Annotated in this window: 48 protein-coding genes and 1 riboswitch (1 of these 49 running past the window's edge); of the genes, 34 read left to right on the top strand and 14 right to left on the bottom strand. The window is 63.1% G+C overall.

Annotated elements, in window-relative coordinates:
- The 7 genes in view from cpaB to EOB80_RS11590 are tightly spaced (at most 38 nt apart) and all read left to right on the top strand, a layout consistent with a single transcriptional unit that may run on beyond the window.
- Positions 1-315 carry the end of a Flp pilus assembly protein CpaB gene (gene cpaB, locus EOB80_RS11620; protein ID WP_127327693.1) on the top strand. It extends 498 nt beyond the left edge of the window, so only the last 315 of its 813 coding nucleotides appear in the window; the start codon falls outside the window, past its left edge; it ends in the stop codon at positions 313-315.
- A complete protein-coding gene (locus tag EOB80_RS11615) occupies positions 312-1,844 on the top strand; it encodes a type II and III secretion system protein family protein (protein ID WP_127327692.1) in 1,533 nt (510 codons plus the stop codon). The genes cpaB and EOB80_RS11615 overlap by 4 nt, the downstream gene beginning before the upstream one ends.
- A 14-nt stretch (positions 1,845-1,858) precedes the next feature.
- On the top strand, positions 1,859-2,596 hold the full coding sequence (locus EOB80_RS11610; RefSeq protein WP_127327691.1) for a CpaD family pilus assembly protein: 738 nt from the start codon (positions 1,859-1,861) through the stop codon (positions 2,594-2,596).
- A gap of 38 nt (positions 2,597-2,634) precedes the next feature.
- Positions 2,635-3,924 (top strand): CpaE family protein, encoded by a 1,290-nt coding sequence (locus EOB80_RS11605; protein ID WP_127327690.1) that lies wholly within the window; start codon positions 2,635-2,637, stop codon positions 3,922-3,924.
- 29 nt (positions 3,925-3,953) lie between these two features.
- Positions 3,954-5,456 carry a CpaF family protein gene (locus EOB80_RS11600; protein WP_127327689.1) on the top strand — a complete coding sequence of 501 codons (1,503 nt, stop codon included), beginning with the start codon at positions 3,954-3,956 and terminating at the stop codon, positions 5,454-5,456.
- Between the two features lie 29 nt (positions 5,457-5,485).
- Positions 5,486-6,499: a type II secretion system F family protein gene (locus tag EOB80_RS11595; protein WP_127327688.1), complete on the top strand. Its 1,014-nt coding sequence runs from the start codon at positions 5,486-5,488 to the stop codon at positions 6,497-6,499.
- 9 nt (positions 6,500-6,508) lie between these two features.
- Complete coding sequence (locus EOB80_RS11590; protein WP_127321199.1) at positions 6,509-7,531, top strand: type II secretion system F family protein; 1,023 nt, start codon at positions 6,509-6,511, stop codon at positions 7,529-7,531.
- Positions 7,532-7,615: 84 nt separating this feature from the next.
- Here EOB80_RS11590 and EOB80_RS11585 read toward each other — a convergent pair whose 3' ends face one another.
- Positions 7,616-8,437, bottom strand: coding sequence for a tetratricopeptide repeat protein (locus EOB80_RS11585; RefSeq protein ID WP_127327785.1), 822 nt, complete (start codon positions 8,435-8,437; stop codon positions 7,616-7,618).
- A gap of 116 nt (positions 8,438-8,553) precedes the next feature.
- Between EOB80_RS11585 and EOB80_RS11580 the strand changes: the two genes are divergently transcribed.
- The 5 genes from EOB80_RS11580 to pdeM all read left to right on the top strand — a co-directional run bounded on the left by EOB80_RS11580 (position 8,554) and on the right by pdeM (position 14,696).
- The gene (locus tag EOB80_RS11580; protein WP_127327687.1) at positions 8,554-9,918 is read left to right on the top strand and encodes a M17 family metallopeptidase; all 1,365 of its coding nucleotides are present in this window, start codon (positions 8,554-8,556) and stop codon (positions 9,916-9,918) included.
- Between the two features lie 73 nt (positions 9,919-9,991).
- Positions 9,992-10,342, top strand: a complete 351-nt coding sequence (locus EOB80_RS11575; RefSeq protein WP_127321196.1) for a MarR family winged helix-turn-helix transcriptional regulator — start codon at positions 9,992-9,994, stop codon at positions 10,340-10,342.
- 29 nt (positions 10,343-10,371) lie between these two features.
- On the top strand, positions 10,372-11,232 hold the full coding sequence (locus EOB80_RS11570) for an NlpC/P60 family protein (RefSeq protein WP_164762587.1): 861 nt from the start codon (positions 10,372-10,374) through the stop codon (positions 11,230-11,232).
- A gap of 201 nt (positions 11,233-11,433) precedes the next feature.
- Positions 11,434-13,983, top strand: coding sequence for a ligase-associated DNA damage response DEXH box helicase (locus EOB80_RS11565; protein ID WP_127327685.1), 2,550 nt, complete (start codon positions 11,434-11,436; stop codon positions 13,981-13,983).
- On the top strand, positions 13,980-14,696 hold the full coding sequence (gene pdeM / locus EOB80_RS11560) for a ligase-associated DNA damage response endonuclease PdeM (protein WP_127327684.1): 717 nt from the start codon (positions 13,980-13,982) through the stop codon (positions 14,694-14,696). Before EOB80_RS11565 ends, pdeM begins: the two co-directional genes overlap by 4 nt.
- Positions 14,697-14,702: 6 nt before the next feature.
- Here pdeM and EOB80_RS11555 read toward each other — a convergent pair whose 3' ends face one another.
- The 3 genes from EOB80_RS11555 to EOB80_RS11545 are packed head-to-tail and all read right to left on the bottom strand — an operon-like array spanning position 14,703 to position 19,303.
- A complete protein-coding gene (locus tag EOB80_RS11555; protein WP_127327683.1) occupies positions 14,703-15,638 on the bottom strand; it encodes a dimethyl sulfoxide reductase anchor subunit family protein in 936 nt (311 codons plus the stop codon).
- Positions 15,639-15,641: 3 nt separating this feature from the next.
- Entirely contained in the window at positions 15,642-16,376 is a 735-nt protein-coding gene (locus EOB80_RS11550; protein ID WP_127327682.1) for a 4Fe-4S dicluster domain-containing protein, read from the bottom strand.
- Positions 16,373-19,303: a molybdopterin oxidoreductase family protein gene (locus EOB80_RS11545; protein ID WP_164762586.1), complete on the bottom strand. Its 2,931-nt coding sequence runs from the start codon at positions 19,301-19,303 to the stop codon at positions 16,373-16,375. The genes EOB80_RS11550 and EOB80_RS11545 overlap by 4 nt, the downstream gene beginning before the upstream one ends.
- 278 nt (positions 19,304-19,581) lie before the next feature.
- Here EOB80_RS11545 and EOB80_RS11540 point away from each other — a divergent pair, with 278 nt between their 5' ends.
- Complete coding sequence (locus EOB80_RS11540; RefSeq protein WP_127327681.1) at positions 19,582-20,472, top strand: LysR family transcriptional regulator; 891 nt, start codon at positions 19,582-19,584, stop codon at positions 20,470-20,472.
- Between the two features lie 144 nt (positions 20,473-20,616).
- Here EOB80_RS11540 and EOB80_RS11535 read toward each other — a convergent pair whose 3' ends face one another.
- The 4 genes from EOB80_RS11535 to EOB80_RS11520 all read right to left on the bottom strand — a co-directional run bounded on the left by EOB80_RS11535 (position 20,617) and on the right by EOB80_RS11520 (position 28,057).
- Positions 20,617-21,873, bottom strand: a complete 1,257-nt coding sequence (locus EOB80_RS11535; RefSeq protein WP_127327680.1) for an Hsp70 family protein — start codon at positions 21,871-21,873, stop codon at positions 20,617-20,619.
- A gap of 269 nt (positions 21,874-22,142) precedes the next feature.
- Positions 22,143-22,934, bottom strand: a complete 792-nt coding sequence (locus EOB80_RS11530) for a TIGR02186 family protein (RefSeq protein WP_127327679.1) — start codon at positions 22,932-22,934, stop codon at positions 22,143-22,145.
- Positions 22,934-23,857 (bottom strand): sulfite exporter TauE/SafE family protein, encoded by a 924-nt coding sequence (locus EOB80_RS11525; RefSeq protein ID WP_027039532.1) that lies wholly within the window; start codon positions 23,855-23,857, stop codon positions 22,934-22,936. The genes EOB80_RS11530 and EOB80_RS11525 overlap by 1 nt, the downstream gene beginning before the upstream one ends.
- 192 nt (positions 23,858-24,049) lie before the next feature.
- Positions 24,050-28,057, bottom strand: coding sequence for a peptidoglycan-binding protein (locus EOB80_RS11520; protein WP_127327678.1), 4,008 nt, complete (start codon positions 28,055-28,057; stop codon positions 24,050-24,052).
- A 456-nt stretch (positions 28,058-28,513) separates the two neighbouring features.
- Between EOB80_RS11520 and EOB80_RS11515 the strand changes: the two genes are divergently transcribed.
- The 8 genes from EOB80_RS11515 (at position 28,514) to EOB80_RS11480 (ending at position 38,103) form a co-directional block, all read left to right on the top strand.
- Positions 28,514-28,972: a MerR family DNA-binding transcriptional regulator gene (locus EOB80_RS11515; protein WP_127327783.1), complete on the top strand. Its 459-nt coding sequence runs from the start codon at positions 28,514-28,516 to the stop codon at positions 28,970-28,972.
- A gap of 307 nt (positions 28,973-29,279) precedes the next feature.
- Entirely contained in the window at positions 29,280-31,070 is a 1,791-nt protein-coding gene (locus EOB80_RS11510; protein ID WP_127327677.1) for an acyl-CoA dehydrogenase, read from the top strand.
- A 122-nt stretch (positions 31,071-31,192) separates the two neighbouring features.
- Positions 31,193-32,362 (top strand): acyl-CoA dehydrogenase family protein, encoded by a 1,170-nt coding sequence (locus EOB80_RS11505; RefSeq protein WP_127270389.1) that lies wholly within the window; start codon positions 31,193-31,195, stop codon positions 32,360-32,362.
- Between the two features lie 33 nt (positions 32,363-32,395).
- Entirely contained in the window at positions 32,396-33,604 is a 1,209-nt protein-coding gene (locus EOB80_RS11500; RefSeq protein WP_127322644.1) for an acetyl-CoA C-acetyltransferase, read from the top strand.
- Positions 33,605-33,618: 14 nt separating this feature from the next.
- Positions 33,619-35,838: a 3-hydroxyacyl-CoA dehydrogenase NAD-binding domain-containing protein gene (locus EOB80_RS11495; protein ID WP_127327676.1), complete on the top strand. Its 2,220-nt coding sequence runs from the start codon at positions 33,619-33,621 to the stop codon at positions 35,836-35,838.
- A 65-nt stretch (positions 35,839-35,903) separates the two neighbouring features.
- Positions 35,904-36,458, top strand: coding sequence for a thioesterase family protein (locus tag EOB80_RS11490; protein ID WP_127327675.1), 555 nt, complete (start codon positions 35,904-35,906; stop codon positions 36,456-36,458).
- A 115-nt stretch (positions 36,459-36,573) separates the two neighbouring features.
- Positions 36,574-37,242, top strand: coding sequence for a helix-turn-helix transcriptional regulator (locus EOB80_RS11485; RefSeq protein ID WP_127268614.1), 669 nt, complete (start codon positions 36,574-36,576; stop codon positions 37,240-37,242).
- Positions 37,243-37,251: 9 nt separating this feature from the next.
- Entirely contained in the window at positions 37,252-38,103 is an 852-nt protein-coding gene (locus EOB80_RS11480) for a thermonuclease family protein (protein WP_348629514.1), read from the top strand.
- Here EOB80_RS11480 and EOB80_RS11475 read toward each other — a convergent pair.
- Positions 38,069-39,715: a lysine--tRNA ligase gene (locus EOB80_RS11475; protein WP_127327674.1), complete on the bottom strand. Its 1,647-nt coding sequence runs from the start codon at positions 39,713-39,715 to the stop codon at positions 38,069-38,071. The two genes, EOB80_RS11480 and EOB80_RS11475, sit on opposite strands and share 35 nt — an antisense overlap.
- Before the next feature lie 162 nt (positions 39,716-39,877).
- Here EOB80_RS11475 and EOB80_RS11470 point away from each other — a divergent pair, with 162 nt between their 5' ends.
- Positions 39,878-40,285 (top strand): tellurite resistance TerB family protein, encoded by a 408-nt coding sequence (locus tag EOB80_RS11470; protein WP_013533653.1) that lies wholly within the window; start codon positions 39,878-39,880, stop codon positions 40,283-40,285.
- A 59-nt stretch (positions 40,286-40,344) separates the two neighbouring features.
- Here the strand turns inward: EOB80_RS11470 and EOB80_RS11465 are convergent, their stop codons facing one another.
- Positions 40,345-41,193: a transporter substrate-binding domain-containing protein gene (locus EOB80_RS11465; RefSeq protein WP_127267151.1), complete on the bottom strand. Its 849-nt coding sequence runs from the start codon at positions 41,191-41,193 to the stop codon at positions 40,345-40,347.
- Positions 41,194-41,441: 248 nt separating this feature from the next.
- On the opposite strand from EOB80_RS11465, the gene EOB80_RS11460 reads away from it, so the two are divergent.
- From EOB80_RS11460 to EOB80_RS11450, 3 genes are all read left to right on the top strand, one after another.
- A complete protein-coding gene (locus EOB80_RS11460; protein WP_127267150.1) occupies positions 41,442-42,173 on the top strand; it encodes a LuxR family transcriptional regulator in 732 nt (243 codons plus the stop codon).
- 96 nt (positions 42,174-42,269) lie between these two features.
- Complete coding sequence (locus tag EOB80_RS11455; protein ID WP_013533650.1) at positions 42,270-42,908, top strand: acyl-homoserine-lactone synthase; 639 nt, start codon at positions 42,270-42,272, stop codon at positions 42,906-42,908.
- A gap of 14 nt (positions 42,909-42,922) precedes the next feature.
- Entirely contained in the window at positions 42,923-43,672 is a 750-nt protein-coding gene (locus EOB80_RS11450) for an enoyl-CoA hydratase-related protein (RefSeq protein ID WP_013533649.1), read from the top strand.
- A gap of 53 nt (positions 43,673-43,725) precedes the next feature.
- Here the strand turns inward: EOB80_RS11450 and ppk2 are convergent, their stop codons facing one another.
- Positions 43,726-44,634: a polyphosphate kinase 2 gene (gene ppk2, locus EOB80_RS11445; protein WP_127327673.1), complete on the bottom strand. Its 909-nt coding sequence runs from the start codon at positions 44,632-44,634 to the stop codon at positions 43,726-43,728.
- Between the two features lie 223 nt (positions 44,635-44,857).
- Here ppk2 and EOB80_RS11440 point away from each other — a divergent pair, with 223 nt between their 5' ends.
- From EOB80_RS11440 to EOB80_RS11430, 3 genes are all read left to right on the top strand, one after another.
- The gene (locus tag EOB80_RS11440) at positions 44,858-46,123 is read left to right on the top strand and encodes an ATP-binding protein (protein WP_127327672.1); all 1,266 of its coding nucleotides are present in this window, start codon (positions 44,858-44,860) and stop codon (positions 46,121-46,123) included.
- A 113-nt stretch (positions 46,124-46,236) separates the two neighbouring features.
- Positions 46,237-46,962 carry a phosphate signaling complex protein PhoU gene (gene phoU, locus EOB80_RS11435; RefSeq protein ID WP_127319336.1) on the top strand — a complete coding sequence of 242 codons (726 nt, stop codon included), beginning with the start codon at positions 46,237-46,239 and terminating at the stop codon, positions 46,960-46,962.
- 89 nt (positions 46,963-47,051) lie between these two features.
- A complete protein-coding gene (locus EOB80_RS11430; RefSeq protein WP_127327671.1) occupies positions 47,052-48,062 on the top strand; it encodes a magnesium and cobalt transport protein CorA in 1,011 nt (336 codons plus the stop codon).
- Between the two features lie 132 nt (positions 48,063-48,194).
- Here the strand turns inward: EOB80_RS11430 and EOB80_RS11425 are convergent, their stop codons facing one another.
- Positions 48,195-48,713 (bottom strand): GcrA family cell cycle regulator, encoded by a 519-nt coding sequence (locus EOB80_RS11425; protein WP_127327670.1) that lies wholly within the window; start codon positions 48,711-48,713, stop codon positions 48,195-48,197.
- 358 nt (positions 48,714-49,071) lie between these two features.
- Between EOB80_RS11425 and EOB80_RS11420 the strand changes: the two genes are divergently transcribed.
- From EOB80_RS11420 to EOB80_RS11410, 3 genes are all read left to right on the top strand, one after another.
- A complete protein-coding gene (locus EOB80_RS11420) occupies positions 49,072-50,271 on the top strand; it encodes an aspartate aminotransferase family protein (RefSeq protein WP_127327669.1) in 1,200 nt (399 codons plus the stop codon).
- A 17-nt stretch (positions 50,272-50,288) separates the two neighbouring features.
- Positions 50,289-51,200 carry an ornithine carbamoyltransferase gene (argF, locus tag EOB80_RS11415; RefSeq protein WP_127267144.1) on the top strand — a complete coding sequence of 304 codons (912 nt, stop codon included), beginning with the start codon at positions 50,289-50,291 and terminating at the stop codon, positions 51,198-51,200.
- A gap of 110 nt (positions 51,201-51,310) precedes the next feature.
- Positions 51,311-52,342 carry an Hsp33 family molecular chaperone gene (locus EOB80_RS11410; RefSeq protein WP_127319330.1) on the top strand — a complete coding sequence of 344 codons (1,032 nt, stop codon included), beginning with the start codon at positions 51,311-51,313 and terminating at the stop codon, positions 52,340-52,342.
- A 47-nt stretch (positions 52,343-52,389) separates the two neighbouring features.
- Here the strand turns inward: EOB80_RS11410 and apaG are convergent, their stop codons facing one another.
- On the bottom strand, positions 52,390-52,782 hold the full coding sequence (apaG, locus tag EOB80_RS11405; RefSeq protein ID WP_013533640.1) for a Co2+/Mg2+ efflux protein ApaG: 393 nt from the start codon (positions 52,780-52,782) through the stop codon (positions 52,390-52,392).
- Between the two features lie 233 nt (positions 52,783-53,015).
- Between apaG and EOB80_RS11400 the strand changes: the two genes are divergently transcribed.
- Positions 53,016-54,167, top strand: a complete 1,152-nt coding sequence (locus EOB80_RS11400; RefSeq protein ID WP_127327668.1) for a ceramide glucosyltransferase — start codon at positions 53,016-53,018, stop codon at positions 54,165-54,167.
- Positions 54,168-54,173: 6 nt separating this feature from the next.
- On the opposite strand, the gene EOB80_RS11395 is transcribed toward EOB80_RS11400, so the two are convergent.
- Positions 54,174-55,361: an O-succinylhomoserine sulfhydrylase gene (locus EOB80_RS11395; RefSeq protein WP_127327667.1), complete on the bottom strand. Its 1,188-nt coding sequence runs from the start codon at positions 55,359-55,361 to the stop codon at positions 54,174-54,176.
- Positions 55,362-55,418: 57 nt separating this feature from the next.
- A riboswitch (SAM riboswitch) is annotated at positions 55,419-55,496 on the bottom strand.
- A gap of 138 nt (positions 55,497-55,634) precedes the next feature.
- Between EOB80_RS11395 and EOB80_RS11390 the strand changes: the two genes are divergently transcribed.
- Together EOB80_RS11390 and EOB80_RS11385 are read left to right on the top strand one after the other, a co-directional pair.
- On the top strand, positions 55,635-56,729 hold the full coding sequence (locus tag EOB80_RS11390; RefSeq protein ID WP_127295332.1) for a 2'-deoxycytidine 5'-triphosphate deaminase: 1,095 nt from the start codon (positions 55,635-55,637) through the stop codon (positions 56,727-56,729).
- A 99-nt stretch (positions 56,730-56,828) separates the two neighbouring features.
- On the top strand, positions 56,829-57,599 hold the full coding sequence (locus tag EOB80_RS11385; protein ID WP_127327666.1) for an ABC transporter substrate-binding protein: 771 nt from the start codon (positions 56,829-56,831) through the stop codon (positions 57,597-57,599).
- The last annotated feature ends 72 nt before the right edge of the window (positions 57,600-57,671 follow it).

Here is a 57,671-nt window from a genome sequence, read left to right as displayed (position 1 = left end):
GCCGGCTTCAACACCGAGACCATCCTCAAGAACATCCGCGTCCTGGCCATCGATCAGACCATTCAGGAGGACGAGGAAGGCAAGAAGACCAGGGTGGGTCAGACCGCCACGCTGGAACTGACGCCCAAGCAGGCGGAGATCATCACCGTCGCCCAACAGATGGCGGATCGCCTGACCCTGGCGCTACGGGCAGTCGCGGACACGCAGGAAAAGAATCTGGGTGAGGCCGACTATCTCGTTTCCGGCAATGGCCGCAGGGGAACGGTGAGGCTGATCAAGTCGGGCGAAGTTTCCGAAGTAGGGGCAAGGAAATGAGGCTAAGCGGTAAACTGCCGGCAATCGTAGCCGCGGCATTCGGCCTGCTGCTCGTCGGAACGAATGTGCAAGGCAGCGTTGTCGAGGCAAAGAACGCGCAGGTCACGGCATCGACGGCCACCCAGCGCGTCAAACTCGGCCTCAACAAGTCGGTGGTCATCGACCTGCCGAGCGATGCCTACGACATTCTCGTCGCCAACCCGGCGGTGGCCGATGCGGTGACCCGCACCGCAAGGCGCATCTATCTGTTCGGCAAGGCGGTCGGCGAGACGAACATCTTTGTCTTCGGTCCGAATGGCGAGCAGATCGTCAGTCTTGACCTGGCCGTCGAACGCGACGTTGCCGGCCTTGAGGATTATATCAGGCGCTTCCTGCCGACGTCGGCCATCAAGGTGGAACTGCTGAACGACAACGTCGTTCTGACCGGAACGGTCGACACGCCGCTGGACGCAAAGCGCGCGGTCGACCTGGCGACGATCTTCGTTTCGGGTGGTGAAGCGACGACGGGACAGTATTCGCAGACCGCCGCCGGCGGTTCAGCTCAAAGCGGTGTCGACATCAACAATCCGGACCTGGAACGCCGCACCAGCAAGATCGTCAACCTGCTGCAGATCATTGGCGACGACCAGGTTACGCTGAAGGTCACGGTCGCCGAAGTCAGCCGCTCCGTGATGAAGCAGCTCGGCGTCAACATGGTCGGCAGCGGCAGCTCCAACGGCATTTCTTACAGCGCGGCAAGTTCGCCTGCTTTCGGGTTGGGCAAGCCGATTGCGGCTAGTTCCGGTTTGTTGCTGGGAGACGGGATTGGAAACGGCCTCCAGGCCTACATCAATGCCATGGAGCAAAGCGGCGTGATGAAGACGCTGGCCGAGCCGACCCTCACCGCCGTGTCGGGCGAGAAGGCAACGTTCAAGGTCGGCGGCGAGTACAATCTGGCCACCGGTCGCTCGAGCAATGTCTCGACCGACAATCAGACCGGCCTGACGACATATTCATTTGAAAAGATCGAATACGGCATTGGCCTCGAGTTCCAGCCGGTCGTGTTGTCGGCGGGGCGCATAAGCCTCAAGGTCAGAACCTCCGTATCGGAGCCGACCACGGATGGTGCGCCGACCCTCGAAGGTTCGGGCACTCAACCCGGTATGACGATATTGTCCATCCGCAAAAGGCTTGCCGATACCACTGTCGAATTGCCTTCGGGCGGGTCGATGATGATCGCGGGTCTCGTTCGCGACGACGTTCGCCAGGCTATCTCGGGCCTGCCTGGCCTAGCCAAGATCCCGGTGCTCGGCTCGCTCTTCCGCAGCAGGGACTTCGTCCGCAACGAGACCGAGCTCGTCATCATCATAACGCCCTATCTGGTGAAGCCGGTGGCCCGCAACGACCTTGCCAAGCCGGATGACAATTTCAACGCCGCCAGCGATGGCGCCGGCATGTTCCTTGGCCGCGTCAATCGCGTCTACGGCACCATGCAGACAGACAAGCCAAACGGCCGCTACCACGGCGTTGTCGGCTTCATCTACAAGTGAGCGGGGAAGCGGACATGTCTCAGTCAGCATTGAAGGCAAGCACCATCGCGGCAGCGATGCGCTTTGGCCGCTCGCGGGTCTGCCGGCAAGCCGTTCCTGTCCTGGCGGTTGCGGTGGCTGCGCTGCTGGCCGGCTGCGCCCAGCGCGATAGCATCACGGTCGGCGCCATTCCGGACGATTACCGCACCAACCATCCGATCGTGATCGCCGAGAAGAATCAAAAGATCGATCTGCCGGTTGGTGCCGGCGACCGCGGCATGACGGGCTCTCAGCGCGACACGCTTCTTGGCTTCCTGGATGGCTATGACAGAAGTGCCGCCCCGACGCTGACGATCCAGGTCCCTAGCGGATCGGCCAACGAGGTCGCCGCGACCGCGGCGGCCCGTGATTTCGCCCGGCTCGCGATTGCCAGCGGCGTCAAGCGCAACCGGCTTGTCGTCACCTCCTATCAGGCTGCCTCCAGCGAGATATCCTCGCCGGTCCGCGTCGCTTATGTTGCGGTGAGGGCGCAGACCGACAAATGCGGACGCTGGCCAGCCGACCTCGTCGACACCTCGGAAAACAAGCACTATGCCGATTTCGGTTGCTCTTATCAGAACAATCTTGCCGCCCAGATGGCCAACCCGGCCGATCTGCTCGGCCCGCGCAAGCCGTCCACAATCGATGCTGAAAATCGCGGCGCGGTGATCGATGTCTACCGCTCAAGAGGCATTTCGGATGAGTTCCTGGGCAATTCGGAAGTAGACTACTAAGCCGCCAGTCTCGGATAGAACAGGCCACGGGAAAGAGCATGACGATGAGCAACCTTGCCTACGACGCCCCGGTGGACGGCAGCGACACCTCGCAGCAGGACATCGCCGCGATGCAGGCATTGCGGCCGATCCCGCGCATCTCGATCCAGGCATTCTGCGAAACCGAGGGTGTTGCCAATCCGGTCGAGCGCGCCGGCGAGGACCGCCGTATGACAAAGGCGCATCTCAAGGTCCATATGGGCGGCGTCCCCACTGCCATCGAATTCTACCAATCGGCGCCGACGCCCAACCTGATCCTGCTGGAATCGCGCAGCGAGCCCAAGCAATTGCTGGAACAACTCGCCCAACTCTCGGAATATTGCGATCCGACGTCGAAGGTGGTGGTGATCGGCCACTACAATGATGTCGGCCTCTACCGCGAGCTCATCCGCAACGGCATTTCCGAATATGTGATCGCTCCGGTCTCGATGGCCGACATCGTTAGCGTGGTGTCGTCGATTTTCATCGATCCGGAAGCCGAGCCGCTCGGCCGCTCGATCGCCTTTGTCGGCGCCAAGGGCGGTGTCGGCTCCTCGACGATCGCCCACAATGTGGCTTGGGCGATGTCCTCCCTGTTCAAATCCGAAGTGGTCGTCGCCGATCTCGATCTGGCTTTCGGCACCGCCAACATCAATTTCGACCAGGATCCGGCGCAAGGCATCGCCGAGGCGGTGTTTTCACCGGAACGCATCGATGAAGTCTATCTCGACCGGCTGCTGACCCAGTGCGCTGAGCATCTGTCGCTGCTGGCAGCGCCTTCGACGCTCGAACGGGTCTATGATTTCGATCCCGAGGCCTTCGCGCAGCTCATCGACACCGCCCAGCGCAGCGTGCCGCTTCTGGTGCTCGACGTCCCCCATGCCTGGACGGGCTGGACCAAGAACACCCTGGTCAAGGCCGACGAGATCGTCATCACCGCGACACCTGAACTCGCCAATCTGCGCAACACCAAGAACCTCGTCGATATGCTCAAGCGGCTTCGTCCCAATGATCCGCCGCCCAAGCTGATCATCAACCAGGCCGGCGTGCCGAAGCGCCCGGAGATTTCGCCGTCCGATTTCGCCGAGCCGCTCGGCCTGTCGCCGATGTCGGTCATTGCGTTTGATCCGTTGCTGTTCGGCAATGCCGCCAACAACGGACGCATGCTTGGCGAAATGGATGCCAAGAACCCGGTCGTCGCGATGATCAACGAAATGGCGCATGTGCTGACCGGGCGCAGCGAAATCAAGATCAAGAAGAAGGCCGGGCTCGGCAGCCTGCTCGGCAAGCTCTCGCGCAACAAGAAGTGACGCTTCAGCAGTGGAATCGGTAGTCGATCATGTTTGGTAAAAGAGGCAGCGACGACGGCAACCGGTTCACGCCGGAATTTCGCCAGCCAGCACCGGCGCCGGTTGCGCCGCCGGCTGCAAGTTCCATGGACACGGCGGTTCTGACCCGGCCCGCGGCGGCGCCAAGCGCGCCTGTCGCGCCGCCGGCGCGCCGTGCCGTCGAGGCACCGCCATTGGCGCCTGAGCCGAAGCGGGCACAGCGCGAAAAGAGCGAAACTTATTACGACACCAAGAGCCAGGTCTTCTCCGCGCTCATCGACACCATCGATCTGTCGCAGCTTTCCAAGCTTGATCCTGAAAGTGCGCGCGAGGAAATCCGCGATATCGTCAACGACATCATCGCGATCAAGAACTTCGCAATGACGATCGCCGAGCAGGAAGAGCTGCTCGAGGACATCTGCAACGACGTGCTCGGCTATGGGCCGCTCGAGCCGCTGCTCGCCCGCGACGACATCGCCGACATCATGGTCAACGGCTCCAGGAACGTCTACATCGAAGTCAACGGCAAGGTAGAACAGACCGGTATCCGCTTTCGTGACAATCAGCAGCTCCTCAACATCTGCCAGCGTATCGTCAGCCAGGTTGGCCGCCGCGTCGACGAATCCAGCCCGATCTGCGACGCGCGCCTTCCCGACGGCTCCCGCGTCAACGTCATCGCGCCGCCACTCTCCATCGATGGCGCCACGCTCACCATCCGCAAATTCAAGAAGGACAAGCTGACGCTCGATCAGCTGGTCAAGTTCGGCGCCATCTCGCCGCAGGGCGCCGAAGTTCTCAAGATCATCAGTCGTGTTCGCTGCAACATCGTGATCTCGGGCGGCACCGGTTCGGGCAAGACGACGCTGCTCAATTGCCTGACCAACTATATCGACCGCGAGGAGCGCGTCATCACCTGCGAAGACTCGGCCGAGCTGCAATTGCAGCAGCCGCATGTGGTGCGCCTCGAAACCCGCCCGCCCAATCTGGAGGGCGAGGGTGAGGTTACCATGCGCGACCTGGTCAAGAACTGCCTGCGCATGCGGCCCGAGCGCATCATCGTCGGCGAAGTGCGCGGACCCGAAGTGTTCGATCTTCTGCAGGCGATGAACACCGGCCATGACGGCTCGATGGGCACGATCCACTCGAACAGCCCGCGCGAATGCCTGAACCGTATCGAATCCATGATTGCCATGGGCGGCTATTCGCTGCCGCAGAAGACAGTGCGCGAAATCGTCGTCGGTTCCATCGACGTGATCATCCAGGCGGCGCGCCTGCGCGACGGATCGCGCCGCATCACCCACATCACCGAGGTGATCGGGATGGAAGGCGACGTCATCATCACGCAGGATATCGTCCTCTACAACATCAAGGGTGAGGACGCCAACGGCAGGCTGTTGGGTGAGCACGTATCGACGGGCATCGGCCGTCCGCATTTCTGGGAGCGCGCACGCTATTACGGCGAGGAGCAGCGTCTCGCCATTGCGCTCGAGGCGATGGAGAAACGCGCTGACTGACGCATGCTGGGGTGTAAGGGTTCGGGCCAATGTTTGGAATTGACGGCACAGTACTGGCGTTTGTCGTGCTCGCCGGCTTCAGCGCCGGCGCCGTCGCCTATGCATTTCTGTTCACCCGGATCAGCAACGAGAAACAGGTCGGCAAGCGGCTCGAAACGATCAAGACCGCCGAGACGGATCGCTCCGTCGTCAAGGCCTCGCGTGACCGCGTGGCGGAAGCCGTCAAGCGGCGCAAATCGGTTCAGGATTCGCTCAACGAACTCGACGCCAAGCAGAAAACCAAGGACAGCCGCGTCAAGAAACCGCCGCTGAAAGCCCAGCTTCGTCAGGCCGGCCTCAAGACCACCATCGAGCGTTTCTACATATATTCCGCAATATGCGGCGTCGTTTTGACGATTGTCGCCTTTGTGGCCGGAGCCCCGCTGATCGCCTTGCCGGGCGTGCTGCTGGCCGGGGGGCTGGGCCTGCCGCGCTGGTTCGTCACGTTTCGTCGCGCCCGCCGGGTCAAGGCATTCCTCAACGAATTTCCAAATGCGCTCGACATCATCGTGCGCGCGGTCAAATCCGGCCTGCCGCTGAACGACGCCGTACGCTTGATCGCCAACGAATCGCCCGAACCCGTGAAGACCGAGTTTCGCCGCATCGTCGATTCACAGCAGATGGGCCTCTCTATCCCCGACGCGACCTTGCGCATGCCCGAAACCATGCCTTGTACCGAGGCAAGCTTCTTCGGCATCGTTATCCAGATACAGTCGCAGGCCGGCGGCAATCTCTCCGAGGCGCTGGGCAATCTTTCGCGCGTGCTTCGCGATCGCAAGAAGATGAAAGCCAAGGTCGCGGCGCTGTCGATGGAAGCGAAGGCGTCCGCCGCGATCATCGGCGCGCTGCCCTTCATCGTCGCCTTTCTCGTCTACCTGTCGAGCCCGGCCTACCTGATGCCGCTCTTCAACACCAGCGTCGGAAACCTGATCCTTGGTTGCTCTGCGGTCTGGATGTTGATCGGCATCCTGGTGATGCGCAAGATGATGAACTTCGAAGTCTAGGATGCTGGCATGACCGAGCAAGTCATCAAGACCCTGACGGATCCGAGCTTCCTGATCGCGATGCTGGTCGCGATAGCGGTGTTTGCGACCGTCTTCACCTTGCTGCCGGCGTTTGGCGGAAACCAGCTCAAGTCACGCATGAAATCCGTTGCGCTGGAACGCGACGAACTGCGTGCGCAACAGCGCGCCCGGCTTGCGGTCGAGGCCGACCGCCGTCGCAAGGGCTTGCGCGAGGAACAGTCGATCGGCATGCGCAACATTGTCGACCGGCTGGATCTGAGACGCGCGCTCGCCGATGAAGGCACCTTGCAGAAACTCAAGGTGGCCGGCTTTCGTGGACAGAATCCGCTGACGCGGTTTCTTTTCTTTCGTCTCGTGCTTCCTTTTGTCGGTTTCGCGCTGGCCGCAATCTACATCTTCGTGCTCGGAGGACTGCCCGACAAGCCATTGGTCATCAGGCTGTTCGTCTGCATCCTCGTTGCTTACGGCGGCTTCTACGCACCGGTCATCTACGTCAACAACCGCGCCACCAAGCGCAAGCAGTCGATCCAGATGGCATGGCCGGATGGGCTCGATCTGATGCTGATCTGCGTCGAATCGGGCATGTCGGTGGAAGCGGCACTGCGCAAGGTCGCCGACGAGATCGGCGCGCAATCGGTGGCGCTGGCGGAAGAGTTCATCCTCACCAACGCCGAGCTTTCCTACCTGCCGGAGCGCAAGCAGGCCTACGAGAACCTGGCAAGCCGCACCGGCCTGGATTCGGTCAAGTCGGTGTCGCAGGCGCTCGTCCAGGCCGAGCGTTACGGCACGCCGGTGGCGCATGCACTGCGCGTGCTTGCCGCAGAAAGCCGCGACATGCGCATGAATGCGGCCGAGAAGAAGGCCGCCGCCCTGCCGCCAAAGCTCACAGTGCCGATGATCCTGTTTTTCCTGCCGGTGCTCTTCGCCATCATCCTGGGTCCCGCCGGCATTCAGGTCAGCCAGCGCGGTATCTTCGGCGATCATCCGGCGCCGGCAACAAACGCCCAGTAGCGGCAAGGCAAATTCCTGCATTCCCTCAAACGAAGAAGCCGCGCATGCAGCGCGGCTTCTTCGTTGGGCATCGGGATTGTGGTCTCAGTTGGTCGCGGATTTCGGCTTGTCCTGGTCCTTGAGCTGGCTCCAGGCATTCTGCTGGGCCAGCATCTGCCTGAGATAGGCGACGTTTGCCTGCGCCTGTTCGGGCGAGAGCTCCTGCGAGGCGATCTTCTCGGCCTCGTCGAACCGGCCTTGCAGGCCGACGACCAGTGCCAGGTTCTGGCGGACGCGGCTGTCCGCATTCGGCTGCTGCGCGGCCGAGCGCATATAGGTTTCGGCGGTGCGCAGGTCACCTTCCAGCACATACGACATGCCAAGATTGGAGAGCACGGAAGGCTCGTTCGGCTTAAGGTCGAGCGCCTTGCGGTAAAGCTGGCGCGCATCGTCCTTCTGGCCGGTCTGGTCGAGGATGGCCGCTTCGGCCGACACCAGCTTCCAGTCGGGATATTCCGGTGTTTGAGCGCGGCGCACGGCGTCGAGTGCCGCCTCGAACTGGCCATTGGCGGCCAGCGCCTTGCCATAGGAGGCAAGAACGTCACGATCCTTGGGCAAAGCGATGGCGAGCTTGCGCATCACGGCCAGCGACTGATCGGCGTCGCCATCCATCTGCAATGCCGCCGCATAATTCGTCGCGATCCGCTTGTCGTTGGGGTTCTTCGCGTAGGATTGGCCGAGTGCGCCGGTGGCATTGTGCAGTTCCCCGGCCGACATGCTTTCCAGCGGTTTGCCGCTGGTGCGTGCGATAGAGCCGGTGGAGATCTTGTCGGTTCCGCAGCCGGCGACGCCCGCCGCCAGCGCCAGCACAAGGGCCGTGGTGATGAGCCGTTTTCCCCTGGCGTTGATCCTGCGGTTGGTCGGCATGGCCACCTAAGCCTCCATTCATGCGCGGCCATTGCGTGGCCGTCTTCCCTCCCGCAGAAATATTCTGTTAACCCTAACGGACGGTTAAGAACGGCGACTCACACGGAGAACATCGCATGCCTGTCGAACTCGTCGGGAAGACATTGCCGGGCGCGCTGCCGGTCCATCTGGTCGCCAGGGACGGTCTGGACGCGGCCGGCCTTGCGCCGGCCGCTGTCGCCTGGGCCAGGGCCAACGGCTTTTCCGGCGAGGCAGGCAGGACGCTGGTCGTGCCCGGCGAAAACGGGGCGCTCGGCGGCGCCTTGTTCGGTATCGGCGATGGCGAAGGCGCGCTCGCCTTTGGCGCGCTGTCGAAAGCCTTGCCGGAAGGCGACTGGCATTTCGCCTCGGCGCCGGCCGAGCCGGACCTCGCGGCGACCGCGCTGCTGCTCGGCGGCTATGTCTTCACCCGTTACGGCAAGAAGCCAGGCAAGGCGCTGCGCTTCGGCCTGCCGGCCGGGGTCGATGCCGGGCGCGTAGGCCGCATCGCCGATGGCGTCTTCCTCACACGAGATCTGGTCAACACGCCGACCAGCGACATGGGTCCGGAAGATTTGGAGCAGGCGGTGCGGACCCTGGCCGCCAGGCACAAGGCCGAAGTCTCGGTGGTCAAGGGTGACGATCTCCTCGACCGGAATTTCCCGATGATCCATGCTGTCGGCCGTGCGTCGGCCGGCGCACCGCGCCTGATCGATATGCGATGGGGGCAGCAAGGGGCGCCGAAGGTGACCCTGGTCGGCAAGGGCGTCTGCTTCGACACGGGCGGTCTCGACATCAAGCCATCGTCCGGCATGCTGCTGATGAAAAAGGACATGGGCGGTGCTGCCAATGTCCTTGGCCTCGCCTCGATGATCATGGCTGCCGGGCTGAATGTGCGGCTGCGCGTGCTCATTCCCGCGGTTGAGAATTCGATTGCCGGCAACGCCTTCCGGCCCGGAGATGTGCTTGCGAGCCGCAAGGGCATCACTGTCGAGATCGGCAATACGGATGCCGAGGGGCGGCTGGTGCTGGCCGATGCGCTGGCGCTGGCCGACGAGGAGGAGCCGCAGCTTCTGGTCGACATGGCGACGCTGACCGGGGCTGCCCGCGTCGCGCTCGGCCCCGATCTGCCGCCGTTCTACACAAGTGACGAAGCGCTGGCATCCGATCTTGCGGCGGCTTCCGTCGCGGTCGAGGATCCGCTGTGGCGCATGCCGCTGTGGCGGCCCTACGATGCAAAACTGTCGTCGAAAATCGCCGACATCAACAATGTCACATCAGACGGTTTCGCCGGCTCGATCACGGCGGCGCTGTTCCTGAAACGCTTCGTCGAAAAGACCGAGGGCTGGGCGCATTTCGACATCTTCGCCTGGAACCCGGCCGATCGTCCGCATGGCCCCGCCGGCGGCGAGGCACAAGGCATCCGCGCCCTAGAGCGGATCATCGCGAAACGCTACGGCTGACGGTTGCAGGCGGAGCGGGCAAAATTGCCTCGACTGAAACGGAACCGAAACAATTTGCCGTCATGCTGGCGCGATGTCGATTGCTATGCGCCCGAGCCAGGCCTTGCGACTGTGGCAGCAAGTGATGCTGTCACAGGTGCGCGACGACGCGCCCGATCTGACCATGCGCCAGACGGCGATCCTGTTCACCATCTATCTCGACCCGCCACCGCACACCATTCGCGGGCTCGCCGCGCGCCTCAATGTCACCAAGCCGGTGATCACCCGCGCGCTCGACACGATGGGCGCTTTGAAACTCGTTTCGCGTCACCGCGATGAACTCGACAAGCGCAATGTGCTGATCAGGCGCACGGTCGAGGGCGCGCTCTTTGTCGAGCGCTTCGGCGATGGTATCATCGCCAAGGCGCTCGAACTGCCGATGTGAGCGCATTACCTTCCAACAGAGTGTTCGATTTGACTGCCAGGGATGTCCGCCTTCACGCTTTTCGCTCCGATCTCGCCGATGCGCGGCTGAAGGGCGAGGTCACCGCCGAGCGCTTCGTCGCCGGCCGGCCGGCGCGGGTCACCGCGTCAGTGGCCGATATGCGCAAGGCGCCGCGACCGGATGCCGGCGTCAACACGCAAGCGCTGTTCGGCGACGATGTCCTGGTCTTCGATGTCGCTGAGGGCTGGGCCTGGGTCCAGGCCGAACGCGACGGCTATGTCGGCTACGTCGCCGACACGATGCTGGGCAAACGGGACCATGCGCCGACGCACATCGTCTGCGTGCCGCGCACCTTCCTCTACCCCGGGCCGGATCTGCGCTTTCCGATCGCCGGACAATTGTCGATGGGATCGACGGTGACGGTGACGGAGGTCGCCGAGACACGCGGTACGCACTTTGTGGTCCTGCCTTCCGGCGAGGCGCTGATCGCAGGTCACCTGCGGCCGCTCAGTGAAGCTGCCTCCGACTATGTCGCGGTTGCCGAGGCGTTTCTAGGAACACCTTATCTCTGGGGCGGTACTTCCGGTTTCGGTATCGACTGTTCGGGGCTGGTGCAACTGGCGATGCGCATGGCCGGCAGAGACGTGCTGCGCGATTCCGACATGCAGGCGGCGACACTTGGCGAGCCGCTGGAACCAGGATCTGATTTCTCAGGGTTGCGACGCGGCGATCTGGTGTTCTGGAAGGGCCATGTCGCCGTCATGACCGATGCCGACACGATGATCCACGCCAACGGCCACACCATGCTGGTGTCGCGCGAAGGGCTGAAGGACGCGGTTGATCGCATCGGTTATCTCTATGGCGGCCCGACCGGGTTCAGGAGGCCGTAGCCTTTCTTCCTTCGCCCCGTTCACGGGGAGAAGGTGCCCGAAGGGCGGATGAGGGGCAGCGCCAGCATTTGAAGGTTCGAGCTGCCCCTCACCTGCCTGCCGGCATCCTCTCCCCGTAAACGGGGCGAGGAAAGCTCACCTCGATCACCTTTTGTTCCGATTTTCCTTGGCGATTGACTGCCGTCGCGCTACCTCTGGAAGGTGACAGAGCAGCCGCGCCTTGCCGAACAGAATGCCGCCGTGGCCCTGCCCGAACCATTCATCAGATGGTTTGGCGAGAAAGGCTGGTCGCCGCGCGCCCATCAGATCGAACTTCTGGCAAAAGCCCAGGCCGGGCAATCAGTCCTGCTGATTGCGCCGACCGGTGCTGGCAAGACGCTGGCCGGGTTCCTGCCTTCGCTGACCGAACTGGCCAACCGGCCCAAGAAAAAGCCGGGCCAGGCGCGTCGCGGTATCCACACGCTCTACATCTCACCGCTAAAGGCGCTTGCCGTCGATATCGAGCGCAATCTCGGCAAGCCGGTGGAAGAGATCGGCCTGCCCGTCACCATCGAAACGCGCACCGGAGACACGCCGGCGCACAAGCGCCAGCGCCAGAAGCTGGCGCCGCCCGACATCCTGCTGACCACGCCCGAGCAACTGGCGCTGCTGATTGCGGCCGGCGATGCAAAACGTTTCTTCGAGGATCTGCGCTACGTCGTGCTCGACGAACTGCACTCGCTGGTGACGTCGAAACGCGGGCATCTGCTGGCGCTCGGCCTGGCGCGGCTGCGCAGCTTTGTCCCCGGCCTGCAGACGATCGGCCTGTCAGCGACGGTGGCCGAACCGGACGAGTTGCGGCGCTGGCTGGTCAGCCAGAATCCGCCCAAGGGTTCGACCGGCCTTAGCATGGCCGAACTGATCGTCGTCACCGGGGGGGCGAAACCGGAGATTTCCATCCTCGATTCCGAAGAGCGCGTGCCTTGGGCCGGACATTCCGCGCGCTACGCCACGCCGGAAATCTATCGAGAGATCAAGCGCCACAAGACGACCCTGCTGTTCGTCAACACGCGCAGCCAGGCGGAGCTGCTGTTCCAGGAATTGTGGCGGGTCAACGAGGACACTTTGCCGATCGCGCTGCATCACGGTTCGCTCGACGTCGCCCAGCGCCGGCGCGTCGAAAAGGCGATGGGGGAAAACGCACTGCGCGCCATCGTCGCCACCTCGACGCTCGACCTCGGCATCGACTGGGGCGATGTCGATCTGGTTGTGCATGTCGGTGCGCCGAAGGGGGCGAGCCGGCTGGCGCAGCGCATCGGCCGCGCCAACCACCGCATGGACGAGCCGTCCAAGGCGATCCTCATTCCCGCCAATCGCTTCGAGGTGCTGGAATGCCGGGCCGCCCTCGACGCCAACTATCTCGGCGCGCAGGACACGCCTTCCTTGATCGATGGCGGGCTCGATGTGCTGGCCCAGCATGTGCTCGGCTGCGCCTGCGGCGCGCCGTTCCGTGCCGATGATCTGTTCGCGGAAGTGCGAACGGCTGCGCCCTATGTGAGCCTCGACCGGCCGACATTCGACCGCGTCATCGATTTCGTCGCCACCGGCGGCTATGCGCTCAAGAATTACGAGCGCTACGCCCGCATACGCCTGAACAAGGATGGGTTCTGGCGGGTGTCCAATCCTCGTATTGCCCAGCAATACCGGCTGAATGTCGGCACCATCATCGAGGTGCCGGCGCTTAACGTGCGCTATGTGCAAGCGGGCAGCAAGGGCGCGGCGTCGCGCGGCGGCAGGGTTCTCGGCAAGATCGAGGAGGCCTTCCTCGAAACGCTAACGCATGGCGACACCTTCATGTTCGCCGGCAAGGTGCTGCGCTTCGAAGGCATCCGCGAGAATGAATGCTTCGTCTCGAACGCGCCCGGCAGCGATGCCAAGGTGCCTTACTATGGTGGCGGCAAGTTCCCGCTTTCGACCTATCTCGCCGAACAGGTCCGCATCATGCTGGACGACCCGCAGCGATGGAAGAAGCTGCCCGAGCAGGTCGCCGACTGGCTGCGATTCCAGGCCGACAAATCGGTGCTGCCCAAACGCGACGATCTGCTGATCGAGACTTTTCCACGAGGCAACCGCCATTATCTGGTGGCTTATCCGTTCGAGGGCAGGCTGGCGCACCAGACGCTCGGCATGCTGCTCACCCGCCGTCTCGACAGGGCAGGAGCCAGGCCGCTCGGCTTTGTCGCCACCGATTATGCGCTGGCGATATGGTCATTGGGCGACATGGGCGCGATGTTCAAAGCCAGGAAGCCTTCGCTTGGCGCTCTTTTCGACCAGGATATGCTGGGCGATGACCTCGAAGCCTGGCTGGCCGACAGCTGGCTTCTCAAACGCACCTTCCGCAATTGCGCGCTGATTTCGGGGTTGATCGAGAAACGCCATCCGGGCCAGGAAAAGAGTGGTCGCCAGGTCACGGTCTCGACCGACCTGATCTATGACGTGCTGCGCAGCCATGAACCGGACCACATCCTGCTTCAGGCCACACGCGCCGACGCAGCGACCGGCCTGCTCGATGTCAGCAGACTTGCCGACATGCTCTCGCGCATCCAGGGTCGAATCGTGCATAAGGCACTCGAACAGATATCGCCGCTCGCCGTGCCGATCATGCTCGAGATCGGCAAGATGCCGGTTCATGGCGAAGCCGATGAAACGCTTTTGATGGATGCGGCGACTTTGGTCGAGGAGGCCATGGGGCCGGAAATGGCTGAGGAATGAATTTTTCGCTGGCGCGCACATCGCTGATTGCCGAGGCCGACCTTGTCGGCATCGCCAGCGAGCGCGCCGTCTGCGACCCGCGCGGCGTGCTTTATTTTCCGGATCTGCGGCTTCTGGCCGTGTCCGACCTGCATCTGGAAAAGGGTTCGTCGCTGGCACGCCGCGGCACGCTGATCCCGCCCTACGACACCGGCGCGACCTTGTTGCGGCTTCAGGCCGTGATATCAGACTACCAGCCGTCGATCGTCATCAGCCTGGGCGACAGCTTTCACGATGGCGGCGGCGCCCAGCGTATGCATGCAAGCTTCCGCGAACGGCTGGAAGCGCTGATATCAGGCCGAGACTGGTTCTGGGTCGCCGGCAACCATGACCCGGAAGCGCCAGCCGATCTGCCCGGCGAAACGGTGCGTGAACTTGCTATAGGCTCGCTGCTGTTCCGGCATGAGCCGTCGAAGCAGCGTGTCGAAGGCGAAATAGCGGGCCATCTGCATCCCTGCGCCCGCATAGTCCAGCAGGGACGCTCGGTGAGGCGGCGCTGCTTCGCCGGCGACGGCGGCCGCATGATCATGCCGGCCTTCGGCGCCTATACCGGTTCGCTCAACGTCCTCGACCGCGCCTATGCCGGGCTGTTCCGGCTGGACACGCTGATGGCTTATATGCTGGGCGCCCAACGCATCTTTGCCATTTCCGGCTCGATGCTGCGGCCGGGTTAAACAGCCTTACCTGCCATAGTAGAGCGTAACCGTGTGCTTTGCCTCGGCGAAGAACAGCCAACGTTCGACCAGCATGCCAGCGAACTGGATTGCAGCAGCAAGTATCGACAGCAACGCTGCCAGCGGCCCTGGCAGGGCGAACACAATGGCGAGCAGCCCCAAGGGCAACGCGAAGGCGAGAACCTGCGTGATCTGGCGCAGCCGCGCGCCGTGCTTGCGCGCGATGCGAAAGCCCATTTCCTTGAGCAGATAATTCTCCTCGGTATGCGGCCATTCCAGCGACCGCACCGTGCCGCCGACCAGCCCCGTCGCGGTGTTGGCGGTGGTCGGGATTTCCAGTTGGTCGTTGTGGCGCCAGGTCGCCAGCTTCCAGCCCCAGCCGAACAAGGTCAGCAGCAGGCAAGCCGCCAGCTGCACCTTCGAACCAAGCGCAAAGCCCTGCAGCAGCGCGTTCAGCAGCACGCTGCCGGTCATCGCCGAAAAGATGAGGTAGCCGGGCAGGGTGAAGTGGCTGTGCCATTGGGCGATCGGCTTCAGCGACGCATAGATCATGCCGGTGGTGCAGACGGTGACGACCGCGCCGATGGCAGCCAGAAATCCGGCGATGCCGACCCAGCCATCGATGCGGCCGAGAAACACCCAGCCGATGCCGAACAGCCCCGCCGGAATGAAGGTGACAACCGAGGCAACGCCTTCACGCGACAGCCATGAACTGCGCCATTGCGAGAACGCCCGCCAGGCGCGTTCGGGACGGCCGAGGTGACCCGTTGAAGACAACAGGCCGGCCACGATGAGACCGAGTGCCAGGCCCATGCCGACAAGGCCCAGCCAGAAATCAGGCGGGATGATCTGGAAGCCTCCGAACATGCCCAGCAGCGCCAGCAGGCCGTAGCCGGCGCCGGTGGCGGTGGTGAAGAAGACGACGGAGAAGGCTGGATGCATGGGTCAGTTCGAAAGCATGCGGTCGACCCAGCCGAGGAAACCGCCTTCGGCCCGCACCGGTTCCAATGCCGGCGCGGCCACCGATGCGGCGCGCGCGGTGTGGGCGCGCGGCGGCAGATATTTGTTGGTTGGGCGATAGCCGAGCTCAGGCATCAGGTCGACGCCGCCACGCTCCGCCACCAGTTGCGAGACAGCCGACAGGGGATCGCCTAGGTCGCCGAAATGCCGGGCGCTGGTCGGGCAAGCGGCGACGCAGGCCGGCACGCGGTCTTCCTCGGCCAGATTGTCATTGTAGATGCGGTCGACGCACAGCGTGCACTTCTTCATCACCCCGACATCGGTGTCGAATTCGCGTGCACCGTAAGGGCAGGCCCAGCTGCACAATTTGCAGCCGATGCACTTGTCCTCGTCGATCAGCACGATGCCGTCCGAAGCCCGCTTGTAGGAGGCGCCGGTCGGGCAGACGGTGACGCAGGCCGGCGTCTCGCAATGCAGGCAGGAGCGCGGGAAGTTCACCGTCCGTCCGCCCATCTCGGTGGTGTGCTCGTAAGCGTGCACGCGGTTGAACCAGACGCCGTCGACATGGCCGCCATAGGGGTCGATGTCGGTCAGCGGTGCCATGTGGCCGCCGGTGTTCCATTCCTTGCAGGCGGTGACACAGGCCTGGCAGCCGACGCACGTATCGAGGTCGATCACAAGGCCGAGTTTCTTGCCGCTTTGGCTTGGCAGGCAGGTCATTCGGTCGCCTCTCTTGCCCGGCGGAATTCAGCGCCGAAAGTCAGTCTGTCGGGTGAGGGTTCGAAATGCGGTGGCTGCTGGAAACGTTCGAATTGCGGCTCGGTGAAGCCGGCATCTTCGGCCGCGCATTTGACGATGCGCACGCGTAAATCGAACCATGCCGCCTGGCCGGTCACAGGATCGGAGTTCGAATAGCGTTTGCCCTGAGCGTCAGCCGAGGTCTGGTCGCCGATGATATGGTTGAGCAGGAAGCCGCGGTTGGATTCCGCCGCATCGTCCTTCAGCCCCCAGCTGCCGCGCCTTTTGCCGATGGCGTTCCAGGTCCAGACCGTGCTTTCGTTCACCCCGTCGATCAGCTTGATCTGCCCCTTCACTTTGCCGTTGATGCTCTCGATCCACACCCAGTCGTCATCGACCAGGCCGAGGCCAGCTGCCGTCCGGTGATGCACGAACAGCCGATTCTGGCTGGTGATCTGCCGCAGCCACGCATTCTGCGATCCCCAGGAATGGTACATATGCATCGGCCGCTGCGTCAGCGCATGCAGCGGATATTTTCCAAGGTCGACGACCGCTTCCTCGAAGGGCATATGCCAGAAGGGCAGCGGGTCCATGTAGGTCTCGATGCGCTGGCGGTCACCCTTTGGTGGCAAGACAGGGCCATGCCCACGCGCGGCAAGGCGGAAGCGCTGCAGCGGCTCGGAGTAGAGCTGGAAGACGATCGGCTCAGCCTTGGGAATAAAACCCATCTGCACCGCGAAATCGAGATAGGAGCGGTTGGCCATCTTGTAGTAGCGCTGGTCGTCCGCGAAATCGTGGTGCCAGAAGCCGCCATTGTCGATGTAGCGCTGCAGCTGGTCCGGGTTGGCCTCGCCCCTGCCGGTCGAGGTCCCGTCCTTGCCGCGCCAGCCGGCGAGCGGGCCGATGCCTGATGTGCGCTCATGGTTGACGATGTAGTCGGCGTAGTCGGCATATTTGGCCGAGCCATCGCCGTTGATGAAACCGGGCAGGCCGAGCCGCGCGCCGAGTTCGATCAGCACCGACTGGAACGGCCGGACGTCGCGATCAGGTTCGACGACGGGATGGCGGATGGCGTCGCCCGGTCCGTCGGCATGGCTGATCGGCCGGTCGAGCAGGCTGATGCAGTCATGCCGCTCAAGATAGGTGGTGTCGGGCAGCACGAGGTCGGCGAACGGCACGGTCTCGGAATAATAGGCATCGGAATAGATGATGAAGGGGATCTTGTAGTTGCCCGCATCGTCATGGTCGGTCAGCATGGCAATGGTCTCGACGGTGTTCATCGAGGAATTCCACGCCATGTTCGACATATACATCATCAGTGTATCGATCGGGTACGGGTCGCCGGCCCAGGCATTGCGGATGACGGTGTGCATCAGGCCATGCGCCGCCAGCGGTGCGTCCCAGGAATAGGCCTTGTCGATGCGAAGCGGCGTGCCGGCCTCATCGACCAGCAAATCGTCCGGCCCACAGACGAAACCGAGTGGCATGCCGTCAAGCGGCGTCATCGGCTTGACGGTCTTGCCGGCCGGCTTGGGACCGGGCGGAGCGGAGCGGGGGTAGGGCGGCTTGAAACGGAAACCGCCGGGAACATCCACCGTGCCCAGCAACACCTGGAGGAGATGGATGGCGCGGCAGGTGTGGAAGCCGTTCGAATGGGCCGAGATGCCGCGCATGGCGTGCATCGAGACAGGGCGCCCTTTGATGGTCTCGTGCCGGCGCCCGGCCCAGTCGGTCCAGGCGATCGGCAGTTCGATCGTCTGTTCGAAGGCGACATGCGCAAGTTCGGCGGCGATCCTGCGGATCGTATCGGCGGCAATGCCGCAGCGCTCGGCGACCGCGTCCGGCGCATAGCTCTCATCGAGGTAGCGGTCGGCGATGAGCTGGAACACCGGGACGCAGCGGCGCCCGCCGACCGTGAAGCTGCCCGTCAGTGCCGGCTTCGCACTGGCATCGGTGGCGCTGACCGGTGTCTTCGCCACCCTGTCCCAGGCCAGCGGATTTCCGTCGGCGTCGCGCACGAACAGCCCGTCATCGGCGGCACCCGGCTCCTGTACGACGAGAACATGGGCATTGGTGTAGCGCAGCAGATAGTCGAGATCGACGCGGCCCGCCTTGAGCAATTCGTGGATGAGGGCGAACACGAACAGCCCATCGGTGCCGGGCCGAATGCCGATCCAGTCGTCTGCAATGGCATTGTAGCCGGTGCGGCACGGGTTGATCGAGACGACCTTGGCGCCGCGCGCCTTGAGTTTGCCGAGGCCGATCTTGATCGGGTTGGAATCGTGATCCTCGGCGACGCCGAACAGCATGAAATACCGGGTGTTGTCCCAGTCGGGCTCACCGAACTCCCAGAACGAACCGCCGATCGTATAGAGACCACCGGCCGCCATGTTGACCGAACAGAAGCCGCCATGGGCGGCAAAGTTCGGCGTGCCGAACTGGCTCGCCCACCAGCCGGTCAAGGATTGGGATTGATCGCGGCCGGTGAAGAAGGCCAGCTTCCTGGGGTCGGTCCGGTGGATGGCCGAGAGCCGTTCCGTCGCGATCGAAAACGCCTCTTCCCACTCGATCTCGCGGAACTCGCCGGAGCCGCGCGGCCCGCTGCGCAGCAAGGGCTTCTTCAGCCTTGCCGGACTGTAGTGCTGCATGATGCCGGAGCTGCCCTTGCCGCAGATCACGCCGCGATTGACCGGATGGTCCTTGTTGCCGTTGATGTAGCGGACCTTGCCATCCTTGATGTGCACGTCGATGCCGCAGCGGCAGGCGCACATGTAGCAGGTCGTCTTGGCGATGCTGTCGGAAACATCAGGCGAGGTGTCGACGCCGTCGCCTTCGTCAGGCGCCCGCGTGTCGGCAAGCGGGCGTTGCGATGGTGCCGAATTCGCGCCGCGCGGCGGTCCCTGCATCATGATCCGGTGGCGCCTGTACGGCCCATGGATTTGGCCCGCGTCTTCGGTCCGGGGCCGCGCATGTAATGCTCTTCCGGGTGGTAGCGATCACCGGCCAGCCGCCGTCTTATGCCGCGGGTCCAATGCGCAAGCAGGGATCTGAACCGCCCGATCATTCTGCTCTCTGCGATCTCTCGGCGAATTTTTTCTAACTTCTTTCAAAAACTTAGAATAAAGCTATCGATCTGTCTAATCAGTTGTTCTTGTAAATTCGATCGATATTGGTTCTTAATGCAGACATGACCCTAGACCAGTTGCGGATTTTCGTCGCCGTCGCCGAGCGCGGCCATATGACCAAGGCGGCGGAATTGCTGGGCATTTCGCAGTCGGCCGCATCGGCCGCCATCCGGGCGCTTGAAGAACAGCACGGCGTCCACCTGTTCAACCGCGTCGGCCGCAACATCGAGCTTGCCCAGACCGGCCACCGGTTCCTGCCGGAGGCCAAGGCCGTGCTCGAGCGGGCCGCCGCCGCGCGCAATGTGCTGGAGCATGTCTCGCAGACCGTCACCGGCAGCCTCTCGATCGCAGCCAGCCAGACCATCGCCAGCTACTGGCTGCCGCGCCGGCTGGCTTCCTTCCACGAAGCCTATCCGGCCGTCAGGCTGAGCGTCTCCATCGGCAACACCAGGCAGGTCGAGGCCAATGTCCTCGATGGCGCGGCCGATCTCGGCCTGGTGGAGGGGCGCACCGAGTCCGACATATTGCGCCGCACCAAGGTCGACGTCGACAGGCTGATGCTGGTGGTTGCCAGCGCGCATCCGGAGATCCCCGAAGTCGCGCCCGGCCGCCCTGACATCAAGGGTCTGCGCTGGATCATCCGTGAGGGTGGTTCGGGCACGCGCGAGGTGCTGGAGGATCTGGCGCGCCACGAAGGGATTTCGCTCGCCGACCTCCAGATATTCCTGGTGCTGCCGAGCAATGAAGCTATTCGCCAGGCCGTCGAGGCGGGGGCCGGCGCGACCATCATTTCCGAACTTGTCGTGGCGCGCGCCGTCGCCGAAGGCAGTCTCAAATCGGTGCCGCTCGACTTGCCGAAACGCGACTTCGCCATGATCGCCCATCGCGATCGCCAGGCAAGCCTGGCCCAGATGGCGCTCAAGGCGCATCTGGGTACGTCGGATCAACGGTGAGGGTTCGCTGAGATTCAGGTCAGGCCGAGTCGAAAATGGCTGATGCCGAGAACCGGAGCGGAGCGTACTTAAAGTACGTGAGCACCGGAAGCGCAGGTATCAGCCATTTGCAGGCCGGCATCACCTGAATATCAATGGACCCGGTCAGCCGAATTTTCGCTGCGCATCCAGCGCCAGGCCAAGTCCGACCGAGCCGAACATGTCGCCCTCGATGACGGATGCCTGCGGCACCAGCGACAGGATTTCTCGCCTTGCCAGCGGGATCGCAGTCGATCCGCCGGTCAGGAATACCGCGGTGATGTCGGATGGCTTCACCTCAGCGTCCCGGATGGTCTGCGCCACCGTCGCTGTGACCCGCTCGATGTCCCTGGCAATCGTGGCATCCAGCCCGTTGCGCGTGATTTCGGCGGCGAACTCCGCACCCGGCAGCTTCACCACGACCTCCGCGGATGACCTGTCGGTCAGCTCTATCTTGGCTTTTTCGACAAGTGCGGCCAGCGCGTGTCCAAAGCGGTGTTCGACGATGTGGATGAAACGGTCGACCAGGTCGGCGCGCTCGGCCTCGTAGCGGATCTGGCGCAGATGCGTCATCGCCTTGGCGGTGTAGACCAGGTTGATGCGCTGCCATGTCGCGAGGTCGATGAAGTAACTTGCCGGCAGATTGCGCTTGCCGTCCTTGGTCGGCGTCAAATAGCCGAGTTGCGGCATCACATGGGCGATGCTCAGCAGCCGGTCGAAATCCGTACCACCGATATGGACGCCCCGGCTGGCCAGGATGTCGTCCTTGCGGTCGAGCGAACGGGAGCGCTGCGGCGAGACGCGCACGATCGAGAAATCCGACGTGCCGCCGCCTATATCGATGATCAGCGCCAGTTCCTCGCGTGTCACCTTCTGTTCGTAGTCGAGCGCCGCCGCGATCGGCTCGAACTGGAAAGCGATGTGCTTGAAGCCCTGGCCACGGGCGGCGTTCTCGAGTTCGCTTTGCGCCTTCGCGTCGGCCTCGGCATCGTCGTCGACGAATTGCACCGGCCGGCCAAGAACGACGGTCTCGACCGTATCGCCGGCATCTGCTTCCAGCCTCATCTTGAGATGTCCGAGGAACATGCCGACGATGTCCATGAAGCCGATCGACCGCGATTTGATGCGGGTCTTTTCATGGGCCAGCGAACTACCGAGCACGCTCTTCAGCGAACGCATCAGCCGGCCTTCGATGCTGTCGGTGTAGTTGGCGATGGCGTGACGGCCAAAGCAGGTGCGGTTGTCCTCGAAGTTGAAGAACACGGCACTGGGCAGTGTCACCTGGCCGTCCTCCAGGGCGACGAGGCGCGGCTGCGCGTTGCGGACCACGCCAACAGTGGAGTTCGAAGTGCCGAAGTCGATGCCGCCGAAGGCTGGTCGCATGACAAGTTCCTGTATTTGTCGTCGGCGAGCCGACAGGCGCCGAGAAATCGCGCGCTGCCCGGGGACGGGCTGCTCTGCCGAACCGAATTGTTTGTGTCTGCCATTTGGCTGGGGAGCGCGGTCTACCGCATGCCCCGGCAAAGGGAAACCACTTTTCGGGGAAAGTTCTGAAGTGCGTCGCGTTTGAACGGATTCACGCGACGCACTTCAGCTCTTGATTCGATGCATGTCTTTCTCCCAAACCCGGGGCCACTTTTGGGCGACATGCATTAATCCCGCCGGAAGATCAGCCTTCCGAGCCAGCCTGTCAGCATGGCCAGCGATATCGCGAAGACGCCGTAGAGGAAGGAATAATTGTGGGCGACACGGAAGATCGACTGTTCGAAACCGGATTTGCGGATTTCGAGCTGGGCCGAGCTTTCCTTGATGAACAGGCCGCTCTTGAACAGGAACGCGCGGGCTTTATGGGTTCCAACTGGCACATTTGGCGCCAGCCTCACTGTGGCGCGGAACAGGTTCTGCGACAGGAATTGCACGCCGCCGACATTCTCGCTGTAGAGGCCGGTCGCCGACTTGCGCTCCCGCAGTGCGGCCGTGAATTCCTCGATCGTCGCCGGGCTGTCGCCGGCATCGGCGGGCTGCATGTAGAGGTTGGAGGCGCCGAGCGACAGCTGCTTGTAGCTGTTGGGTTCGGTGATGTCCTGGAGCGGCCGCGTCGTCGCCACCGAATAGGAGACCGGCACGTTTTCGAAGGTCTCGGAGTCCAGGTTGACCCAGACGCCGAGCACCCGGTCCTTGCGGCGCACCACCACCGGTTTGGGCGGGCCTTCGAGCACGACGATAACGTCGTAGCGGCCTTGGCGCGCGACAAGTGGATCCGGGTTTTCCAGCGAACCGAAGATGGTCAGGTCGGCCCCGGAAAAGCCGGCGGTGATCGAGACGTTGTCGGTGGAGAGACCGATCTGGATGCCTTCGGTCAGCGGGACCTGTGCCTTCGCCGGCACGGCGGCCGCAAGCAGCGACAGGACAATGGCGGTTGCGAATGTGTTGCGAGCCTTCATCAGTTGAGGCCCGCGGCAGACAGCGAATAGAGGTTGGGCGGGGTGACGAAAAGATCGATCGCCAATCGTATCGCCACCGCCAGCACCAGCAGCGCCAGCAAGGCCCTGAGTTGCTCGCCGCGCAGCCGCTGGCCTGCCTTGGCGCCGTACTGCGCACCGGCGACGCCGCCCGCCATCAGCAGGAAGGCCAGCACGACGTCGACCGTCTGGTTGGTGGTGGCGTGGACCAGCGTCGTATAGGCGGAGGTGAAGATGATCTGGAACAGCGAGGTGCCGATGACGACGTTGGTCGGCACTTTCAGCAGATAGATCAGTGCCGGCACCATGATGAAGCCGCCGCCGACGCCCATGATCGACGACAGGAAGCCGATGCCGGCGCCAAGGCCAAGGACGGGGATGACGCTGACGAACAGTTTTGAGGCCCTGAACCGCATCTTCAGCGGCAAGCGGTGGATCCAGTTGTGCTGGCCGGATTTCTTCAGCACCGGTGCCGCACCGCTGCGCGTGGCGCGCAGCGCATTGACGCTTTCGACCAGCATCAGCCCGCCGACGGTGCCGAGCAGCACGACGTAGAGCAGCGAGATGAACAGGTCGAGCTGGCCGAGGCGGCGCAGGAAGGCGAAGACGAAGATGCCGCCGGTGGAACCGACAATGCCGCCGGCCAGCAACACCCCGCCGAGCTTGAAGTCGAGCGTCCCTCGCTTCATGTGCGAAAGGACGCCGGAGACGGAGGAGGCGATGACCTGGTTGGCGCCCGTGGCGACCGCGATCGCCGGGGGTATGTTGTAGAAGATCAGCAGCGGCGTGATGAGGAAGCCGCCGCCGACGCCGAACATGCCCGACAGGAAACCCACCGCCGCGCCCATGGCCAGCAGGACGAAGATATTGACGGAAATTTCCGCGATCGGGAGATAGATGCCCACCCGTCAGTCTCGATCAGTTCTGCCTGTCGGCGAATGCAACCGTTGCGGGCATCTTGACCCGACAAGCCAATTCGTTCTTGCCCCGGAGGTGCTGCGAAGTCAAACCGCGCTACGCCGCCGAAACAAAAAACATCTCAATCAGTTAACAGGCGAATGTGTGGCAAGGGCGTCGTGGAAACGACGCCTCTGCCGTTATTTGCGCGCCAGCAGTGCCTTGACCAGTTTTTCATCGACTTCGCCGGTCGCCGGCATCTTGTTGTCGGTCTGGAAAGCCATGATCGCGGTCTTCGTCTTCTGGCCCATCTTGCCGTCGGCGCCGCCGGCGTCATAGCCGTTCTTGTTGAGAATGCGCTGGATGTTCTGGACGGCCTTCTTCATGTCGATGCTGGCTGTCGTCTGCGGCGCGCCGTCCTGCCAGGACTCGGGAATGTCGGCCGAATTGGCCGCTGCATCCAGCGGCTTGGCCTTCCACAGCTCAGTCGCGGCGCGGGCGCGTTCGAGCTGCTCGGGCCGCAGCGCATTGGCGATCTCGTCACGCTTGGCAGCGGCATCCTTGTCGCCGGTCTTGGCGACGAGCGCGAACCATTTGTAGGATTCCTCGAGGTTCTGCTTCATGCCGACGCCCTTGGCGGCGAGGATGCCGAGATTGAACTGGCTGTCCTTGACGCCGACATCGGCCGCTGCCTGGAACCAGTGCGCGGCCGATTCATTGTCGGTCACGCCGTCTGCCGCCATGGCGAACAGGACGGCCAGATTGTGCATGCCGCTGGCGTTGCCCTGTGCTGCGGAAAGCTGGTACCAGGTCTTCGCCTTCTTGATGTCGCGCGCGACGCCGATGCCCTTTTCGTAGAAGTTTCCGATGCGGTATTCGGCCGGCGCGAAGCCGAGTTCCGCCGATTTCTCGTACCATTTGGCGGCTGCCGCCATGTCTTCCTTGCCGCCGCGTGACTCAGCATAGCGCGAGCCGATTTCGAACAGCGCCTTGGCGTCGCCGCTGGCGGCGGCATCGCGCAAGGCGGCCGGGCCGGCGTCAGCGGGAATGTCGAACTTCGTCGTCATCGCCGGCGAGGCGTCCGCTGGGGGGACCGCGCCCGTGGTGTCCTTGGCGGCGGTCGGCTCAGCCGCCATAGGCTGGGCGCCGGTGTCGGCAGCTTCCGCGGCGACCGGAACGGTCGAGGCCGGCGCAGCCGAGGCTGTCTCCCCGGACACCGCTTGGTTCGCATCGGCCGATGTAACCGAGGCGACGGGCGCGGGAACCGGCTCTGCGGTCGGCGCGGCACTCATCGACGGCTCGGCGCCTGGCGGCGTGGCAATCATGCTTTGCGCGGCCATGTCGTCCTTGGTTGCCGGTGCGGACGGCTCGGCCTGCCTGACGGTGTGGTCAGGCGCACTTTCCACTGCCGCGGGCTGCGCGTCCATCTTAGGTTGGCCGGCGGCATCGAGCGAGGCGGTCTGCACCGGCTGCGAGGCGACGATCGGCGCAACATCGTTGCTCGCCACCTGGGCGGGATCGGCGAAGAAGGCCTTGCCCAGTTGCAGGGCGCCCAGCGCCAGCAGGATCGCGGTTGTTCCCATCAGGATCGGCTTGCGCCGTGCCTTGAGCAGGTCGCCGATCCGCAGTGCCTTCACCGGTCCGGTCACCGTCGACTGGCGCTTCAGCGCATCGGCCTCGGCGGCCGCGGCCTGGGCCGCGCGCCGGGCAGCGGCGATGAAATCCGACTTCGCGGCGTCGGTGTCGCTGGGCTTGGCCGGCTGGCCGCGCTCGTCGCGCACGCGCTTCATGATGGCGTTGAGGTCAGGTGCGCCGGAACCGGGCTCCAGCGGCCGGTTGGCCATTTTCGGATCGAGCGGTTCGTCGAGATCGACGCTCGGGATCGGGGCACTCGGCGCCGAGCCGGCCAGTGGCGGGATGTCCGCCTCCTTCTTGCCCTTGAAGGCGCGGGCCAGTCCGCCGAACATCGACCTGCGGCCGCCCGCCTGTTCGTTCTTCTCGACAATTGTGTCGGAGCCGAGGGCAGCCATGGCCGCAGCCGCCGCGGCTTCGGCCGGCGTGCGCGTTCCCATACCAAGGCCGCCCAGGTCGCCACGTGCACCCGGCTCATTGCGCAGGATGGCGGCGGCGCGGCCATCGAGATCGGTCAAGTCCCCAGTCAATGGCAGGGGCTGATCGATATCCATCGATGGCGCGTCCACGGCCATCTTGGGTCGCCGCGCGCCGCGCCAGTTGCTCGGCTCGACCGGTGCCGCGTCCAGCAATTCGCTCATCGCCTCGACCGGCTCGCCGGGTTCGAGCGAACCCAGCCGGTCGACGATCTTGAGCAACGTGTCGTGGATGGCCTCGAACGTTCTCGAATTGCGCTCGTCGGAGCGCCGCGTCAGCGTTTCAAGCGTCTTCAAATCCTGGGCGAGGCCGGAAACAGCGGTCGTATTGGCGCTCGAACCGGCAAGTGATTGCACCGCGTTCTCGGCGGCTTCGCGCGCTGCGCCAAGGATGGAATCGCGGGTTCCTGCGAGCGACTTTTCAATTTCGTTGAGACGCGGGCTGATGTCCTCGAATTCCGGCAGCGGGGTGCTGGGCCTGGAAAGATGGGCGGACAGGCCAGCAACCTGTGCTTCCAGGCTGCGGATCAGCGCCGGATCGATGCCGGCCACCTGCGCGGCCGACGCATCCAGCCGGCTTGAAATGTCTTCGAGCCGGCTCTCCAGGCCGCGGATTGCGGCTTCGCCCGCGGGATCGGGTACACGCGTTTCCATACGCTTGGCGAGCGCCGTAAAGCGGGCATCGATGGCGTCCATGATGCCGGCGCTGTCGATCTGCGGCATGCGCTGGTCCAGCCTGTCGGCAACCTCATCCAGCCTGCGTTCGAGATCGCGGAACAGCATGTTGCCCTGTTCGATGGCGTCACCCTGGCGGCGTTCCATCATGCTCGACAGCACGTCGAAGCGCTGCTCCAGCCCATGGAAGATGTAGTCGGCGTCAGGCATGGCTGGTGCCTGGTCGATCTTGTCAGCGATGAGTGCAATCTGCTTGGCCAGGCGCTCCATCGCCTGCTCCGGCAGATTGGCGCGGCCGGCGAGTTCGTCAACCCGGCCCGACAGCGTGCTCAACCGGTCCATGACCGCGTTGCCTGGACGATCCTGCGCCACTTCCTCGATCTGGCTGGCAAGTGAGTCGATCCGCCTCTCGATGCGCTCGAAAGCCTCGTGGTCGAATGAATTGGCTTGCGCGGCGACCGTGGATGCGACGATGGCGCGGGAAATCTCGTCCAGCCGCTCGTCGATCATGCCAAGCGTGTCGCTGCCGCGATTGTCCTGCTGGCTGGCGAAATGGTCGACGGCACCGGCAAGCGTGCGCACCTTCTCCTCCAACGAGCGCAGCGACAACGATTCCGGCAAATTGTTGACGGCATTGCTGATCTGTTCTAGCCGGGCGGTCAGAGCAGACAGGCCCGGGTCGTCCGAGCGCTTGCGCTGGTCGGCGTCGACGCGGTCTTCGAACGCCGTCCACCGGCGATCGAAATCGTCCCAGCGGCGGTCGACCTTCTGCACGCTCTCTTCGCGTGCCAGCGTTTCGAGTGCGGCTTTGACCTGTTCGAGTTCGAGCCGCAGCATGTTGACGCTTCTGTCGTCGCTCTTCTCGGCCAGTGTCTGGATGGCGCCCGAAAGCCGCTCGAACTCAAGGCCGAGTTCAGCACTGCCCTTGGCCGAAGCACCGGGCCTTGCCCCTGACTGGAAAGCCCGCTCGATGTCCTTGCGCAGCGCTTCGAATTCCCGCTGCAGGCCTGCGGTCATCTGGTGGCGCAATTCCTCGCGCATGCCGCGCAATTCGCCGGCGATCTTGCCGACCATGGCAACGCCGTCCTCCTGGCCGCGCACGCGATCGATGTCGCGGGCAATGGCCTGATAGTTCTGCTCGAAAGCGGCGGCTCCCTGAATCGGGCTTTTCGGTCGCGACGCGGGCTGCGGATCCTCGTACCAGCGCTGCTGGCCAGCGGGCCGGGCCGCGGGATAGCGCGCATCGGCACCATATTGGCGTGGATCGGGTTGGCGGAGTTCGGGACGTGCCACCGGATCCTCGCGCGTCCGCTCCAGCCGCTGCTCCAGTGTCTCCAGCGACTGGTTCAACTGCTCGAGCGTGGTCTGCGGCCTGCGCTGCCTGCCGGCATTGAGTGTGTCGAGATAGGACCGCTTGCTGTTCATCGGTGCGTCCGTCTTTCAGAATGGCTGGCTCGCGGCCAGTTCCCCCAGGTCCCTATCGGAACGAAGGCGACCGGCGGCGATGCCGCGGCGGAAGACGAGCTTCCCGGGCTCTCGCCCGCGCTCCGAAAAACCGTGAAAAATTCGATACAGGATAAACACGGGTAGCCGACGCGCCCACATTTCCCCCAACGTGGTAAACAACGCGTTAACCAAACTTAAGAAATTGAAAGGATGCCGGCTGCCGGCCTGACGGTGCGGCATAAAGGGCGGCGCGCAGAACGCCCTTGCGTCATCATGCGGCAATCGGTATAGAATTGACGTAAACGTAAAAGGCGCATTGAGCGCATGTTTTGCGATTTGTTTGTTGAAACCACGACTGGAAGCAGGCCCCCGCTTCCAGTCAGGCGACGCACGGTCCGAGACCGCGACGCCACCAGACGGGGAAAGCCAGTGACCATGAAGCTTATCTCGGCCGGCGAGACCGCGGCCAATACCAATATATCTGCCGAAGCCGGCGAGGACCTCGTCCGCATCGGCGAGATGGCGAAGAAATATGGAGTGACGCTGCGCACGCTGCGTTTCTACGAAGACAAAGGCCTGCTCAACCCGCAGCGTGACGGGTCGACCCGTCTCTACACGCGTCGCGACAAGGCCCGCCTCAAGCTGATCCTGCTTGGCCGCAAGGTCGGGTTCTCGCTGCGTGACGTCAAGCAGATGATGGATCTCTACGATCCGACCGGTTCAAACACCAAGCAGCTCAAGCTCGCGCTGGACAAGTCAGAAAAGCAGCTTGCCCGCCTGCAGAAGCAAAGGGCGCTGATCGACGACGCCATCAGCGAGCTGAGCGGCTCGATGTCGGCGGTGCGCCAGATGCTGAGCGAGCGTTCGGCGCCGCAGGCGAGCGCCGCCAGCTAAAACAAATCCGTTCGGATTTGCGGCAGACCAAGTCGTCTGCTGATTGTCTGAGTTCTGTCGAGCCGCGTGGCCTGCCACGCGGCTTTTCGTTGTCCTGGCCCACTCTCATGGCCTTTCGGCGCTGGCTTGCGCAACGTCGCGCCTCTACGCTCATAGCTCCAGCGGGCGGGGAATCTTGTCGCATCGAAAAAATTGACGTTTACGCAAACGTCAATTTTTGCTATCCCGCTCCCAAATATGGGTCCGCATGCCGCCCCTGGCTTGTCTTCGGGGCGTTCGGACCGGGTTTGCAGGGTGGAGAAAAAACATGCCGACATACAGGGCTCCGGTCCAGGATACGCTGTTCGTGCTCAACGAGGTTCTGGGTTATCAGCGTTATTCGAACCTTCCCGGATTTGCCGACGCCACGCCCGATGTGCTCGAGGCGATCCTGGCCGAAGGCGCCAAGCTCGCCGAAAACGTCATGCATCCGCTGAACCGTGTCGGCGACATGGAAGGCTGTGTGCGTCACGACGATGGCTCGGTGACCACGCCGAAAGGCTTCAAGGAGGCGTTCGACCAGTATCGCGAAGGCGGCTGGATGGGGTTGGCCGCACCAGTCGAGTTCGGCGGCCAGGGCCTGCCCTATGCCGTGCATACCGCCGTCGCCGAATATATGGTCTCGGCCAATATGTCCTTGATGATGTATCCGGGCCTGACGCAAGGCGCGATCGCCGCGATCATCACCCACGGCACCGACGAGCAGAAGTCAACATGGTTGCCGAGGATGATCGAGGGTGCCTGGACCGGCACCATGAACCTGACCGAGCCGCATTGCGGCACGGATCTGGGCCTGTTGCGGACCAAGGCGGTGCCGAACGGCGATGGCACCTATAAAATTTCAGGCCAGAAGATCTTCATCTCGGCCGGCGAACACGACATGTCGGACAACATCGTCCATCTGGTACTGGCCCGCATCGAGGGTGCGCCGGAAGGCGTCAAGGGCATCTCTCTGTTCATCGTGCCGAAGCTCAAGCTCGACGCATCGGGCAATCCGGGCACCAGGAACACCGTCTCCTGCGGCTCGATCGAGGAGAAGATGGGCATCCATGGCAATTCGACCTGCGTCATGAACTATGACGAGGCTGAGGGCACGCTGCTCGGCGAGGCCAATGGCGGCCTGAAGGCGATGTTCACGATGATGAACGAGGCGCGCCTTGGTGTGGGCCTGCAGGGGCTTTCGCTGTCGGAGATCGCTTACCAGAACGCCGTGTCCTACGCCAAGGACCGTTTGCAGGGCCGCTCATTGTCGGGGCCGAAGGCGCCGGACAAGAAGGCCGACCCGATCATCGTCCATCCCGACATCCGCCGCAGCCTGATGACCATGAAAGCCTTCAACGAGGCCGGCCGCGCGCTGGCGCTGTGGACGGCGATCAAGTCCGATATTGCCCACCGTTCCGGCGACGACAAGGACCGCCAGGCCGCCGACGACTACACCGGCCTGATGACGCCGGTGGTCAAGGGCGTTCTCACGGACAAGGGCTTCGACCACGCCGTCATGGCGCAGCAGGTGTTCGGCGGTCACGGCTATATCGAAGAGCATGGCATGAGCCAGTTCGTGCGCGATGCCCGCATCGCCATGATCTATGAAGGCGCCAACGGCATCCAGGCGCTCGACCTCGTCGGCCGCAAACTCGGCCTGAATGGCGGCCGCGCCGTGCAGGCCTTCTTCAAGGAAGTCGGTGAGTTCTGCGAGGAGAACCGCTCCGACGAGAAGATGGCGCCATTCACCAAGGCGCTGAAGAAGGGTCTCAACGATTTGCAGGCGGCGACCATGTGGCTGGTGCAGAACGGCATGGCCAAGCCCGACAATGCCGGTGCCGCCTCGACCGACTACATGCATCTCTTCGGCCTGGTCGCTCTGGGCTATATGTGGGCGCAGATGGCCAAGGTGGCACTTGGCAAGACGGACGCCAATGGCGCGCAATCTTTTTACGACAACAAGGTCGTGACGGGGCGCTTCTTCATGGAGCGGATCATGCCGGAGACGTCGGCGCATCTCGCCCGCATTTCGAGCGGCGCCGACACATTGATGGCACTGCCGGCGGAAGCGTTCTAAAGATGATCGGCGTCCTCCTCCCCCCTTGAGGGGAGGGTGGCCCGAAGGGTCGGGAGGGGTCGCTGCGGCAGTGCGCCGGCCTCAGTTTCGATGATGCATGTCGGGAGGAGTATCATACCAGCATGACCAACCCAGCTGAAATCCTTGGCCTTCCGAAGCCCGCTTGGGCGGCGGACGAGGTCGGCATGCTCTACGACATGGCGCATCGCTTCATGTCGGAGGAGATCGCGCCGCGCTACGACGAGTTCGAGAAGAACGAGATGGTCGATCGCGAGAGCTGGCTGAAGGCAGGCTCCGCCGGCCTGCTCTGCGCCTCTATGCCGGAGGAATATGGCGGCTCCGGCGGCACCTTCGCGCATGAGAGCGCCATCATCGAGGCCATCGGCCATGTCGGCGTCGACGGTTTCGGCATCGGCCTGCACAATTCGATCGTCGCCCCTTACATCCTCCACTATGGCTCCGAGGAGCAGAAGAAGAAATGGCTACCGAAGCTGGCGACCGGCGAGCTGATCGGCGCCATCGCCATGACCGAGCCTGGCGCCGGGTCCGACCTGCAGGGCGTCAAGACGCGGGCGCAGAAGGATGGTAACCAATACAAGATCAATGGTTCCAAGACCTTCATCACCAACGGCCAGCTTGCGAACTTCATCATCGTCGTCACCAAGACCGATCCGGAGAAGGGCGCCAAGGGCACCTCGCTGATCGTCGTCGAGACCGACGAGGTCGAAGGTTTTCAGCGCGGCCGTAACCTCGACAAGATCGGGCTCAAGGCCAACGACACGTCGGAGCTGTTCTTCAACGATATGCGCGTGCCGACCTCCAACCTGCTCGGCCATGAGGAAGGGCAGGGCTTCGTCCAACTGATGCAGCAATTGCCGCAGGAGCGGCTGCAGATCGGCACCGGCGCCATTGCCATGATCGAGCGGGCGCTGGCGCTGACCATTGATTATGTCAAGGAACGCAAGGCGTTCGGCAAGGCGATCATCGATTTCCAGAACACCCAGTTCAAGCTGGCCGAACTCAAGACCGAGGCCACCGTCGGCCGCGTCTTCTACAATGATTGCGTCACCCGCCACATCGCCGGCGGCCTCGATCCTGTGACCGCGTCGATGGCCAAGTACTGGCTCAGCGACCTGCAGGGAAAAGTCGTCGACGAATGCCTTCAACTGCATGGCGGCTATGGCTACATGAATGAATACCCGATCGCCCGCATGTTCCGCGACGCCCGCGTCCAGCGCATCTACGGCGGCACCAACGAGATCATGAAATTGCTGATCGGCCGCTCTCTCTGAGAGCGACATCAGGCAAACCCAAGGAGCAAGCAAATGGCTGAAGCTTATGTCTATGACGCCGTGCGCACACCGCGCGGCAAGGGCAAGAAGGACGGATCGCTGCACGAGGTGCCGGCGGTGCGGCTTGCCGCCAAGACGCTTGAGGCGCTGCGCGATCGCAATGGGCTCGACACCGGCACTGTCGATGACATCATCTTCGGCTGCGTCGATCCGGTCGGCGAAGCCGGTTCGGTCATTCCGCGCGCCGCCGCCTTCGAGGCCGGCTACGACACCAAGGCGCCCGGCATGCAGATCTCACGCTTCTGCGCTTCCGGGCTCGACGCCATCAATTTCGGCGCCGCCAAGATCGCCCAGGGCGCCGATGAGATCGTCATTGCCGGCGGCGTCGAATCGATGTCGCGTGTCGGCATGGGCGCCTCCGGCGGTGCCTGGTTCATGGATCCGTCCGTAGGCCTGCCCGGCTGGTTCGTGCCGCAAGGCATCTCGGCCGACCTGATCGCCACCAAATACGGCTTCAGCAGAGACGACGTCGACGCCTATGCGGTCGAGAGCCAGAAGCGCGCCGCCAAATCCTGGGCCGATGGCCGGTTCAAGAACTCCGTCATCCCGATCAAAGACCAGAACGGCCTGACCATCCTCGACCATGACGAACATATGCGCCCATCGACCGACATGCAGTCGCTGGCCTCGCTCAACCCGTCCTTCGTCATGCCAGGCGAAATGGGCGGCTTCGATGCCGTCGCAGTGCAGAAGCACCCTGAGGTGGAAGAGGTCAATCACGTCCATCATGCCGGCAATTCGTCCGGCATCGTCGACGGCGCCGCCGCCGTGCTGCTCGGTTCGAAGAAGGCGGGCAAGGCGATGGGGCTGAAGCCGCGCGCGCGAATTCGCACCTTCGCCAACATCGGCTCCGAGCCGGTGCTGATGCTGACCGGCCCGGTCGACGTCACCGAGAAGCTGTTGAAGCGCGCCAAGATGAAGCTCTCGGACATCGACCTGTTCGAGCTCAACGAAGCCTTCGCTTCGGTGGTGCTGCGCTACATGCAGGCCTTCGACATCGATCACGACAAGATCAACGTCAATGGCGGTGCGATCGCCATGGGGCATCCGCTCGGCGCCACCGGCGCGATGATCTTCGGCACCGTGCTGGACGAACTCGAGCGCCGCGATCTCAACACCGCTCTGGTGACGCTGTGCATCGGCGCCGGCATGGGAACCGCAACCATCATCGAACGCGTCTGACGGGGAGAGAAACGATGAGCTACACCAATTTCACCCTCGACATCGACGCCGACGGCATTGCGCTGGTCACCTGGGACATGCCTGGCCGCTCGATGAACGTTTTCACCGAAGAGGCGATGCGGGAATTGAACGCCATTGTCGACAAGGTGGCTGGTGACGCCGCCATCAAGGGCGCAGTGATCACCTCCGGCAAGGACACCTTCTCCGGCGGTGCCGACATCACCCTGCTGCAGAAGATGCTGACGACCTTCGCCGCGGAAAAAGGCAAGGACGCCGAAAGGGCGACCAAGGCGCTGTTCGACAATGCCGGCATGATGACCGGCCTGTTCCGCAAGCTGGAAACTTGCGGAAAGCCGTGGGTGTCGGCGATCAACGGCACCTGCATGGGCGGCGCCTTCGAATTGTCGCTCGCCTGCCACGGCCGTGTCGCCGCCGACATCGACAAGGTGAAGATGGCGCTTCCCGAGGTGAAGATCGGCATCTTCCCGGGCGCAGGCGGCACCCAGCGCGTGCCGCGGCTGACCGATCAGCAGCAAGCGCTGCAGATGCTGACCTCGGGCCAGACACTGTCGCCGCAGAAGGCCAAGTCTATGGGCCTGATCCATGAGATCGCCGAGCCGGCCAGGCTCGTCGAGACCGCCAAGGCGATGATCAGGAATGGCCTGAAGCCGGTGGCGCCATGGGACGAGAAAGGTTTCAAGCTGCCCGGCGGCCAGATCTATTCGCCCGCCGGCTTCAATCTGTGGCCGCCGGCCATCGCCATCCTGCGTCGCGAGACTTACGGCAACTATCCGGCCGCCGCCGCGATCCTCAAATGCGTCTATGAAGGCCTGCTGGTGCCGTTCGACACCGGTTTGCGCATCGAGCAGCGCTATTTCACCGAGATCATGCAGACCAAGGAAGCGGCGGCGATGATCCGCTCGTTGTTCGTGTCGCTGCAGGAACTGAACAAGGGCGCCCGCCGCCCGGCCGGCGTGCCCGAAACCAAGTTCAAGAAGGTCGGCATTCTCGGCGCCGGCTTCATGGGCGCCGGCATCGCCTATGTCACCGCCAAGGCCGGCATCCCGGTGGTGCTGCTCGACCGTGATCTGGAGTCGGCGACCAAGGGCAAGGCGCATTCCGACAGCCTGATCTCGGATCAGGTCAAGAAGGGCCGCGCCAAGCCGGAGGACAAGGACAAACTGCTGTCGCTGATCACGCCGACGGCGGACTATGCCGACCTTGCCGGCTGCGATCTGGTGGTCGAGGCCGTTTTCGAGGATTCGAGCGTGAAGAAGAGCGCCACCGAACAGGCGGAAGCCGTGCTGAAGCCATCGGCGATCTTCGCGTCGAACACCTCGACCATTCCGATCACCGGCCTGGCGAAGAATTCTGCGCGGCCGAAGAATTTCATCGGCATCCATTTCTTCTCGCCGGTCGACAAGATGATGCTGGTCGAGATCATTTTGGGCAAGAAGACCGGAGACAAGGCGCTGGCCACCGCCATCGACTTCGTTCGCGCCATCAAGAAGACGCCGATCGTCGTCAACGACACGCGCGGCTTCTACGTCAATCGCTGCGTGCTGCGCTACATGTCGGAAGCCTACAAGATGCTGATCGAGGGCGTTCCCGCGCCGATGATCGAGAATGCAGCGAAGGCGGCCGGCATGCCGGTCGGCCCCCTGGCGCTGACCGACGAGACGGCCATCGACCTTGCCCAGAAGATCATGAAGCAGACCATCAGGGATCTGGGCGACAAGGCGGTCGATCCCAAGCAGATGGCGCTGATCAACGCCATGGTCGACGATCACGGCCGCTTCGGCCGCAAGAACGGCAAGGGTTTTTACGATTACCCGGCAAAGCCCGCCAAGAAGAAGCTGTGGCCGGGCCTTAGGGAGCTCTATCCGCAGCTTGCACCCGAGAAGGTCGATTATGGGGAACTGCAGCAGCGGCTGCTGGTCACCATCGCGCTGGAAGCGGCGCGGGTGATGGAAGAAGGCATCGTCACCGACCCGCGCGAGGCCGATGTCGGCTCGATCCTCGCTTTCGGCTTCGCACCCTACACCGGCGGTGCGCTGTCCTACATCGACGGCATCGGCGCCAAGGCGTTCGTCAAGATCGCCAAGAACCTGCAGAAGAAATACGGCGCCGAGTTCAAGGCACCCAAGCTGCTGCTCGACATGGCCGAGAAAGGCGAGACCTTCTACCAGCGCTTCGATCCCTATGCGAAAGGCGACGTGAAGCAGGCAGCCTGACGCATGGGCAAAATCAAGCGTCTTGCAGCGACCTTTGCGCGTCCAAGAGGACTTGGGGCGCTGTAATGTATGTCTGGGCGCGCATGGTGCGCATGATGGCCACGGCACACAGCCGTGGCCCCTATGTGATGGGCGGCGAAGGCCGGCTGGCTTTCCGCTGCCTACCGACCGACATCGATTTCAACATCCATCTCAACAATGCGCGCTACATGATGCTGGCCGATCTCGGCCGCATCGACCTGTTTGTTCGTGCAGGCCTCATCACGCTGGCAAGGAAGAATGGCTGGGCGCCGATGATGGGCGGACTGCAAGCGGTCTATGCACGCGAGATCAGGCTGTGGCGCCGCTTCGAAGTGGTGTCCTCGATCGAGACCTGGGAAGGCACCCAGGTTGTAGGCAAGCACCGCTTCGTCCTCGACAATGGCGAGACGGCCGCGTTGATCCTGACGACAGCCGGCGTATACGATCGCAAGGCTCGCAACTTTCTTGAGATTGACGAGGTCGTTGCGGCACTTGGTCGTGCCGTGAACCCGCGGCCACCGACGCAAACGGAGCGGATTTTCATGACATCGCACCAGGGGCTGCGCAGCTTGGCCAAGGGCGTCGATCGATCCCGGTAGTCGGACTTTCCGCGATCGACGGAAACGTTTGCAACCACTCCACGACCGGTGGACAAAACGACATTCCAAGACTAGAAGGGAAAGGTATTTTTTCCTGCACCGAAGGAGAGCGAGCATGCTCTCGCACGACCGAGTCTGGGCTGCCATCGATGCTCTTGCCAAGCGTTATTCGCTTTCGGCCTCGGGTTTGGCCAAGCGTGCGGGGCTCGATTCCACTGCCTTCAACAAGTCGAAGCGTTTGTCGTCGGATGGCCGACCACGCTGGCCCTCGACCGAATCGCTGGCCAAGATCATCGAGGCGACGGGCGCCTCACTCGACGAATTCACCGGTCTGATCGAAGGCCGGCCCGGGATCAGCAATGGTGCTTCGACCAGCCATGCCGCTTCGGTCGCCCGCAGAAGCTCCGTGCCGTTGCTCGGCTTTGCCCAAGCCGGCGCCGGCGGCTTCTTCGACGATGCCGGCTTTCCAGTCGGGCAGGGTTGGGATCTGATCGAACTGCCGGCGCAATCAACCGAGAGTTCCTACGCGCTGCAGGTGCAAGGCGATTCCATGCTGCCGCTCTACCGCAATGGCGACGTCCTCATCGTCGAACCGGGCGCCGTCACCCGCAAGGGCGATCGCGTCGTCGTCAAGACCACATCAGGCGAGGTGATGGCCAAGGTGCTCGAGCGCCAGACCGTCAAGTCGATTGCGCTGGTCTCGCTCAATCCCGATCATCCCGACCGCGACATTCCCATGCGCGATGTCGAGTGGGTGGCGCGGATTGTCTGGGCAAGCCAATAGGTCCGGCTGGTGCGGCTTCTCCATCATGCGCTGGCGGTTCTGATGGTCCCTGTGATGGCGGCCATGGTCGTCACTGGCGGTCGCACGTTGAAAGGGAGTGAAAGCGTCATCACGGTGGACCAGCTTGATCCGGGCGCCGATACGATGGCGCAGCAGGCTGCCGGGACGGTGCCGCAGGAGCCGGCCACATCGGCCATAGCAGCCCCGCAGCCGCCAAAGCCGGCGCCGCATTCGAGGGCGATCGATCCCGAAATCGTCGCGCCGCCGGAACTGCCCGCCGAGGGGCTTGAACGGGTCGAGCCGCGCGAGCCGTTGAGCAAGCTCGCGCTGGCCGTGCCGCCCAAGCCGAAAATGCCCGACGACTGGAACGGCACAAAGCTGTTCCAGCCGGTTGCGCCGGCCGCCGGACTGATCGAGGCTAAGGGCTACTCGGTCGCGGTTTCCGGCATCGACATCGTCAGGCAGGACGAGACCTGCAGCGAGGACGGCAAAACCTGGCCATGCGGCGTCCGTGCGCGGACGGCGTTCCGCGCCTTCCTGCGCGGTCGCGCGGTGGTCTGCACGGTGCCGCCCGAGGGCGGCCGCGACCTGATCGCCGCCGAATGCCGGATCGGCAAGCAGGATGTCGGCCAATGGCTGGTCGACAACGGCTGGGCGCGCGCCGCCAGGGGCGGCCCCTATATCGAGGCCGGCGACAAGGCACGCACGGCGAAGAAGGGCATTTTCGGATCGGCGCCCGATCTGTCCGGCATGCCGGCGATGCCGGCCGCGCCACGCCCGGCCCCTCAGGCGCCGGGTTCGATCCTGGAAGAGGTCGACGGCGTGCTCAAGCCAGCTGACCAGCCAGCGCCCGCTCAATGAGCGCACGTGTCTCGGCAACGCCGTAGAGCGCTGCGAACGAGCCGAAGCGGGGGCCGCGCTCCTGGCCGATCAGCACCTGATAGATCATCTGGAAGAAGGCGCCCGATACGCCGGGGCCGCCTTCCGGGCTCTGCTTGGAATGATCCTGATAGCGCTCGATCCTGCGCGCGACGTTGAGCGAGGCGTTCTGGATCGCTTCGCCGTTGGCGTCGGCCGGCAGCGCCCCAAGCGCTTCGTCGAGGGCTGCCAGCGCCTCGCGCTCGACCTCGTCGGCGGGCCGGAACGTTTTCGTCGGCTTCACGAAATCGTCGAAATAGCGGATCGCATGGCCGACCAGCCGGTCGAGCTCGGGATGCGTCGTTGGCGTCACGCCTTGCGTATGACGTGAAATGAACCCCCACAGCACATCCTTGTTCTGCGCGTTGGAGGCGCTGACCAGATTGAGCAGCAGCGAGAACGGCACCGGCATGTCGATCGCGGGCGGGTTGCCGTCATGCATATGCCAGACCGGGTTGCCCAGCCGTTCCTTCCAGTCCTGCCGGGGATAGGCGGCGAGGAACGTATAGTATTCGTCCACGGCCCGCGGGATGACGTCGAAATACAGCTTCTTGGCCTGCCGCGGCCGCTGGTACATGTAGAGCCCCAGGCTTTCGGTCGGCGCATAGGTCAGCCACTCGTCGATGGTCAGCCCGTTGCCTTTCGACTTCGAAATCTTCTGGCCGTTCTCATCGAGGAACAGTTCGTAGACGAAATGCTCCGGCGCCCGTCCGCCCAGAATGTTGCAGATGCGGTCGTAGACCACCGCATTGGTCTGGTGGTCCTTGCCGAACATTTCGAAATCGACGCCAAGCGCTGCCCAGCGCATGCCGAAATCCGGCTTCCACTGCAGCTTCACGCGGCCGCCGGTGATCGAAAGCGTGGTCTCGGTGCCCTCGTCGTCGAAGGTGATGGTGCCGGCCTTGGCGTCGACATGCTTCATCGGCACGTAAAGCACGCGGCCGCTCTTCGGCGAGATCGGCAGGAACGGGCTGTAGGTCGCCTGCCGCTCGGGCCCGAGCGTCGGCAGCATCACCGCCATGATCTGCTCATAGCGTTCGGCGGCGCGCTTGAGCATCGCGTCGAAACGGCCCGACTTGTAGTATTGCGTCGCGCTGGCGAACTCGTAGTCGAAGCCGAACGTATCGAGGAAGCGGCAAAGCATCGCGTTGTTGTGGTCGGCGAAGCTGGCATAGTCGCCGCCGAAGGGGTTGGGGACCGACGACAGCGGCTTGTGCAGATGCGGCTCGAGTGCGGCGCGGTCCGGCACGCTGTCAGGTATCTTGCGCATGCCGTCCATATCGTCGGAAAAGCACAGCAGCTTGGTCGCGACCTTGTCCTGCGTCAGGACGCGGAAAGCATGGCGCACCATCGACGTGCGCGCCACCTCGCCGAACGTGCCGATATGCGGCAGGCCGGACGGCCCGTAGCCGGTCTCGAACAGGATTGTTTGCGGGAAGTCGGCGCCTTTGTAGCGCTCGATGATCTTTTTGGCCTCTTCGAAGGGCCACGCCTTGCTTTCGGTCGCGGCCGCCAACAGTTCGGGGTTGAGATCGATGATGTTTGATCCCGCCATGTCACAGTTTCCAAATCATTTGCCGGCCCGAAGGCGGGCCGCGGCAAGGTTTTCAACCGGTCTCTAGGCGTGCAGCGCCGGAGCGTCAACGCGTGCGGCGCTTTTTCCTTGCGGTGCAGAATGGGCGTTCCTAACTTCGAGGCCCGGTTCAAGGAGAAAAAATTGCCGACACCTCATGAAGCCCTGATCTATCTGATGGTCATCACCTCGGCCTCGGACCGCGACATGACCGATGTCGAACTGGCGCGGATCGGCGAGGTCGTCCGCTCCTGGCCGGTGTTCGAGGACTTCAACCACGACAGGCTGGTCGGCGTTGCCCAGGACTGCCAGAAGCGCCTGCACGAAAAGGATGGGCTGGAAGGCGTGCTGGCTGAAGTCGCCGAGGTCTTGCCTGAGCGGCTGCGCGACACCGCCTATGCCGCCGCCTTCGAGGTTGCCGCCGTCGACCTCGAAATGCGCATGGAAGAGGTGCGGGTGCTGCAGCTGATCCGGCGTCAGCTCGATCTCGACACGCTGACGGTTGCTGCCATCGGCCGCGCGGCCAAGGCGCGGCTGCGCACGCTGACCTGAGTTCTTGGCCGGGCGCTGTTGAGGTTCAGGTCAGGCCGGCAAAGCCGACCGGAACCGGATCAGAAAAAGCTGACCGGGAAATAGCGCAGATAAAATTCGGCGAACGTGCCTTTCATCGAAATCTCCTGCAGCGCGTAATCGATCGCGGCGGCCAGCGCCGGATTGTCCGCTTTGGTGGCGATGGCCATGCCCGATCCCAGATATTCAGGCGCCAGATAGGGCCCGCCGGCAAAGCGGCAGCAGCCCGCCGCGTCCGAGCCGCCCAGCCAGAAGGCCAGGCGCATGCCGTCGCCGAAGGCGGCGTCGACCTTGCCGGCCTTGAGATCGGCATAGAGGTCCTCCGGCCTGTCGAAAGGGACGACCTGAACCGTGTTGAAATAGTCGCGCAGCATGCGTTCATGCGCCGAGCCTGATATTACGCCGACACGCTTGCCGTGCAATTTGTCAAAGATGGGCTCGGTCAGCGCCTTGCCTTTCGGCATGATGAAGCGCGCTGGAAACTGCAGATAGGAGCGTGAGAAGGCGTAGGTCGCGCGCGATTCCGGTGTTGCGGCGATGCCGGCGATGATCGCCTCGCCTTCGCCTTTCCGCAGTGCGCCTTCCAGCTCGGCCCAGGGCAGGGCCTGGATCTGGCATTTTTCAACAATGCCAAGCTCGGCGCAGATGGCGCGTGCCAGATCGATATGGAAGCCGGACAGCTTTCCCGCACCGTCGAGGAAGTTGAAGGGCGGGAAGTCCGTGGTGGTCAGGAACCTCAGCCGGGGCAGCGTCGAAAGGTCTGGCTTGGGCAGCCGCTCCTTGGCATCCCACAGCACCGGAACCTGAGGCGCCGCGGCGCGCGCGCCGTCGGCGAACGACAGCAAGCCGATCAGCATCGCAAGGGCGAAGGACCTCCACCGGAACGCCAAGATAAAACTCCGCCACAGTCGTGCTCGCACCGGTTTTGGTACGAAAATGGTACAGGCACAATGGTTTTTGATTTCAACCCGCCGATTTCAGGATATGATTTAGCCGGTTTGCAAATCAGCTTCGGCCGCCTCGGTGAGGGAAGCCACAAAATAAGTATGCGATTTGCAATCCGTGGTCGGTGGCGAAGTGTAAATCAGGCACGCATCATTGGCCGCAATGCACGAGGCAACATGGGGTTGATGTTGCGATGGGTCAGTTCGATCGCACGCTGGAATACATAGACCAACTGCAGCACGCCGCAACGGCGGCGGCGGTCTGTGAAAGGCTGCTGGGCATAACATCGGATTTCGGCCTCACCGCGCTGATGGCGGGAACCGTACCGCAGCCAGGCACGCCGGCCGGCCAGCAAAAGCAGCATGTGCTTCTCTGCGATTGGCCGGGCGAATGGCTGGAGCGCTATGTCGCGCGCAACTATGTCGACCATGACCCGGTCGTCAGCCACATGAAACAGTTGCAGGCGCCCTTCCAGTGGCACGAGGCGTCGCAGGGCATCCGCATAGACAAGAGCAGCGGCGAGGTGATGGGCGATGCCGGCGCCTTCAAACTGCGTGATGGATTGGCCTTTCCGTTGATCACGCTTGACGGCCAGATCGTCATGGTGTCGCTCGGCGGCGAGGCTGTGGAATTGTCCGCCGCCGAATTTGGCCAGGTGTCGCTGGTCTCGACCTATGCGGTTGGCCGCGCCATGCAACTCCACACCATGGCGAGCAACACCATCGATCATATCGTGCTGACGCCGCGCGAGCGCGAATGCCTGCAATGGGCCGCCGTCGGCAAGTCCGAATGGGAGATTTCGCAAATCCTCGGCATTTCCGAACACACGTCGGAGAAACATCTTCTTAACGCCAAAAGCAAACTAGGTGCCGTCAACAGGGTGCAGGCCGTCGCGGAAGCGATACGGCGCGGCTACATTAGTTAGGTCGGCCGTGCCGACCTGGAATTTTTGCCTACGCGATCACGCAATTTTCTCATCAAAGCACGGCCGTATCTTCCTCTGAACGCAGGAGACGGCGGAATGCTTTTTTCCCTTACAACCCAGGAATTGATGGAACGTCCCGACCTTTGGGAGGCCGTCCATCGTTTGCGCTACAAGATATTCGTCGAAGAGATGGGGTGGGATGACCTCAGGCGGCCCGACGGGCTCGAACTTGACCAGTTCGACCACGACGAGGCGGTCCATCAGATCGTCATCAGAGGCGGTGAAGTGGCGGGTTATCAGAGGATGTTGCCGACGACGCGGCCACATCTGCTGACCGAGGTCTTGACCGATCTTTCCGAAGGAACGCCGCCATCGGGTCCAAACATCTGGGAATTGACCCGCTACGCGGTGGCTCCCGGTTTTCGTGATGGCCGTCGTGGCGTTTCGACCGTCGGCACCGAACTGATTGCCGGTTTCGTCGAGTGGGGGCTGAAGCGCGGCGTCGACAAGGTGATCATCGAGTTCGAGCCGATGTGGGTGCTGCGCGCCTTGCAACTGCATTTCCTGGCGACCCCGCTGGGCTATCAGCGCACCTATGGCAACCAGCAGGTCGTCGCCACCTTGCTGACCTTCAACGAACACACCCTCGATGTGGTGCGGTCGCGCCGCAATCATTTTGCTCCCGTGCTGGCCAGGGGATATCCTGACATGCTCGGGCAAAGGCGTGCGTCATGAGATCGGAGACAGCCATGAGCACACACCCGCAACCTGAACTTCGCAACCACACGCTGGTCGTCACCGTGTCGTCGAGCGACGGCCGGCCGGTGCTGGACAGGAGAGCCTATGAAAGCTTGGCAAGGACCTTCCATGAAGCCGCCGACAATGAGGAGGTTCGCGTCGTCGTGCTGCGCGGCCTGGCAGGCTGTTTCTGTCTGGGCGGCGACTTCTCCGAATTCCTCGACGCCACCAAGCACCAGAAACTGATTGCCGCCGTCACCGACCTGTTCCGCACGCTGGCGACGTTTCCCAAGCCCATCCTTGCCTGCGTTGACGGCGATGCTGTCGGTGTCGGCTGCACCATCCTGTTCCATTGCGACATGGTGATCGCGTCCGATGAGAGCACGTTCAGGGTGCCGTTCGTCGATTTCGGCCTGGTGCCGGACGCGGCGACCAGCATCCTGGCGCCGCAGAAGCTCGGCTATGCCGGTGCCTTCCGCTTCTTCTGCCTCGGCGACACGCTTCGCGCCGAGGACGCCAGGGCGCTCGGCCTCGTCGCCGAGATCGTGCCGGGCGGCACCGTCGAGGAAGCGGCGCTCGGCCGGGCGAGACAGCTTGTCAAGAAGCCGGTCGCAGCCCTGCTGCAGACGCGCGGCCTGCTGAAAGGGAACACCGAGGCCCTCTGCGACCGCATCGATCAGGAGATTTCGCTTTTCCAGCAGGCGCTGCAGGACGACACCACGCTGCGGCGATTGCAACGCATCGCCCGGCTCGCGGCCTGAGCGAAAGCCTCAAGGAACGCGCCGCGCGGCCAAGGCCGCGCGGCGCGGAAGCGTCAATCCTGCTTGCCGAGGAATGACGGCCCTTCGCCGATGATCTTCTTGTCTTCCTTGCCGATGATTTCGAGATCGCGCCCCTCATAGGGCAGAGACGACAGGATGCGCCGCATGATCGCCAGCCGCGCGCGCCGCTTGTCATTGGCCCGTACGATGATCCACGGCGCGAATTCCTTGTGGGTGCGCTCGAACATGGTGTCGCGCACCTTGGTGTAGTCGTCCCACTTGGTGATGCCTGCAACGTCGATGGGCGAAAACTTCCAGCTCTTCAGCGGGCTGTAGCGACGGTCATGGAAGCGCTCGAGCTGCGTTTCCCGGCCGATGTTCAGCCAGAATTTGAAGAAGTGGATGCCCTCGTTGGAGATCATCCGCTCGAAATGCGGCGTCTCCTCAAGAAACTGCTCGTGCTGCTGCGGGGTGCAGAAACCCATCACCGGCTCGACACCGGCGCGGTTGTACCAGGAACGGTCGAAGGTGACGAATTCGCCTGAAGTCGGGAAGTGGTCGACATAGCGCTGGTAGTACCATTGCCCAAGCTCGGTCGGGGTCGGCTTGGTCAGCGCCACGTTGCGTGCCGTGCGCGGATTGAGGTACTGGCGCACCACGAAGATCGTGCCGCCCTTGCCTGCAGCATCGCGACCCTCGAACAGCGCCATCACCCGTTTGCCGGTCGACTGCAGCCAGGCCTGCGCCTTGACCAGCTCGATCTGCAGCTTCTCGAGCGTCTCGTCATACTCGTCGCTTTTCATCTTCTTGTCGTAGGGATAGCCGCCAGCGGTCAGCTTGTTGTCCTCGACCCAGTCGGGAAGCACGGGATTTTCGATGTCGAACTCCCTCTCCTTGCCGCCGATCCTGATCTTCAGCGGCCCCGCAGTTGGCGCGGCGGGACTTTCTTTGGCTTTTTTCATCGAGACGAACCCTTTCCAGCTTCCGGACTCATGCTATGGGGAGCCACTATAGCGTCGCGCGTCCGTTTGGATGCGCAAAGGACGCTGTAGCACTTTTAATTTGCGCATGATCCTTTCCGAAAATCGATCCCGATTTTCGGGGTCATGCGGCAAGCGGTCTAGTGGAAGTTTTCCGCCACCGTGCGACCGGGTGCGAAGACATGGGGGGCAGGTCCACGAGCGAATGGCTGACCTGGACACAGAGCAGAGAGGCATGACGCAAACCATGGCCGCACGGCTGTGGAATAGCCGCTGGCTGCTTGCGGCCGGCGTCGTTGCGGTTCTCGCTGTTTATGCCTTGGCCGAGATTTCAGCCTATGTCGTCCTCGCGGCGCTGCTGTTGCTGCTTGCAGCGGCAATACTGCCGGCCACCGGCGCGCGCCAATCCATCGGCGGCGGCGCCGCTATCGAGGCCATCGGCCTGCAGCGGCTCTCGGGTGAATATCTGGCCGCCGCCGTCGCCGATCCGCTGATCATCTTCGACCGGGCTGCCACCATCGTCCATGCCAACGCCGCCGCCTTCGCCGCTTTTGGTGGCATCGCGCCAGGCATGTCGCTGTCGTTGAAATTCCGGGCGCCGGAGATGCAGACCCTGTTGGATGGCGTGCTATCGGGCGATGTCGCCTCGGATGTCGTCGACTACATGGAGAAGCTGCCGGTCGAACGGGCTTACCGGGTGAGCGTGTCCTCGGTCGGTCACGCCACCGATCTCTATGTGCTGGTGTTCAAGGACCAGAGCGAAACGCGCAGGATCGACCGCATGCGCGCCGACTTCATTGCCAATGCCAGCCATGAACTGCGCACGCCGCTCGCCTCAATCGCCGGCTTTATCGAAACGCTGCGCGGGCCAGCCCGCAACGACGCGGCGGCGCGCGACCAGTTTCTGCAGATCATGCAGAGCCAGACCGGTCGCATGGCGCGTCTGATCGACGATTTGTTGTCGCTGTCGCGGCTCGAGATGAAACCCTATCTGAAGCCGGGAACCGAGGTGGATCTGCGGCAGACAGTCGACAGCGTCATCGACTCGCTCGGACCGCTGGCCAGCGAAAACGCCGTCGCCATCGAGCGGCACTACGCCGATGGGCCGCTTCATGTGCCTGGCGATCGCGATGAGCTTTTCCAGGTTTTCGAGAACCTCCTGGAAAACGCCTGCAAATACGGGCAGTCGGGTGGGCGGGTGGTTGTATCCATAGCCCATAGCGATGCCGGATCAGAGCCGGGCATCGACGTGACGATCAGGGACTTTGGCCCTGGCATTCCCGAGGAGCACATTCCGCGCATTACCGAGCGCTTCTACCGCGTCGACGTCGAGACCAGCCGGACCCAGAAGGGTACCGGCCTCGGCCTGTCGATCGTCAAGCATATACTGACGCGCCACAACGCCCGGCTTTCGATCAAGTCCGAAGTCGGCAACGGCGCGGCATTCTCGGTTCATTTGCCGACTCACTGATATCGCCCTAATTCAAAGGGACTGTTTCTTTTTTCTGTCATCCGGCTAGCGTATCAGCGGGGATTCGAGGAAACGACTCAAAATCAAAACACCCCGTGGGAAGGCATTTTGCCATGCAGTCCGTGCACATCGTCAGCGCTTATGACGAGGAGTTGAAATATCTGTCGAAGCGCATCGCCGCGATGGGAGGCCATGCCGAGCGCATGGTCGAGCAGGCGGTTACCGCTCTCGTCAATGCCGACCCAGGCCTTGCCCAGAAGGTCATCCGCGACGATACCGTACTGGACGAGGGCCAGCGCGAAATCGACGACAAGGCCATCATCATCATTGCCAAGCGTCAGCCGATGGCGGCGGATTTGCGCGAGATCGTCGGGACCATTCGCATCTCCGCCGACCTCGAGCGGGTTGGCGATCTCGCCAAGAACGTTGCCAAGCGGGTGGTCGCCGTCACCGATGGACGCCAGCCGACCAGCCTGTTCCGCGGCCTCGAGGCTCTGTCCACCCTGGCGTTGACCCAGCTGAAGGAAGTGCTCGACGTCTACGCGTCTCGCGCGGTGGAGAAAATCGGCTTCGTGCGCGATCGTGACGACCAGATCGACGCCATGTACACATCGCTGTTTCGCGAATTGCTGACCTACATGATGGAAGATCCCCGCAACATCACGCCCTGCACGCATCTGCTGTTTTGTGCCAAGAACATCGAGCGTATCGGTGATCACGCCACCAACATCGCCGAGACCATCTATTACATCGTCACCGGCGATCAGTTGCCGGCTGAGCGGCCCAAGGGTGACAAGACCGACAAAATCAGTCTTTCCGAGACGCAGCCGGTGAAGTGAACGCGCCTCTCGAACCGTCACCCGATTTACGCTAAGCTTTCCGGGCTTTGCCTCTATCCTCGCCCGTGGATTTGCTCCGGGAGGTCGTGATGGAAAATGCTCGGAACCTGACCCCGGCGCCTGGGCCGATATCCGGCATTATCGCTTGCGGCGTCTACACGGCGGGGCGCCGCATCGCCGACATTCCCATCGAGGAAGCCGGCGAATGGGCAAAGAAATCCGGTCATGTCGTGTGGATCGGCCTTTTGGAGCCCGACCGTAACCTGTTGCTGCGCGTCCAGGCGCAGTTTCACCTGCATGAGTTGGCGATCGAGGATGCCGAGCACCCGCACCAGCGGCCGAAGATCGAGCAATATGGCGACGCCTTGTTCATCGTCGCTCGCACGGCGCAGTTGATCGACGGTCGGGTCACCTTCGGCGAGACCCATTTGTTCGTCGGCTCAGGCTACATCGTCAGCGTCAGGCACGGTCCTTCGACGTCCTATGCCGCCGTTCGTCAGCACTGGGAAAGCTGCCCGCACTCGCTGGCCAAGGGTGAGGATTTCGTCCTCTATGCCATTCTCGATTTCATCGTCGACAATTACATGCCGGTGCTCGAGCAGATCGAGGACGAAGTCGAGGCGATCGAGGACAAGGTTCTGCTGAAGCCAATGACCGCTCCCGACATCGAACGGCTCTATATGCTGCGCCGCGATCTCCTGCGCCTGCGCAATGCCGCGCTTCCGCTGGTCGAAGTCTGCCGACGGCTGACCAGCGCCGAGCTGCCGCAGATACATACCGCCATGCACCCGCTGTTCCGCGACGTGACCGACCACATCCGCACCGTCCAGGAGAAGATCGACAGCCTGCGCGAAGTGCTGGCGTTCGCTTTCGAGGCCAGCCTCCTGGTCGGCCAGAGTCAGGAAACGGCGAACACCAAGAAACTCGCCTCCTGGGCCGCGATCCTGGCGGTGCCCACGGCGCTCGCCGGCATCTACGGCATGAACTTCGACAGTATGCCGGAACTGAAGATGGAATACGGCTATCCGGTGGTGCTGGGCGCTATCGCGCTCATCTGCACGTTTCTCTACTGGCGGTTCAGGAAGAACGGTTGGCTGTGAGAAGAGAGCGAATAGGGAGTAGCGAATAGCGAACACAAAAACGGCTTGCTTCCTGTGACGGAAGGCAAGCCGTTTCTATTCGCTATTCGCTATTCGCTATTCGCTATTCGCTATTCGCTATTCGCTATTCGCTCAGCGACTCCGCCGCCGCTCCGATGCCGGCTGGAACGCCACGCGGGCGTGATATTTGCAGTAGGGTCCGGTTTCGGCGGCTTCGTTGCCGCAGAAATGGAAGTCCTCTGAAAGCGGGTCACCGTTCGGCCATTTGCAGGTTCGCTCGGTCAGCTCGACCAGTTGCAGATGCCGCGAGATCGGCAGCACGACATTCTCAACCGGGCGGATATAATGGCGTGCCACGGGTTCGGCGTCGAACTGCGTCTGCAAGGCGGTCGCGCCGATCGATGTCGTGACATGGCGTGTCGTGGTTGCAGCGCGTGATACCGATTTCTGGACGGTCGATCCTTGCGCTGCCTTCTTCTGGCGTGCCGGTGTGGCGGTCGAGCGTCCGCGGCCCGACAGTTTCAGCCGATGCACCTTCCCGATGACCGCGTTGCGGCTGACCCCTCCAAGCTGCGCAGCAATCTGGCTTGCGCTCAGACCCTCCGACCACAGTTTTCTCAAGAGTTCTACCCGCTCGTCAGTCCAGTTCATGAGACCGCGCTCCTCTAAGCGTGCGGCAATCGGAATCCCTCTCCCGACCCGGCAACATTTGCCGGGGCAGACACCACATATATCTGGTGATTAGGTCCGCCGCACGAAATCTAGTTATTTCTCGACTACAACTACTCTATGCGCTGACTCGGTGACAAGAGTCCCAAGTGCAACACGAATCGGTTTTTTCGGTTTTCCCCAACTTGCCCGGTCGCTGATGAGCCGGCGTCCCGTCGGGGGGCTTGCCGCGCGCCACTACGCGACGTTTTCGTTGACTTCATGGCCGAAAAACGGGATAAGCCGCACAGGCCGCCGCTTTGGCGGCTTTTTTGATTTTCCGGTACCGGAGACGCATATAATGAGCGGTTCGGCGCTTTACGAGACCTTTGCTCGCGCACCCCTGGCCTTCGACCACGGGGAAGGCACCTGGCTGGTTACCGACAAGGGCGAGCGATATCTCGATTTCGCCGGCGGCATCGCCGTCAATTCGCTGGGCCACAGCCATCCGCATCTGGTCGCCGCACTCACCGAGCAGGCCGCCAAGCTCTGGCATGTTTCCAACCTCTATGAGATTCCGGGGCAGAGCCGGCTTGGCGAGCGGCTGGCCGACGCCACCTTCGCCGACAAGGTGTTCTTCACCAATTCCGGCGCCGAGGCGCTGGAATGCGCGATCAAGACGGCGCGGCGCTACCATTTCGTCAAAGGAAATCCCGAGCGCTTCCGCGTCATCACCTTTGAGGGCGCCTTCCATGGCCGCACGCTGGCGACCATCGCGGCTGGCGGCCAGTACAAATATCTCGAAGGCTTCGGCCCCAAGGTCGAAGGTTTCGATCAGGTTGGCTTCGACGACATCGACGCCGCCGAAAAGGCGATCACGCCGGAGACGGCCGCGATCCTGATCGAGCCGGTGCAGGGCGAGGGCGGTATCCGCCCGGTGCCGACGCAGTCGCTGAAGCGGCTCAGGCAATTGTGCGAACAGCACGGCCTGCTGTTGATCTACGACGAGGTCCAGTGCGGCATCGGCCGCACCGGCAAGCTGTTCGCGCATGAATGGTCAGGTGTCACGCCAGACATCATGGCGATCGCCAAGGGTATTGGCGGCGGCTTCCCGATGGGCGCCTGCCTTGCCACGGATGAAGCGGCCGTAGGCATGACTGCTGGCGTGCACGGCACCACTTTCGGCGGCAACCCGCTTGCCATGGCGGTCGGCAACGCCGTGCTCGATGTCGTGCTGGAAGACGGCTTCCTCGAAGATGTCCAGCGCAAAGCGCTGCTGATGAAGCAGGGACTGGCGTCGGTCGCCGACGAGTTTCCCGAAATCATCGAGGACATCAGGGGTGCCGGGCTGATGCTCGGCCTCAAATGCGCCATGCCCAACACCAAGGTGAACATGGCCTTGCGCGACCAGCACCTGCTGGCGGTTCCGGCCGGCGACAACGTCATTCGCCTGTTGCCGCCGCTCACCGTCACCGACGCCGAGATCCATGACGCGCTCAACCGCATCCGCGCCGGCGCCAAGGGCCTGGCGGAGGCGATCGCTTCCGCCGCGGCGAAGTAATCCCGGAACCATTGCAGATGTCAGTTCGCCATTTCACCGATCTTTCCACCGTTTCCGAAGGCGATCTGCGCTTGATGCTGGACGATGCGGTGGTGCGAAAGGCGCGCCTCAAGGCCGGCGAACGCACCAAACCGCTCGAAGGCAAGGTGCTGGCAATGATCTTCGACAAGCCGTCGACGCGCACGCGCGTCTCCTTCGACGTCGGCATGCGGCAGCTCGGCGGCGAGACCATCATGCTGACCGGCACCGAGATGCAGCTCGGCCGCTCCGAGACCATTGCCGACACCGCCAAGGTGCTGTCGCGCTATGTCGATGCGATCATGATCCGCACCACCTCGCATGAGCGCCTGCTGGAATTGACCGAGAACGCCACCGTGCCGGTGATCAACGGATTGACCGACGACACCCATCCCTGCCAGCTGATGGCCGATATCATGACCTTCGAGGAACATCGCGGTCCGGTCGCCGGCAAGACCATCGCCTGGACCGGCGACGGCAACAATGTGCTGCATTCCTTGCTTGAGGCCTCGGCCCGGTTCCGCTTCAACCTCAACGTCGCCGTGCCCGAGGGCAGCGAACCGGCGCAGAAGCATATCGACTGGTCGCGGGCACATGGCGGCAAGCTGCACTTCACCCGCTCGCCCGAGGAAGCCGTCGATCAGGCCGACTGCATCGTCACGGATTGTTGGGTCTCGATGGGTCAGGAGCATCGCGCCCGCGGCCACAACGTGTTCTCGCCCTATCAGGTCAACGCCAAGCTGATGGCCAAGGCCAAGCCGGACGCGCTGTTCATGCATTGCCTGCCGGCGCATCGTGGCGAGGAAGTGACGGACGAGGTCATCGACGGGCCGCATTCGGTGGTCTTCGACGAGGCCGAGAACCGGCTCCATGCCCAGAAGGCCGTGCTTGCCTGGTGTCTCGGCGCTTGAAGTGTCTCGGCGCTTGATCCCCGGGAGCTTGATCTGCGGGGGTGTGATGCCTATTTGCGCCGCATCACGCAAATCAAGCGCGTTTCGACGCATGCGCCCCGGAGGGCGGCATGGCCGCGCCCTGGAGCTTTGTCATGTTGGAAACCTATCAAGTGACTGAACATCACCCCAAACTCGGCGAATTCGGCTATGCCGGCGACGATCACGTCGTGCCGTTCGAGGTCGGCCCTCTCGATGTGCGAGGCCGCACGGTCCAACTCGGGCCGATGCTGGACGCCATCCTCAGCCGCCACGATTATCCCGAACCGGTCGCCCGCCTGCTGGCGGAGGCCTGTGTGCTGACCGTGCTGCTCGGCACTTCGCTGAAGTTCGAGGGCAAATTCATCCTGCAAACCCGCACCGACGGGCCTGTCGACATGCTGGTCGCGGATTTTTCCACGCCCTCGGCATTGCGCGCCTATGCGCGTTTCGATGCCGACCGGCTGGAAGCGCTGGTCGCGGCCGGCGAAACCTCGCAGCAGACCCTGCTCGGCAGCGGCGTGCTGGCGCTGACCATCGACCAGGGCGCTCATACGCAGCGCTATCAAGGCATCGTCCAGCTCGATGGCGAGACGCTGGAAGATGCGGCACGCACCTATTTCCGCCAGTCGGAGCAGATCCCGACCGATCTCAGGCTGTCGGTGGCCAAGCTTTTGACGCCCGGTCCCGGCGGCGCCCGCGAGCAGTGGCGCGCCGGTGGTATCCTGGCGCAGTTCCTGCCGCAGTCGCCCGAGCGCATGCGCGTCCCGGACCTGCCGGGTGGCGATGGCGATCCGCGCGAGGAGATCCACGACCCGGTCGACAATTCCTGGCAGGAGTTGCTGGCGCTGCTCGGCACGATCGAGCCGACCGAACTGATCGACCCGACGATCGGTGCCGAGCGGCTGCTTTACAGGCTGTTCCACGAGCATGGCGTGCGCGTCTTCGGCGGCGTTCCGGTCGCCGACCAGTGCTCGTGCTCCAGGGACAAGATCCGCGGCATCCTCGAGGGTTTTTCCGCGCAGGAGATCAAGGACAGCACCGAGGACGGCGGCATCCACGTCGCCTGCGAATTCTGCTCGAAGCAATATGACTTCGACCCGGCGGAATTCGCGGCTCAGTAGAGAGAAAACCACGCCTCACCGGCCGCGGAGCGGCCGGTGAGGCGAAATCAATTCACCGTCCGCCGCGTCCCCGGCAGGTCCAGCGAAAACGCCGGAATGGCGATGTCGAATGTCTCGCCCCGCTTGTTGCGCATCGTGTAGTGCCCGACCATGATGCCGGATGGTGTCGAGAGCGGGCAACCGGACGTGTATTGGTAGCTGTCGCCGGGATTGAGTTCGGGCTGGTCGCCGACGACGCCGGGGCCGCGCACTTCCTCGACCCGGCCAGTGCCGTCGGTGATATGCCAATAGCGCGACAGAAGCTGCACGAAGTCGTCCGACTGATTGTCGATCGTTATTTGATAGCCCCAGACATAGCGGTTCTCCGAGGGATCCGAACGGTCCTCCAGATAGAATGGCCTGACCTGCACTTCGATGTTGCGCGTGACGGCGCTATACATAAGCGGCTCCAAAAAACGGTTCCAGCGGAACTTTCGGCGCTCTGTGCGGTTAGGTCAACCGACCGAAGCCTCCTCTGGCCGACCTCGCGGGCAGGTGCCGACAAAGAATGTCATTTAAGTGACATATGACAATGATGGTGTGCGCGGACTGGTGATGCGCGACTCGGGCGCTCTGCTGAACTGTTGAAACCGGCCATCTTGCGGACCGGTTTTCCTGGAGTGACCGGATCTCGATGGAACTCACTCTCATAGCCGCCACGCTTTCAACTGTCCTCATCCTCTCGAATCTCGCCAGCATCGTGCTCGCCGCTTCGCGTCTGAAACGGCGCCACACCATTGGGCCGCCGGCCGCCAAGCCGCGGCCGGTGTCGATCGTCGTGCCGTCGCGCGGCGTCGAGCCGTTCACGCAGGAGACGCTGGAACGCGCCTTCTCGCTCGATTGGCCGCGCTACGAGTTGATTTTCTGCGTTGCCCATGCCGACGATCCGGTGGTCAAACTGATAAACAGGACGATCGTCCGGTTTCCGAAAGTGCCAGCCCGGCTGCTTATCGGCGACGACCGCATCAGCGCCAATCCGAAACTCAACAATTGCGTCAAGGGCTGGGAAGCGGCGCGGCACGACTGGGTCGTCCTGGCCGATTCCAACGTGCTGATGCCGAGAGACTACGTCCAGCACCTGATGGCTGCCTGGCGGCCCGGCACCGGCCTTGTCTGCTCGACGCCGATCGGCTCCCGGCCTGCCGGCTTCTGGGCCGAGGTCGAATGCGCTTTCCTCAACACGCTGCAGGCGCGCTGGCAATATGCCGGCGAGGCGCTCGGCCTTGGCTTTGCCCAGGGCAAGAGCATGCTCTGGAACAAGCCGATGCTCGACGCCAATGGCGGCATCCGCGCGCTGGCCGCCGAGATCGCCGAGGACGCCGCCGCGACCAAGCTGGTGAACAGCCTCGGCTTGCGCGTCAATCTCGTCGCCGCCCCCTTCGAGCAGCCGCTTGGCCGGCGCTCGTTTGACGAGATCTGGTCGCGTCAGGCCCGCTGGGCGCGCCTGCGCCGCGTCACTTTCCCGCTGTTCTTCGCACCCGAAATCCTGACCGGCGCCTTGGTGCCGCTGGTGCTTGCGCTGATTGCCGCGGCCAGTGCCGGTTTCGGCCTCTGGGCAACCGCCATTGCCGTACTGGCGGCCTTCTACCTTCCGGAGTGCGCCCTGGCCTGGTCCAAGGGCTGGTACCTGTCGCCACGCATGGTCGTCGCGATCATGGCGCGCGACCTGATCCTGCCGGCGATGTGGGGACGCGGCTGGCTCGGCGGCGCCGTCGACTGGCGCGGCAATGCGATGACCATCGGCACCAAGACGGCCGAGCTGGAAGAGACGCCGTCCGGCGCCTGAAGCCTCCTACCTGGCCTTCAGGGCCTGCGCGATATCCTCGAGCAGATCGTCGGCATCCTCCAGCCCAACCGACAGCCTGAGCGTGCCCGGCCCGATGCCGAGCTCGGCGCGCGCCTCGTCGCTCAGATTCTTGTGCGTCGTCGTCGCCGGATGGGTGATCAGGCTCTTGGCGTCACCGAGATTGTTGGAGATCAAGACGATGTCGAGCGCGTTCTGCAAGGCGAAGGCCGCCTGCTTGCCGCCCTTGACGTCGAGGCAGATCAGCGTCGAGCCGCCCGACATCTGCTTCTTGACGATGTCGGCCTGCGGATGGTCGGCCCGCCCGGGATAGATGACGCGGGCGATTTCCGGCCGTTCGGCCAGGAAATCCGCGATCCGGCCCGCGCTTTCCGTCTGCTGGCGCACGCGCAGCGGCAGCGTTTCCAGGCCTTTCAGCAGCGTCCAGGCGTTGAAGGGTGACAGGCTTGGGCCGGTATGGCGGAAATAGTCGTGCAGGTTCTCGTCGATCCACTTCTTGTCAGACAGGATGACGCCGCCGAGACAGCGCCCCTGGCCGTCTATGTGCTTGGTCGCCGAATAGACGACGATATGGGCGCCGAGCTGCAAGGGCTTCTGCTGCAGGGGCGTGGCGAAGACATTGTCGACGATCAGCCTTGCGCCGATCGAATTGGCAAGCGAAGCGACAGCGGCGATATCGACCACTTCCAGCGTCGGATTGGTCGGGCTTTCCAGGAAGAACAGCTTGGTGTTCGGCTTGACCGCCTTTTCCCAGTTGGCGATGTCGGTGCCGTCGACCAGCGTCGCCTCGATGCCGTATCTCGGCGCCAGCGTCTCGACCACCCAGCGGCAGGAGCCGAACAGCGCACGTGCCGCCACGATATGGTCGCCGGCCTTGGCGCTGCACAGAAGGGCGGCCGTCACCGCCGCCATGCCCGACGCGGTGGCGCGCGCGTCTTCGGCGCCTTCCAGGGCGCACATGCGTTTTTCGAACATGTCGACGGTCGGATTGGCGTAGCGCGAATAGATGAAGCCCGGTTCCTCACCCTTGAAACGGGCTTCGGCGGCCTGCGCCGTTTCGTAGACATAGCCCTGGGTGAGGTAGATCGCTTCCGACGTTTCGCCGAAACCGGAACGCAGCGTTCCGCTGTGCACGAGTGCCGTCTGAGGCTTCCAGTTGTGCTTCTTGGTGCTCATCGCTTTTCTTCCAGACACAAAAAAACCGGCCGCGAAAGTCGCAACCGGTCCATACGGCCTTGCGGCCCGACGGTCCTTTAGCGACTTGTTTAACGTGGCTGCAAGCCGACCGGCCAAATCACCACGGGATAACGACCCTTTAGACCCGCGCCACGCTTGCGTCAATTGCCGGCTTCATTAAGAGGTTTGTACCAAGCAGGTTCCGCAAAAGTGTTCCACGGTTTTGCGACCAGAACCTGCGACAAGAAAAACGTCTGACCTAGGAGTGGAGCCTTGCGGCAGACAGGCATTCTTCCCGATCAGGACATATCGGCGCTGTTCCAGTCCGGCGCGCTGAAGTCGGCGCGTGCGCTCGACGCCGACCAGATCCAGCCGGCCAGTCTCGATCTCAGGCTCGGCGACAAGGCCTGGCGGGTGCGGGCCTCCTTCCTGCCCGGCCCCAACCACAAGGTCTCGGAAAAGCTCGACCGGCTGCAGCTGCACGAGATCAATCTTGCCGAGGGCGCGGTGCTGGAGACCGGCTGCGTCTATATCGTGCCCTTGCTTGAAAGCCTGGCATTGCCGGCTGACATTTCGGCCTCGGCCAATCCGAAGAGCTCGACCGGGCGGCTCGACATCTTCACCCGGGTCATGACCGATCGCGGCCACGAGTTCGACAAGATCGCTGCCGGCTATCACGGCCCGCTGTTTCTGGAAGTCAGCCCCCGCACCTTCCCGATCGTCGTGCGCACCGGCTCACGCCTGTCGCAAATCCGCTTCCGCACCGGCAATGCGCTGCTCTCGGAAGCCGAGCTGCACGAGTTGCATCGCGCGCAGACGCTGGTCGCCACCGAGCCGCCGAATATTTCCGGCGGCGGCATCGCGCTGTCGATTGACCTCAACGGCGACCAAAACGGTCTGGTCGGCTATCGCGGCAAGCATCACACCGGCCTCGTCGATGTCGACAAGCGCGGGGCGCAGGAAGTCGTCGACTTCTGGGAGCCGATCCACAAGAGCGGCGCCGGCGAACTGGTGCTCGATCCCGACGAGTTCTACATCCTCGTCAGCCAGGAGGCGGTGCACGTGCCGCCGCTCTACGCCGCCGAGATGACGCCCTTCGATCCGCTGGTCGGAGAGTTCCGCGTCCACTATGCCGGCTTCTTCGATCCGGGCTTTGGCCATTCCGCGTCCGGCGGCACGGGCAGCCGGGCGGTGCTGGAAGTGCGAAGCCACGAAGTGCCGTTCATTCTCGACCATGGCCAGATCGTCGGCCGGCTGGTCTACGAACACATGCTGAAGCGGCCGCAGGCCCTCTACGGCACCGATCTCGGCTCCAACTACCAGGCGCAGGGCCTGAAGCTGTCTAAGCATTTCCGCGCCGCGCGCTGACCTCATTGCCCCAAGGCAAAATACTTGCCTGTACCGGCGCGCCATGCTTGGCTGCCTTGCCGCCCGTCAAGATGCCGGCGTTCAAGGGGAACCAAGAAAATGCAGATTTCGAAATGGATCATATCGGCAGCAGGCGCTGCCATGCTGGTGATGGCGGCCGGCTCGCTTTCGCAGGCGCAGGAGAAAATCAAGATCGGCACGGAGGGCGCCTATCCGCCGTTCAACACCATTACGGCTGACGGCAAGGTCGAAGGCTTCGACATCGACATCGCCAATGCACTATGCGCGCAGATGAAGGTCGAGTGCGAGATCGTCACCCAGGACTGGGACGGCATCATTCCCGCTTTGCAGGCGAAGAAATTCGACGCCATCATCGCCTCGATGAGCATCACCGAGGAGCGCAAGAAGCAGGTCGCCTTCACCAACAAATATTATACGACACCGCTGGCTCTGGTGGCGCCGAAGGACAGCGATCTCACCTCGACCGAACCATCGGCGCTGGCCGGCAAGACGGTCGGCGCCCAGGCCTCGACCACGCAGGCCGACTACGCCCAGAATGAGTATGGCAAGGCAGGCGCGGAGGCAAAGCTCTATCCGACCCAGGAAGAGGCGATCACCGATCTGACCAACGGTCGTCTTGACGCTGTGATCTCGGACAAGTTCGTGCTGATGGACTGGCTGAAGAAGGCGAGCGACGGCTGCTGCAAACTGGTTGGCGACGTCAAGGGCACGGAAACGCAAGCCGGTATTGCCGTTCGCTTGGAAGACACAGCACTTCGCGACAAGCTCAACGCGGCCATCGACGCGATCGTCGCCGACGGCACCTACAAGAAGATCCAGGCCAAGTATTTCGACTTCGATATTTATTGAGGTTGAGGCGCCTTTTTCCTTCTCCCCTTGTGGGAGAAGGTGTCGCCGAAGGCGACGGATGAGGGGTGTTCC

The organism is Mesorhizobium sp. M7A.F.Ca.MR.245.00.0.0 (genome assembly GCF_003997415.1).
Classification (GTDB): domain Bacteria; phylum Pseudomonadota; class Alphaproteobacteria; order Rhizobiales; family Rhizobiaceae; genus Mesorhizobium.
Note: the sequence above shows the minus strand (reverse complement) of the source record. Positions and strands in the feature narration are given on the sequence as shown.

What these genes read in the sequence shown, in the direction of transcription:
- EOB80_RS11615 (WP_127327692.1), top strand. Translation starts at nt 312, where the DNA reads ATGAGGCTAAGCGGTAAACTGCCGGCAATCGTAGCCGCGGCATTCGGC.
- EOB80_RS11420 (WP_127327669.1), top strand. Translation starts at nt 49,072, where the DNA reads ATGAGCGGTTCGGCGCTTTACGAGACCTTTGCTCGCGCACCCCTGGCC.
- EOB80_RS11530 (WP_127327679.1), bottom strand. Translation starts at nt 22,934, where the DNA reads ATGAAGGCTCGCAACACATTCGCAACCGCCATTGTCCTGTCGCTGCTT.
- EOB80_RS11550 (WP_127327682.1), bottom strand. Translation starts at nt 16,376, where the DNA reads ATGACCTGCCTGCCAAGCCAAAGCGGCAAGAAACTCGGCCTTGTGATC.
- EOB80_RS11410 (WP_127319330.1), top strand. Translation starts at nt 51,311, where the DNA reads ATGGCCGCGCCCTGGAGCTTTGTCATGTTGGAAACCTATCAAGTGACT.
- EOB80_RS11575 (WP_127321196.1), top strand. Translation starts at nt 9,992, where the DNA reads ATGTCGATTGCTATGCGCCCGAGCCAGGCCTTGCGACTGTGGCAGCAA.
- EOB80_RS11395 (WP_127327667.1), bottom strand. Translation starts at nt 55,361, where the DNA reads ATGAGCACCAAGAAGCACAACTGGAAGCCTCAGACGGCACTCGTGCAC.
- EOB80_RS11590 (WP_127321199.1), top strand. Translation starts at nt 6,509, where the DNA reads ATGACCGAGCAAGTCATCAAGACCCTGACGGATCCGAGCTTCCTGATC.
- EOB80_RS11485 (WP_127268614.1), top strand. Translation starts at nt 36,574, where the DNA reads ATGCTCTCGCACGACCGAGTCTGGGCTGCCATCGATGCTCTTGCCAAG.
- apaG (WP_013533640.1), bottom strand. Translation starts at nt 52,782, where the DNA reads ATGTATAGCGCCGTCACGCGCAACATCGAAGTGCAGGTCAGGCCATTC.
- argF (WP_127267144.1), top strand. Translation starts at nt 50,289, where the DNA reads ATGTCAGTTCGCCATTTCACCGATCTTTCCACCGTTTCCGAAGGCGAT.
- EOB80_RS11500 (WP_127322644.1), top strand. Translation starts at nt 32,396, where the DNA reads ATGGCTGAAGCTTATGTCTATGACGCCGTGCGCACACCGCGCGGCAAG.
- EOB80_RS11440 (WP_127327672.1), top strand. Translation starts at nt 44,858, where the DNA reads ATGGCTGACCTGGACACAGAGCAGAGAGGCATGACGCAAACCATGGCC.
- EOB80_RS11400 (WP_127327668.1), top strand. Translation starts at nt 53,016, where the DNA reads ATGGAACTCACTCTCATAGCCGCCACGCTTTCAACTGTCCTCATCCTC.
- EOB80_RS11605 (WP_127327690.1), top strand. Translation starts at nt 2,635, where the DNA reads ATGACGATGAGCAACCTTGCCTACGACGCCCCGGTGGACGGCAGCGAC.
- EOB80_RS11535 (WP_127327680.1), bottom strand. Translation starts at nt 21,873, where the DNA reads ATGCGACCAGCCTTCGGCGGCATCGACTTCGGCACTTCGAACTCCACT.
- EOB80_RS11430 (WP_127327671.1), top strand. Translation starts at nt 47,052, where the DNA reads ATGGAAAATGCTCGGAACCTGACCCCGGCGCCTGGGCCGATATCCGGC.
- EOB80_RS11385 (WP_127327666.1), top strand. Translation starts at nt 56,829, where the DNA reads ATGCAGATTTCGAAATGGATCATATCGGCAGCAGGCGCTGCCATGCTG.
- EOB80_RS11600 (WP_127327689.1), top strand. Translation starts at nt 3,954, where the DNA reads ATGTTTGGTAAAAGAGGCAGCGACGACGGCAACCGGTTCACGCCGGAA.
- EOB80_RS11580 (WP_127327687.1), top strand. Translation starts at nt 8,554, where the DNA reads ATGCCTGTCGAACTCGTCGGGAAGACATTGCCGGGCGCGCTGCCGGTC.
- EOB80_RS11585 (WP_127327785.1), bottom strand. Translation starts at nt 8,437, where the DNA reads ATGCCGACCAACCGCAGGATCAACGCCAGGGGAAAACGGCTCATCACC.
- ppk2 (WP_127327673.1), bottom strand. Translation starts at nt 44,634, where the DNA reads ATGAAAAAAGCCAAAGAAAGTCCCGCCGCGCCAACTGCGGGGCCGCTG.
- EOB80_RS11595 (WP_127327688.1), top strand. Translation starts at nt 5,486, where the DNA reads ATGTTTGGAATTGACGGCACAGTACTGGCGTTTGTCGTGCTCGCCGGC.
- EOB80_RS11610 (WP_127327691.1), top strand. Translation starts at nt 1,859, where the DNA reads ATGTCTCAGTCAGCATTGAAGGCAAGCACCATCGCGGCAGCGATGCGC.
- EOB80_RS11555 (WP_127327683.1), bottom strand. Translation starts at nt 15,638, where the DNA reads ATGCATCCAGCCTTCTCCGTCGTCTTCTTCACCACCGCCACCGGCGCC.
- EOB80_RS11545 (WP_164762586.1), bottom strand. Translation starts at nt 19,303, where the DNA reads ATGATGCAGGGACCGCCGCGCGGCGCGAATTCGGCACCATCGCAACGC.
- EOB80_RS11515 (WP_127327783.1), top strand. Translation starts at nt 28,514, where the DNA reads ATGAAGCTTATCTCGGCCGGCGAGACCGCGGCCAATACCAATATATCT.
- EOB80_RS11425 (WP_127327670.1), bottom strand. Translation starts at nt 48,713, where the DNA reads ATGAACTGGACTGACGAGCGGGTAGAACTCTTGAGAAAACTGTGGTCG.
- EOB80_RS11475 (WP_127327674.1), bottom strand. Translation starts at nt 39,715, where the DNA reads ATGGCGGGATCAAACATCATCGATCTCAACCCCGAACTGTTGGCGGCC.
- EOB80_RS11455 (WP_013533650.1), top strand. Translation starts at nt 42,270, where the DNA reads ATGCTTTTTTCCCTTACAACCCAGGAATTGATGGAACGTCCCGACCTT.
- EOB80_RS11450 (WP_013533649.1), top strand. Translation starts at nt 42,923, where the DNA reads ATGAGCACACACCCGCAACCTGAACTTCGCAACCACACGCTGGTCGTC.
- pdeM (WP_127327684.1), top strand. Translation starts at nt 13,980, where the DNA reads ATGAATTTTTCGCTGGCGCGCACATCGCTGATTGCCGAGGCCGACCTT.
- EOB80_RS11495 (WP_127327676.1), top strand. Translation starts at nt 33,619, where the DNA reads ATGAGCTACACCAATTTCACCCTCGACATCGACGCCGACGGCATTGCG.
- phoU (WP_127319336.1), top strand. Translation starts at nt 46,237, where the DNA reads ATGCAGTCCGTGCACATCGTCAGCGCTTATGACGAGGAGTTGAAATAT.
- EOB80_RS11460 (WP_127267150.1), top strand. Translation starts at nt 41,442, where the DNA reads ATGGGTCAGTTCGATCGCACGCTGGAATACATAGACCAACTGCAGCAC.
- EOB80_RS11490 (WP_127327675.1), top strand. Translation starts at nt 35,904, where the DNA reads ATGTATGTCTGGGCGCGCATGGTGCGCATGATGGCCACGGCACACAGC.
- EOB80_RS11510 (WP_127327677.1), top strand. Translation starts at nt 29,280, where the DNA reads ATGCCGACATACAGGGCTCCGGTCCAGGATACGCTGTTCGTGCTCAAC.
- EOB80_RS11540 (WP_127327681.1), top strand. Translation starts at nt 19,582, where the DNA reads ATGACCCTAGACCAGTTGCGGATTTTCGTCGCCGTCGCCGAGCGCGGC.
- EOB80_RS11505 (WP_127270389.1), top strand. Translation starts at nt 31,193, where the DNA reads ATGACCAACCCAGCTGAAATCCTTGGCCTTCCGAAGCCCGCTTGGGCG.
- EOB80_RS11520 (WP_127327678.1), bottom strand. Translation starts at nt 28,057, where the DNA reads ATGAACAGCAAGCGGTCCTATCTCGACACACTCAATGCCGGCAGGCAG.